General features: G+C 60.1%; 31 protein-coding genes, 10 pseudogenes and 1 riboswitch. Of the genes and pseudogenes, 13 read left to right on the top strand and 28 right to left on the bottom strand.

Annotation, left to right across the window (positions count from 1 at the left end; translation table 11 throughout):
- Positions 1–221: 221 nt before the first annotated feature.
- Positions 222–566 carry a hypothetical protein gene (locus NKH37_RS32690; RefSeq protein WP_353042406.1) on the top strand — a complete coding sequence of 115 codons (345 nt, stop codon included), beginning with the start codon at positions 222–224 and terminating at the stop codon, positions 564–566.
- A 359-nt stretch (positions 567–925) separates the two neighbouring features.
- On the opposite strand, the gene NKH37_RS32685 is transcribed toward NKH37_RS32690, so the two are convergent.
- The 4 genes from NKH37_RS32685 to NKH37_RS32670 all read right to left on the bottom strand — a co-directional run bounded on the left by NKH37_RS32685 (position 926) and on the right by NKH37_RS32670 (position 6,444).
- Positions 926–2,383 carry an NAD-dependent succinate-semialdehyde dehydrogenase gene (locus NKH37_RS32685; protein ID WP_352915666.1) on the bottom strand — a complete coding sequence of 486 codons (1,458 nt, stop codon included), beginning with the start codon at positions 2,381–2,383 and terminating at the stop codon, positions 926–928.
- A 508-nt stretch (positions 2,384–2,891) separates the two neighbouring features.
- Complete coding sequence (locus tag NKH37_RS32680) at positions 2,892–4,313, bottom strand: M16 family metallopeptidase (protein WP_353042404.1); 1,422 nt, start codon at positions 4,311–4,313, stop codon at positions 2,892–2,894.
- Between the two features lie 976 nt (positions 4,314–5,289).
- Complete coding sequence (locus tag NKH37_RS32675; RefSeq protein WP_353042402.1) at positions 5,290–6,114, bottom strand: IS5 family transposase; 825 nt, start codon at positions 6,112–6,114, stop codon at positions 5,290–5,292.
- 75 nt (positions 6,115–6,189) lie between these two features.
- Positions 6,190–6,444, bottom strand: coding sequence for a hypothetical protein (locus tag NKH37_RS32670; RefSeq protein ID WP_353042400.1), 255 nt, complete (start codon positions 6,442–6,444; stop codon positions 6,190–6,192).
- Between the two features lie 345 nt (positions 6,445–6,789).
- Here NKH37_RS32670 and NKH37_RS32665 point away from each other — a divergent pair, with 345 nt between their 5' ends.
- Complete coding sequence (locus NKH37_RS32665; protein ID WP_353042398.1) at positions 6,790–7,002, top strand: cold-shock protein; 213 nt, start codon at positions 6,790–6,792, stop codon at positions 7,000–7,002.
- A 213-nt stretch (positions 7,003–7,215) separates the two neighbouring features.
- Here NKH37_RS32665 and NKH37_RS32660 read toward each other — a convergent pair whose 3' ends face one another.
- Positions 7,216–7,686 (bottom strand): Ros/MucR family transcriptional regulator, encoded by a 471-nt coding sequence (locus tag NKH37_RS32660; protein ID WP_023679671.1) that lies wholly within the window; start codon positions 7,684–7,686, stop codon positions 7,216–7,218.
- A gap of 1,337 nt (positions 7,687–9,023) precedes the next feature.
- Here NKH37_RS32660 and NKH37_RS32655 point away from each other — a divergent pair.
- On the top strand, positions 9,024–10,079 hold the full coding sequence (locus NKH37_RS32655) for a cytochrome-c peroxidase (protein WP_352484878.1): 1,056 nt from the start codon (positions 9,024–9,026) through the stop codon (positions 10,077–10,079).
- Positions 10,080–11,440: 1,361 nt separating this feature from the next.
- On the opposite strand, the gene NKH37_RS32650 is transcribed toward NKH37_RS32655, so the two are convergent.
- From NKH37_RS32650 to pdxR, 3 genes and pseudogenes are all read right to left on the bottom strand, one after another.
- Entirely contained in the window at positions 11,441–11,719 is a 279-nt protein-coding gene (locus NKH37_RS32650) for a phenylalanine--tRNA ligase beta subunit-related protein (RefSeq protein ID WP_352842160.1), read from the bottom strand.
- Between the two features lie 325 nt (positions 11,720–12,044).
- A pseudogene (locus NKH37_RS32645) lies at positions 12,045–12,122 on the bottom strand (MOSC domain-containing protein); the annotation flags it as partial.
- Between the two features lie 158 nt (positions 12,123–12,280).
- A complete protein-coding gene (pdxR, locus tag NKH37_RS32640) occupies positions 12,281–13,777 on the bottom strand; it encodes a MocR-like pyridoxine biosynthesis transcription factor PdxR (RefSeq protein WP_502906011.1) in 1,497 nt (498 codons plus the stop codon).
- Between the two features lie 83 nt (positions 13,778–13,860).
- On the opposite strand from pdxR, the gene NKH37_RS32635 reads away from it, so the two are divergent.
- From NKH37_RS32635 to NKH37_RS32625, 3 genes are read left to right on the top strand one after another with little or no spacing between them, the layout of a single operon-like run.
- On the top strand, positions 13,861–15,093 hold the full coding sequence (locus NKH37_RS32635; protein ID WP_353042396.1) for a trans-sulfuration enzyme family protein: 1,233 nt from the start codon (positions 13,861–13,863) through the stop codon (positions 15,091–15,093).
- A gap of 52 nt (positions 15,094–15,145) precedes the next feature.
- Positions 15,146–16,048, top strand: coding sequence for a dihydrodipicolinate synthase family protein (locus tag NKH37_RS32630; RefSeq protein ID WP_353042394.1), 903 nt, complete (start codon positions 15,146–15,148; stop codon positions 16,046–16,048).
- 34 nt (positions 16,049–16,082) lie between these two features.
- Positions 16,083–16,301 (top strand): FMN-binding negative transcriptional regulator, encoded by a 219-nt coding sequence (locus NKH37_RS32625; RefSeq protein ID WP_353042392.1) that lies wholly within the window; start codon positions 16,083–16,085, stop codon positions 16,299–16,301.
- A gap of 98 nt (positions 16,302–16,399) precedes the next feature.
- On the opposite strand, the gene metE is transcribed toward NKH37_RS32625, so the two are convergent.
- From metE to NKH37_RS32605, 4 genes and pseudogenes are all read right to left on the bottom strand, one after another.
- Entirely contained in the window at positions 16,400–18,745 is a 2,346-nt protein-coding gene (metE, locus tag NKH37_RS32620; protein ID WP_353042390.1) for a 5-methyltetrahydropteroyltriglutamate--homocysteine S-methyltransferase, read from the bottom strand.
- A 94-nt stretch (positions 18,746–18,839) separates the two neighbouring features.
- A riboswitch (cobalamin riboswitch) is annotated at positions 18,840–19,040 on the bottom strand.
- Between the two features lie 54 nt (positions 19,041–19,094).
- The gene (locus NKH37_RS32615) at positions 19,095–19,541 is read right to left on the bottom strand and encodes a hypothetical protein (RefSeq protein ID WP_353042388.1); all 447 of its coding nucleotides are present in this window, start codon (positions 19,539–19,541) and stop codon (positions 19,095–19,097) included.
- 619 nt (positions 19,542–20,160) lie between these two features.
- Positions 20,161–20,994, bottom strand: coding sequence for a helix-turn-helix transcriptional regulator (locus NKH37_RS32610; protein ID WP_353006914.1), 834 nt, complete (start codon positions 20,992–20,994; stop codon positions 20,161–20,163).
- Positions 20,995–21,206: 212 nt separating this feature from the next.
- Positions 21,207–21,660: pseudogene (locus NKH37_RS32605) on the bottom strand (MFS transporter); the annotation flags it as partial.
- Between the two features lie 281 nt (positions 21,661–21,941).
- On the opposite strand from NKH37_RS32605, the gene NKH37_RS32600 reads away from it, so the two are divergent.
- Positions 21,942–22,619, top strand: coding sequence for a transposase (locus tag NKH37_RS32600; RefSeq protein ID WP_245274818.1), 678 nt, complete (start codon positions 21,942–21,944; stop codon positions 22,617–22,619).
- A 32-nt stretch (positions 22,620–22,651) separates the two neighbouring features.
- Here NKH37_RS32600 and NKH37_RS32595 read toward each other — a convergent pair whose 3' ends face one another.
- The 3 genes and pseudogenes from NKH37_RS32595 to glyA all read right to left on the bottom strand — a co-directional run.
- Complete coding sequence (locus NKH37_RS32595; RefSeq protein ID WP_353042386.1) at positions 22,652–23,644, bottom strand: adenosine kinase; 993 nt, start codon at positions 23,642–23,644, stop codon at positions 22,652–22,654.
- Positions 23,645–23,750: 106 nt separating this feature from the next.
- The gene (gene metK, locus NKH37_RS32590) at positions 23,751–24,926 is read right to left on the bottom strand and encodes a methionine adenosyltransferase (RefSeq protein ID WP_352542141.1); all 1,176 of its coding nucleotides are present in this window, start codon (positions 24,924–24,926) and stop codon (positions 23,751–23,753) included.
- Positions 24,927–24,980: 54 nt separating this feature from the next.
- Positions 24,981–25,362: pseudogene (gene glyA / locus NKH37_RS32585) on the bottom strand (serine hydroxymethyltransferase); the annotation flags it as partial.
- Positions 25,363–26,630: 1,268 nt separating this feature from the next.
- Between glyA and NKH37_RS32580 the strand changes: the two are divergent.
- Positions 26,631–26,924, top strand: a pseudogene (locus NKH37_RS32580) (integrase core domain-containing protein); the annotation flags it as partial.
- Here NKH37_RS32580 and NKH37_RS32575 read toward each other — a convergent pair.
- From NKH37_RS32575 to NKH37_RS32565, 3 genes and pseudogenes are all read right to left on the bottom strand, one after another.
- A complete protein-coding gene (locus NKH37_RS32575) occupies positions 26,834–27,904 on the bottom strand; it encodes a type I restriction enzyme subunit R domain-containing protein (protein WP_353042384.1) in 1,071 nt (356 codons plus the stop codon). The pseudogene NKH37_RS32580 and the gene NKH37_RS32575 overlap by 91 nt on opposite strands.
- 31 nt (positions 27,905–27,935) lie before the next feature.
- Positions 27,936–28,697 (bottom strand): annotated as a pseudogene (locus NKH37_RS32570) (HsdM family class I SAM-dependent methyltransferase).
- A gap of 176 nt (positions 28,698–28,873) precedes the next feature.
- Positions 28,874–30,088 (bottom strand): hypothetical protein, encoded by a 1,215-nt coding sequence (locus NKH37_RS32565; protein WP_353042382.1) that lies wholly within the window; start codon positions 30,086–30,088, stop codon positions 28,874–28,876.
- A 4-nt stretch (positions 30,089–30,092) separates the two neighbouring features.
- Here NKH37_RS32565 and NKH37_RS32560 point away from each other — a divergent pair, with 4 nt between their 5' ends.
- A complete protein-coding gene (locus NKH37_RS32560) occupies positions 30,093–30,572 on the top strand; it encodes a hypothetical protein (protein ID WP_353042380.1) in 480 nt (159 codons plus the stop codon).
- Between the two features lie 72 nt (positions 30,573–30,644).
- On the opposite strand, the gene NKH37_RS32555 is transcribed toward NKH37_RS32560, so the two are convergent.
- From NKH37_RS32555 to NKH37_RS32545, 3 genes and pseudogenes are all read right to left on the bottom strand, one after another.
- Positions 30,645–32,177 (bottom strand): Fic family protein, encoded by a 1,533-nt coding sequence (locus NKH37_RS32555; RefSeq protein ID WP_353042378.1) that lies wholly within the window; start codon positions 32,175–32,177, stop codon positions 30,645–30,647.
- 402 nt (positions 32,178–32,579) lie between these two features.
- A pseudogene (locus NKH37_RS32550) lies at positions 32,580–32,789 on the bottom strand (bifunctional hydroxymethylpyrimidine kinase/phosphomethylpyrimidine kinase); the annotation flags it as partial.
- 14 nt (positions 32,790–32,803) lie between these two features.
- Positions 32,804–33,964 (bottom strand): porin, encoded by a 1,161-nt coding sequence (locus tag NKH37_RS32545; RefSeq protein ID WP_353042376.1) that lies wholly within the window; start codon positions 33,962–33,964, stop codon positions 32,804–32,806.
- 1,045 nt (positions 33,965–35,009) lie between these two features.
- Between NKH37_RS32545 and hemN the strand changes: the two genes are divergently transcribed.
- On the top strand, positions 35,010–36,350 hold the full coding sequence (hemN, locus tag NKH37_RS32540; protein ID WP_353042374.1) for an oxygen-independent coproporphyrinogen III oxidase: 1,341 nt from the start codon (positions 35,010–35,012) through the stop codon (positions 36,348–36,350).
- Positions 36,351–36,574: 224 nt separating this feature from the next.
- Here hemN and NKH37_RS32535 read toward each other — a convergent pair.
- Positions 36,575–36,802 (bottom strand): annotated as a pseudogene (locus NKH37_RS32535) (PIN domain-containing protein); the annotation flags it as partial.
- On the opposite strand from NKH37_RS32535, the pseudogene NKH37_RS32530 reads away from it, so the two are divergent.
- Positions 36,799–37,140, top strand: a pseudogene (locus NKH37_RS32530) (transposase); the annotation flags it as partial. The pseudogenes NKH37_RS32535 and NKH37_RS32530 overlap by 4 nt on opposite strands.
- A gap of 4 nt (positions 37,141–37,144) precedes the next feature.
- Here NKH37_RS32530 and NKH37_RS32525 read toward each other — a convergent pair.
- On the bottom strand, positions 37,145–38,107 hold the full coding sequence (locus NKH37_RS32525; RefSeq protein WP_353042372.1) for an NUDIX hydrolase: 963 nt from the start codon (positions 38,105–38,107) through the stop codon (positions 37,145–37,147).
- Between the two features lie 147 nt (positions 38,108–38,254).
- On the opposite strand from NKH37_RS32525, the pseudogene NKH37_RS32520 reads away from it, so the two are divergent.
- Together NKH37_RS32520 and NKH37_RS32515 are read left to right on the top strand one after the other, a co-directional pair.
- Positions 38,255–38,467: pseudogene (locus tag NKH37_RS32520) on the top strand (3-methyl-2-oxobutanoate hydroxymethyltransferase); the annotation flags it as partial.
- 261 nt (positions 38,468–38,728) lie between these two features.
- Positions 38,729–39,346, top strand: a complete 618-nt coding sequence (locus NKH37_RS32515) for a cold-shock protein (RefSeq protein ID WP_352895423.1) — start codon at positions 38,729–38,731, stop codon at positions 39,344–39,346.
- A 116-nt stretch (positions 39,347–39,462) separates the two neighbouring features.
- On the opposite strand, the pseudogene NKH37_RS32510 reads toward NKH37_RS32515, so the two are convergent.
- From NKH37_RS32510 to NKH37_RS32490, 5 genes and pseudogenes are all read right to left on the bottom strand, one after another.
- Positions 39,463–40,544: pseudogene (locus tag NKH37_RS32510) on the bottom strand (HPP family protein).
- A 643-nt stretch (positions 40,545–41,187) separates the two neighbouring features.
- Positions 41,188–41,421, bottom strand: a complete 234-nt coding sequence (locus NKH37_RS32505; RefSeq protein WP_352469027.1) for an ABC transporter permease family protein — start codon at positions 41,419–41,421, stop codon at positions 41,188–41,190.
- Between the two features lie 76 nt (positions 41,422–41,497).
- Positions 41,498–41,668 carry a hypothetical protein gene (locus tag NKH37_RS32500; protein WP_352959293.1) on the bottom strand — a complete coding sequence of 57 codons (171 nt, stop codon included), beginning with the start codon at positions 41,666–41,668 and terminating at the stop codon, positions 41,498–41,500.
- A complete protein-coding gene (locus tag NKH37_RS32495) occupies positions 41,637–41,771 on the bottom strand; it encodes a hypothetical protein (RefSeq protein ID WP_352959304.1) in 135 nt (44 codons plus the stop codon). Before NKH37_RS32495 ends, NKH37_RS32500 begins: the two co-directional genes overlap by 32 nt.
- A gap of 206 nt (positions 41,772–41,977) precedes the next feature.
- On the bottom strand, positions 41,978–42,453 hold a 476-nt coding region (locus NKH37_RS32490; protein WP_353042369.1), incomplete at its 5' end, for a TCP-1/cpn60 chaperonin family protein.

Raw genomic sequence — 42,453 nt, 5'->3', positions numbered from 1 at the left:
GCGCCCGGGATGCGCTTTGATCTCGGACCCGTGTTGGTGTTCTACGCCAAATCCGGCAATCCTCATCTCGATGAGGAGGAAGCACTATGAGCCCAAAGGTGCACCAGTGAGCTATCCCAATCTCGACCAGATCTGCGCGGCAATCAAAGCCGATGATGCCAAATATCTTTACTCGCTGTCACTGGCGACCCGAAGCCGCTATCAGACGGGTAGAGACCAGATTGGCGGACCTGAACCAACGCATCGTCGACACCCTGGCCCGCGCCTTTCGAGGACCGCTCGGCCGATTGCTTCCCAGCCCTTGCTGTTTCGTGCCGCAAATGCCGTGTGGGCTCGACTGCGCTGACCAACCTCTTCGGCATCGCGGGATTTCCGTCCTCCAGCCGGTCAAGACTGTCATGCGGTTCGAGGCGCTTGGTCAATCTGGCGCGCCCTGGATCGTGCGCCGATCACCGGAAATGTCGAATGCGAATGCCTGCCTGATGGTATCTTCGATTCTGTCCGAGCCTGTACTGGCGCGGCAGTCGGCCGAAGAACAAACTGAGCTACTGACAATCGGAAGGTAGCAGGTGCAAAATTCTGCCCCAGAAACCGGATATTGCGCACAACCAGCGTTCACGATCGCGATGGTGCACAAGCTTCCAACCAGACCCGCGCAAAGACAGCCCGTCGCCTGAAGATAGTCGGCGAGGGCCGCCAAATCCCTCGCAAGCGTATCCTCCGTCACATGCACGCCGTCTTCGCCGACAATGCAGACGCTTGTCTCGTCGAGAGATAAGTCCAGCCAGGGTGCTCCTTCAGGATTGCGTGTTTGCTCGGCTACGGAGCCGCCCCTCAGTTCCCAATCGAGGAGCGATCCTACAATTCACATATTTGGAGATCGCTCGCTAGGTTCCCCGGTCTGTGAACCCTGCAAGCCGAAAATTCAGATGCCGCCCATGCAGAGATATTTCATTTCGAGGTAGTCCTCGAGGCCATGGCGGGATCCCTCCCGCCCGATGCCGGACTGTTTTATCCCACCGAACGGCGCCGCTTCTGAAGACATCCGGCCGGTATTTACCCCGACCATTCCATATTCCAAGGCCTCGGCCACACGCCAGACACGCTTCAGGTTGGAGGCATAAAAGTAGGCCGCGAGGCCGTAGATCGTGTCGTTGGCCTCACGCACGACCTGATCCGCATCTTTGAAGCGAATAATTGGTGCCAGCGGCCCGAATGTCTCTTCTTGCGCGACGGTCATCTCGCTGGAGACACCGGTCAGGACTGTCGGTTGGAAAAACGTGCCATTCGTGCCGATGCGTTTGCCCCCGCATCGAATTGCGCCGCCTTTGGTGACGGCATCGGCAATATGGGACTCGATCTTGGCCAAAGCGTGCTTGTCGATGAGCGGTCCGATGTCCACTCCGGGAGCGAAACCGTCACCAACTTGAAGTTGGCGAGCCCGTTGCACGAATTTCTCGACGAACTCGTCGTGAACGCCCGACTGGACGTAAAGGCGGTTCGCCGAAACGCAGGTCTGGCCGGCATTGCGGAACTTCGCCTGGATCGCACCGTCAACCGCGGCATCGATATCGGCATCATCGAAGACGATGAAAGGTGCATTGCCGCCGAGCTCAAGGCTGACTTTTTTGATCTGGTCCGAGCACTGGCGCATGAGAAGGCGCCCGATCTCAGTCGACCCGGTGAAGCTGATCTTGCGGACCTTGGGATTGGTGCAAAGTTCGCGGCCGACCGCGTCACCTTCGGACGCATAGATCAGGTTGACGACGCCTTCGGGAAAGCCAGCCTGATGGGCGAGGGCGAACATTGCTCCCGCCACGAGCGGCGTCTGTTCAGCGGGCTTGAGGACGATCGTGCAGCCCGCCGCCAAGGCTGGCGAGATTTTGCGCGCCACCATCGAGGCCGGGAAATTCCATGGCGTTATCGTGCCAACAACTCCGATGGGCTGCTTGATCACCAGCATTCGGCGGTCCATCGATGGTGCGGAGATCGTCTCGCCATAGACGCGATTGGCCTCCTCGGCGTACCATTGCAGATACGCCGCAGCATGCGATATCTCCGACTTGGCTTCTGCAAGCGGCTTGCCCATCTCCGCGGTGAGAATCTCGGCGAGATCGTCGGCGTGGTCGATGATCAACTGATGCCATCGCCATAGAACGTCGCTGCGCTCACGTGCGGTCAGCCCTGCCCATCTAGGCTCCGCGACATAGGCCTTGTCGATCGCAGCGCATGTCTCCTCGACACCCATGTCGGGTAGTTCTGCCAGCACTTCGCCAGTCGACGGGTTGAGGACCTCGAATGTCCGCTCGCTAATCCGCGTGCCAAGTGCCGGCAGGCGATCAATGGGTCCAAACAGGTCGGGGGATCTCAGGTGACGGATCATCGGCAGGCACAGGGGCAATACCGGATTCCTCCTCAACGCAGCAGGTATATGTAGCAGGTGCGGTGTGTACTCCGCGACGTCCGGGTTCCTTATAGGGCCTCGGCCAGACAGCTGGTAGACCACGGTACCCGACTGGAAAGGGAGAATACCTGAATACGCTAGAAGATGCCTCGCGGTGCTACTAGTCGAACGATTAAACAACGGACATCGGCTTCGCCAGCCGCGCGGAGTGGATCCCGGTGGCCTGCGCCTACATCTGCGGACCACGAATCGGCGACTCTATCCACTCGAAGAGAGGCTGGCCTGGGGAGGAGCGCACCCCAATGATGACGCCTGAACCGGCAAATGCCTGGCAAGGTCCGCGAAAACCGCTCCTCGCGACTTTAAACAGATCCCGTTTACCCGGCGAGCGCCCGCAAGATGAGAAAGAGGATGGAGAGGAACAGGGTGGCGAAGGCGCGCCAAGGGAAGACCGGCCGGCGCATTTGCATGGGGATGGAGCTCATGATCAATTCCCCGCCTGTTGCTGCGGCAAAAGATAGCCTGTCGTCGAATGGTCGAGCACCAGATAACGCGCGGCGACCGCCTTGACCTCGTCGGGGGTGACCTTGCGGACGCGGTCCGGCCTCTCGAGCACGTCCTTCACATTGCCACCGGTGGTGAGCGTCTTGCCATAAATGTTGGCGATGTGGTCCAGATCGTCGTGCGCAAAAATCACCGAGCGGATATAGCGGTCTTTGGCCTTGTCCAGCTCGTCGCTGGTGACGCCATCCTTCGCGATCCGGGCGACTTCGGCAACGGCCGCCGCTTCGAGATCGACGAGCTTTGCATCGCCGCGCGGCGAGCCGGAGATGGTGAAATTGGTGTCGTCTAGCATGGTGCCCTGGAAGGAGGCGCCTGCCGCCGAGGCTATGCCTTGCTTGACGACAAGTTCCTGATATAGCCGGCTGCGGTTACCGCCGCCGAGGATCTCGGCCAGCAGGTCGAGCGCCTCGGCCTCGCCGGGCTCTGCCGTATGATAGGACGGCACCACCCATTTAGTGGAAAAGCTCGGCACCGAAACGCGCGCATCGGTCAGCGTCACTGTGCGCCTGGTGTTCTGCTCCGGCTCGACCGAACGGTTGCGCGGGGGCAGGTCCGGCCCGCGCACAACCTTGCCATAGGTCTTCTCGGCCAGCGCCTTCACCGTCTCAGGCTCTACGTCGCCGGCCACCACCAGCACGGCGTTGTTCGGTCGGTAGTATTTGTTGTAGATGGTGAATGTGTCTGTGCCGTTCAGCTTCTCCATCTCCTGCATCCAGCCGATGACCGGAATGCGGTAGGGCTGGTTCTGCCGCAACGTCGCGTTGACCTCCTCGTCCAGCAGAGCCTGCGGGTTCGTCTCTCTGTGCCAACGGCGCTCCTCCAGGATCACGTCGCGCTCGGTCTTGATATCATCGTCGTTGAGGATGAGGTTGAACATGCGATCGGCCTCGAAGCCCATCATCTCACCCAACGCCGAGGGCGCCACCGTCTCGAGGAAGGTGGTGTAGTCATAGGCGGTGAAGGCGTTATTGTAGCCGCCAATGGCTGAGACGGCTCGGTCGAACTCGCCGGCGGGGTGGTTGATCGTCGCCTTGAACATCAGATGCTTGAGGAAATGGGCAAGGCCGGATTTGCCGGGTGGCTCGTCGGCGCTGCCGATCTTGTACCAGACCATATGAGTGACGATCGGCGCGCGGTGATCGGGGATGACGACCACTTCCATGCCGTTGTCGAGCAGGAAATCGGTCACCTTGCCGCCGTCGGTGGCGGCCAGAGCCGGAGCGGTCGTCACCAGGGCCAGCGCGGTGGCAATGAACGCGTTGCGCAGCCAGGCGGACGATCGATGGCTCCGGTTGTGGTGGCTGGTCGAAAGGCAAGGTTCGAGGCAACGTGATTTGTTCCTCATTTTGATGAAGGCGCTGCGTCCCCGTCTCCCTGCGTGGGAGGATCGGCGGGCAGCGCCGAGCCAGATGAATAAGCTCTTCATGGTGCCAGGCCTTACTCGAGCCTCATCTTTGGATGGACCCAGGAGACCTGCGGCAGTATTTCTTGGTGAAGTGATCATTGGACGGATTCTCCTTGGTCCGCGACGGCCTTGCGAAGACCAAGCATGCACCGTGCCAGATCAGAAAACCGTTCGAGGCATGTGGACAAATCGGGCTCTGCCATGTTGCGCATCCGACATTGTCGGACATCGGACAGGGCCGAACGCGACGCGCGCGCGGCTGAGAATATCTTCTTCGTTCGGAAGACGATTGGGCGCGCTGCCGGGGGAGGGGTATAGGATGCGCTTCGAATGGCCGCTGCACTGACGGTGAGAATGGAGATGTTGGTCGCCCCAGCGGAACCCTGTCCTCGACAGCCAGACCGGGTCGATGCTGAAGGGCAGAGGCGTGAGCAGCCCAGCCAACTCGAGCGCGGAGCCTGCTCGCGCGCGAAGACGGATCTGATCAAAGATCGGCGAGTTGGGCGATATCCGCGAGGCGCTGGAAAACGAAGATCGTAGGACTCGGGCCGGAAAAAACGATGCGGTTGCGCGCTTCTGGCGTAATGCGCCCGCCGCGAGGCCGTTGAGCCTGATGAGTTGCTGCGGGAAAGGGGAGTGTTTGCGCGGGACCTTGGTCAAACGTAAGAAACAACCGTCGAGCTCGCCGTGGATGGGGGCATGCAGGCACGTTTGTCGCTGGAGGACAGCAGCACGGAAGGTGTCTGCGCTTGCCGTCGTCGCTGGGTACCAAACAGGAGAATTTGGCGGTCGCGCTCGAATTCATCTGCGTAAATACCGCCTGGCTGTGCTCGGTTTGCCGGCGAACAGATTTTGCCTTCTTTGCAGCTGCAAACGCATCGCTGGCGGCGTGGTCCCTAAGAGTCCGTTTTGAAATTCAAGGATGAGCGTTTCGGCGGATGAGGTTTGCGCCCATTGCGACGAGGATCATTGCGTGAGAGACGTCGATGCGCTGCTCGTAGTCGCGCACGAGGCGGCGCCATCTCGTCATCCAGCCGAAGGTCCGCTCGACGACCCAGCGTCGGGGCAAGACTTCGAAGCCCTTCTGGTCATCGGATCGGCGGATGACCTCGACCACGAAGTCCAGATAGGCGGCCTTGTCCATGAGCATTAGCCGATCATAGGCGCCGTCGGCGAACAGATGCTTCACCCAGGGCCAGCGCTGGCGGATACCATCCAAGATCGCCTGAGCGCCGGCGCTGTCGGAGATATCGGCCGGCGTCAAGTTGACCATCAACAGCCGCCCATCCGTATCGACTGCGATATGGCGCTTGCGTCCGACGATCTTCTTGCCGGCGTCGTAACCCCTTGTTCTTGCTTGCGGAGGCTTGACCGACTGGCTATCGATCACCGCCGCCGACGGGCTCGCCTCGCGCCCGGCCCGCTCACGATCCAGCATCAGCGCCACGTCGTGGATGGTCTGGAACAAAAATCGCCGCGCCAGCTCTCGAAACCAGCCATAGACCGTCTGCCAGGGTCCAAAGTGGATCGGCAGCATCCGCCAGCCGCAACCCGAACGGACCAGGTAGCGCACCGCATTGATCACCTCGCGAAAATCAACCTCGCGCGGACGGCCACGCCGCCCAGGCTTGGGCATCAGCGGCGCGAACTGCTCCCACTCCTCATCCGTCAAATCAGACGGATAGCGCTTGGTCTTCTTGGCGATCTGGGCCATCCGGCCGCGGCTCTGCTTTGTCCACATCCACAGCTTGAATCATAACCCAGCCTCAGACGAAACCCCAGCAAGCCGATTTTCAAAACGGCCTCTTAGCTTAGGTCAAGAGCATCGGGTGAGTAACAGCCTGATCCTGCTCAATCTGATACGCGCCAACCGCCTCGCCGGATTGTGGAACCGCTGGCGGGTAGCTTCTACCACAAACAGCAAGGTCATGAAATCAAGTAGGAAGTCATCGATCGCTTGGGCGATTGTTTCTGACTTGCCCTTGAACTGGTCCAGCAAAACGCGCGCGTTATCGATCGCTTCCACGCTGGTGGCATCGATTAACTCCTCGACCCTCTTGAAACAATCCAATTCGAAACTCCTTCAAGCGCTTGCCAAGCCGTTATGCACGAAGGTAGCTCCGTGAACCACCCGGCCTTTGACCTGGCGGCACGAGCAGCGGTCGGCCTTACGTCCCGTGCCTCCAAGCACCAGCCATAGACGTGGCGCTGAGGAGCGTTGGAAGGATCGGGCGCTTCCGGCCATGCTCGAGCGGTAGTGAAGGACACTGCTTGCTGGCGACTACGGCCAAAATGGAGTGCGCCAGCTGATCGGGGCTTAACAATTTTTCGCTTTTTGCTGCGCCCAAGTCTCGGCTATGAGTCGGGCAGGCCTAATGGCCTGCCCACGTTGCAATTGTTAAGGAGGAACACGTATATGCCTACTGGAACGGTAAAGTGGTTCAACAGCACCAAGGGGTTTGGATTTATCCAGCCCGAGAATGGCGGTCCGGATGTTTTCGTCCACATTTCGGCTGTCGAACGTGCGGGCCTCTCGACCCTCGCTGACGGCCAGAAGATCAACTATGAGATCGAGCAGGATCGCCGCACCGGCAAATCCTCCGCTGGCAGCCTCAGCAAAGCTGGTTGAAACGTCCTGGCAAGAGTGGGCGCGTAGGTCCGGAGGTCCTCACGGCCGATAGGAGCGAGCAAAAACTGAGGGCAGCAGATTGCTGCAGGCGTCGCGAATTCCTCATGAAACAAAGTTGTTTGAAAGGAAGGCGGGGTTGGCCCCGCCTTTTTATATGACGCGCAGATTAAGCCGATGGCTGCAACGCTCCAGAACGAATCTCCATTGCCGAAATCAAGCCGCGACCTTCTTGCGGGTTCGCTTCGTCGGCGCCGGCTCCGGCGCTTCCGGCGCTTTCGGTTTGCGGCCGAGCCCCATTGTCTTGGCCAATGACGAGCGCGCCGCGGCGTAGTTCGGCGCGACCATGGGATAATCCGCCGGTAGGCCCCATTTGGCCCGATATCCATCCGGCGTCAGCCCATAGTGGGTCGACAGATGGCGCTTTAGCGATTTGAATTTCTTCCCGTCTTCAAGGGAGATGATGTAGTCCGGTGTCACCGACTTCCTGATCGGGACTGCAGGCGTAAGGGCAACCGGCTCTTTTGCAGAGACACCTTCCGCCGTCCCTTTCAGAGCCGCGTGCACTTGGCCGATGAGGGCAGGGAGATCCCCCACCGGGATCGGATTGTTGGAGACATAGGCTGAGACGACATCGGCCGTGAGCTCGATGAGGGTGTCGATGTTTTTTTCGGCTTCTTCTGTCATGAAACTCTCCAGGCGGCGTGAAACACAGTCGGCGAAGCGTCGCTTCATAGTGGCGGTCGCCGCTGAAAGCAACCAAGGTCTCGACAGGGTTATTGCGATGCTCGTCCAGCAGCGAGATCTATAGCGCGGTATCGCGCCGTCATGACCGTTGATGCGTTCCGTTGTTGGCGACCTGCCGCGGTGCTTGCGCATTTTCAGGCGCGTCTCGGCCGTAAGCTTTGCGCCAGACGACCAGCAATCTCGAAACGAAGCGGGCTGTTTCTGTTCGCCATCCTCTCTTTGGCTGTGAAATCGGTGGCAGAGCAGTGGCCGCTGATTTTCTCAACGAATTGCCAGAAGATCGCAGAGACCGGATCTACGAAGCCGCCCTCACGGCGTGCTTTGATGCATAGAACGGACGAAAACCTGCGAGCGCAGCGCGCAAGACTCTTTTCCGCTTTGCGAAACAGGTCGTCATATTGGAAGATGCAACCTCCGCGATGCAATGCCTCGCTGCCGGCATGTCGGGCAGTGGAAAAGCGCAAGTATAGGCGTCGCAGTCGTATCTGAAGCCGGAGCGGGAACGCCGACGAGGTTATTGTATCGAGATTTCGCCGGCATCTGGAGCGTACTATAGCGAACAGACAATATTTTGCGCGCTATGGCGACGTTAATCATCTTGTTGTAAACCAGCTTCTCGCGACAGGACTGCAACGCTTCCGGTGTGAAAATCACTGCGTGAGACTTGGTTCCCTCAAATTCATGATGGTAAATTGCCGTGTAGTTATTGCAAAGCAGTTGTCCCATTGAAGCAAGATGATAACGAAGCCAAAATTGTGCTCCATCGTCTGCCAATATTCGCTTGATGGAGGCTATAGGCCTCACAAGCTAATCAAAACAGCTACTTGGGCGCCCTTTGAAATTCGTTTAATTTCGCTCACCCCAAACGGCCCTCCACAGTCGAAAATAAGATTGTCCCGCAAAGGGTGCTACAAGACGCGACCGCGGATCGTTTGGGCCAACGTCGATCTGGCGAAGGCCCGGAAATGGAGCAGGACCTGCAGCGGAACAGATAACCGGCCCCCAACCGAAATCTGACACGGCGGCGGACCCGATTTCTTCTTGGTAGAAGGCGCGGAGAACCGGAGCACGGCTCCGGCGCCGAAGGTTGCCGAGCAGGGATCCTCCTCCTCCTCCCTGAAGTCCAATCGAGAAGAGCGATCACTTCCAAGAGGGTCCCAGCTCTGCCGCGAAAACAGGTGTCAGACCCCGGTCCTCTCCCGCAGCTGATCTAGCGCAGGGCGTTCATGAGCCGCATATCCCAGAGTGGCTGCGTGCACGATGCAGCGAGATCATTTATGAAAATCCTATTTAGTACGATGGCTGTCCCCTTGCTGGCAGCCACCGCTTTTGCTGCGGATTCGATCCCCGCAGACCTCAGAGAAACGGCACTGGCCACCTTCAGGGCTTTGCCATCCACCACGCCGGCAGTCGCCAACAACCCGATCACCCCGGAAAAGATCGCTCTCGGCAAGGCACTGTTCTTCGATCCACGCGTTTCTGCGTCAGGCGTCTTGTCGTGCAACTCGTGCCACAACCTGGCCACCGGCGGCGACGACAATCACGAAACCTCGATCGGCCATGGTTGGCAGAAGGGGCAGCGCAACGCGCCGACTGTACTGAACGCTGTCTTCAACATCGCCCAGTTCTGGGATGGTCGTGCCGCAGACCTGAAGGCTCAGGGGAAGGGACCGGTCCAAGCCGGCATCGAAATGGCCAATACACCGGGCCAAGTCATCGCCACGCTCAAGTCCATGCCGCAATATGTCGAGTGGTTCGATGCAGCTTTTCCGGCTGAAGCCGATCGGGTCACCTTCGACAACTTCGCCAAGGCAATCGAAGCCTTCGAGGCGACACTGGTCACGCCGGCCCCCTTCGACAGCTTCCTGAATGGTGATGAGCTTGCCATGACTTCCGAACAGAAACAGGGCCTGGCGCTTTTCATGGACAAAGGCTGCTCGTCCTGCCATGCCGGCATCAACGTTGGTGGGGAAGCCTATTACCCATTCGGCCTCGTGGAACAGCCCAGCGCCGAGGTCCTGCCGGAAAAAGACAAGGGCCGATTTGCGGTCACCAATGCAGCCGACGATTCCTATGTTTTCCGCGTGGCGCCGCTGCGCAACGTTGCACTCACCGCGCCATACTTTCATTCGGGCAAGGTTTGGGATCTGAAACAGGCCGTTGCCATCATGGGAACCACCCAGCTTGGCGTGGTACTGGCGGACGAAGAAGTCGACCTGCTTGTTGCCTTCCTCAACTCGCTGACCGGAAAGGCACCCGAGTTCGCCTATCCCATCTTACCCGCCGAAACGGCGACAACACCCCGGCCTATAACGCAGATCTTAGGAAAATAAACGGCCAGCTGACTGCGGAACATCGCAATTGACAATGATTGCGACTTTTACTGGACGAGACGAGTCGCGACGTCCATGAGAACGCAAATGGCTCGTTTCCAAAGTGCAGACACTGCTTCCGTCACCAGCTCGTTGCGATGGAAACATGTTTGGGATCTGGCGTGCGACATGCCAAGGAAGGCGTCTGACGCATGAGGCTCGCGCGCTGTCGATACCGCGCGGCGGCCGGCCATCGCGCTGGCGGCCGAATTGCCGCGCGCCGAAGTGATCGGCCCCCTAGGGCGAAGGGGCAGCCACTCCGTCCTCCATGTCCAGCGATTCTTCGACTGCTTCCGGATTCCGGGCGAGGTCCAAAGGAGAGTATTCGCCGCTGCATCCGGTTTCGAGCGACCTTGCTCCCAGTTTCGAAGCGTTGCCAGATCGAGGCCATACCTCACGGAGAATGCCTCCTGAGAGAGCTTCGTGCGATCCCGGACTTCGCGAACACTTATCGGCCGCGGCGCATGAACCTTCGCGATCACGCCTGCGGACGATAGTTCATTCTTCAGTGCCAATAGGTCGTCGACGCAAGGAACCGTCACGAACGCCTTGCCGTGATCGACCATCTCCGTGAGTATCGCGTGGGCCGTCCTGAGCGGCAGCTGTCTCTTAACGAGAATCCGGGCGGCCTCAGGAGTATTCGCGCCGTGAAGAAAACTGAGGCTCAGTCGGACGGGAGAGCATGACGACACCGGGGCGACGTCCCGGGTTCGCACCCGTTGTCCGTACCGCTCCATGAATTTCGATTTAGTCGACATTAAGCTTCTCCGCGATCACTCGACCGAGCTTGCGCAATTTGGACCATCCCCACTGGAGGCATCGCGATAAAAGTACGCCAAACAACGCTAAGGGAGAACAAGCAGTGATCTGATTTCGTTCGACGCTCGTTTTCGAGAGCCGTTCTGGGTCGTTCGCAATCAACTGTGTAGGCCAGCGGAGCGAGCAAGGAGCGCCAGATCCGGACAGGGCTGAGTGGGGTGTTTCTCCGAAAGGTGGGCCATGCCCTAAGGGACACGAGATGTAGTGGACTCGTCGATCCACGCGGTTTCGATTCGCGCACCCGGGCACAACGCTTGGATAAGTCCCATCAAATGCTCTCCGGTGCCCGTCATCTGTATAGCTGACATTGGGCCGAGGGCTTCCAGCACGAGCCACATGGCGCGGGTATCGACCGTGACCCATGGTGCGCCGCCCCTGCCGCCAGTTCCAGCGGCGGCACGTGACACCGGAATCATCGCACCAGATGACTTCGCCCGGTTCGGGATGCTCGGTTACCATTTCACCTTGCTCGATCGTGTCGAATGGCTCCGCTCCCTTCGCAATTAAAAGTCTCGGGACCCCTGGTAGAGATCGAGATCTTCCCCGCCAATCGGAACGCCATACAACACGCTGACGGCATTGTAGGCATCAACCAGTGGGGAAATCCGCGGGAGAGAGCCATCTTTCCGCACCCGCTTGAGAAGCGCGGCGGCCGAGCACGGCGTTCGATTGGCCTTTGTGCCGAAAGCCTCGTAGGCAACGGCCCACGCCGCAAGACGCGCGTCCCTTTGGGCGTCATCGCGAAGCGCCGCCTGTTCCGCCGCCGCAATCGTGTCGTTCAACGCCTGTGCATCCGGCACGTCGATTCCAGCGTTCCGCACCACGATGCTGATCAGATGAAAATCCCGGTAGCGGGCCTTGATCTCGGGGCAATCAATCGCGTGAAAGACATGGGATGCTCTTTTCTCATGGGGAGGCTTTGCGCTGCGGGTGGTTCGGGAAATGTTTCAAGAAAGGTGCTTGTCGAGCGTCCAGATCTTCTGGCGTCGGCATGGTGCATGCCGCACCATGCGCTGGATAATTCCATCATTCGGCGGTGGACAAGGCCTGATAGAGATCGTCGATTATGTCTTGCGGGTGCTCGAGCCCACGTCCGGCAACAAGCTACGCCTCCTCCAGATCCTCCATTTCATAGAAGGCAGCGGGCGCGATATGGATGTGAAGCAGCTTTCCTTGCCGGGTCATGCATCGCTTTCGGAAATTCGTCTCGCACGAAAATCTGCCGCCAAACTGGCCTGATCAATAGCATGGTATGGCGTTTTCCCAGTCCAGTTGGCTTTGCAACGAAACGCGGTTCAGCCCAAGGGTCGGTTTCCTCGCCAGCACGCCACGTCCCCGCCGTTTTAGCCACCGTGTCCCGGCAACGCGTCTTGTACCTGCCTGACAACCGCTCGCAGGACCTCAACGCCCTTCTCGATCTGCCGAATGCTCAAGGCGGCATAGCCCATGACAAGCCCCATGCGATCGATGTGGCCTTCGTCCGACTGCCGCTCGTAAAGGGGCGAGATCAGGTGTAGCCCCAGGCCCGCGCCTCGGGCGGCTTCGACCAGGGTCGTTTCCCGCGATCGCGGCAGTTCGTCGAACCAAACGACGACGTGCAGACCGGCCTCTGCTCCCTGGACAGCGATGCGATCTCCGAAGCTGCGCCGCAAGGCGCCCAACAACGTCCCCCGACGCTCGCCGTTCAGCCTGCGCACGCGCCGCACATGGCTTTCGTAGCCGCCACTCTCGATCAAAGAGGCCAGAGCCTCCTGTTCAGCCACCGGCGAATGCCGGTCCGCGAATTGTTTGGCGGTTGCGAAGACCTCCTGCAATTCCGGCGGGACGACGAGGTAGCCGATACGCAGCATCGGCGAGAGCGTTTTGGAGATCGTGCCGAGGTAGATGACAGCCCCGTGGTCCTCGATAGTGTGCAGCGGAGGGACCGGATTGATGTCGTAGCGATATTCGCTGTCGTAGTCGTCCTCGATCACATAGGCGTTGTTGTGCCTCGCCCATTCCAGAAGCTGGTGGCGGCGCGCGATCGGCATGACGCCGCCCAGCGGAAACTGATGCGATGGCGTGACATAGGCCAGTCGCGCCCCGATCCCCGCCAGCAACTCCGTCTTCATCCCGTCCTCGTCGACGGTGACCGGGATGGGCGAGGCACCCGTGCTGGCAAAGACCTGACGCGCCATCCTGTAGCACGGGTCCTCGATGACAAAGCGGTCGGCGGGATCGAGAAGCAGGCGCGCGCACAGGTCGAGGCCCTGCTGCGGACCGTTGACGATGATTATTTGCTCGAGGTCGCAGCTCAGGGTTCGGGCGCGCCAGAGATAGCCCTGGAGCGCCTGGCGCAGCCGGCGCGAGCCGCGCGGATCGTCATAGGCAAGACGCAACGGGCGCTGCCCCATCGCCTCGTTCATCGCACGTTTCCAGACCAATGCGGGGAAGTCTGACGGCGCCAGGTCGCCATAGCGGAAATCGACCTTCAGCCCAGTCGGCAGATAATCCGGCCAGGGCGGCGTGACGCGCAGTCGGCCCCCATAGGCGGACAGAAGAACCGGGCCGACCCGTTTCGCAGGCGTGCGGCTTGTCCCAGGACCGATCAACGAAGATGCAACGCGGGGTCGTGCGCCTTGACGGACGTCGATGAAACCTTCTGCGGTCAGTTGGTCATAGGCGACCGTCACCGTCGTTCGCGAAACCCCAAGGTCATTTGCCAGGCCGCGGGAGGACGGCAGCTGACTACCGGTTTCATAGACGCCGCCGAGGATTTGCTCGCGAAGAGCCTCGTAGATCTGGCGTGCACCCATCGCGTGCGAGCGACCTGCAGAACCGGCACTTGAAGACTGGACCATTTCATTCATCGCCAACTGGATATTTCACATTGGCCAGTTTGCCGTCAATCTTTCGGAAACCCAAGAAAGATCTTAGAGGCCGAATGACCCGTTCCTATCAATCCGAAACCGATGCTCTCACGCGGTCGCTCAACGACACCGGTCCCGGATTCGCCACTCGGGCGATCCATCATGGCTACGATCCGGCCGGCTTTTCCAATGCCGTTCAGCCGCCAGTCTTCTTGACCTCGACCTATGGATTCGAAAGCGTGGCAGCGAACGAGGCCGCCGCCGCGCTTGGCGGAAGGCTCTATGCGCGCGAATACAATCCGACGACGGAGATCCTCGAGCAACGGCTCGCCAATCTGGAAGGAGCCGAGGCAGGTTTGGTCGTTGCCTCGGGGATGGCGGCTTTCGGCACACTGATCTTGTCGCTCCTGTCCCAAGGCGATGAACTCATCGTCCACAAGACGCTTTATGCGAACACGCTTGCCATGGTCGAACAGGCGGTCCCCCGCTTCGGCATCAAGGTCGTCGCGGTCGACCTGTCCGATCCTCACAATCTCGATGCCGCGATCACCGAGCGGACCCGGCTTGTTTTCTTCGAGACGCCGGTGAATCCGCTGAGCCGCATCTGCGACATCGCTGCCATTGCCGAGCGCGCCCACGCGCGCGGTGTAAAGGTTGCAGTCGACAGCACCTTCGCCTCCCCCGCGCTCCAGCGGCCGCTCGAACATGGGGCAGACCTCGTGCTCCACTCGCTGACCAAATACATCAATGGGCACGGCGATGCCCTTGGCGGGGCGATTCTCGGCGACGCGCAAACGCTCCGCACGCTCCACGAAACGGGCCTGCGCTACATCACCGGCGCAGCGCTCTCGCCCATGTCAGCCTTCCTGATCCTGCGCGGTCTGAAGACGCTCACGCTGCGCATGGAACGGCACAGCGCCACTGCCCTTGCGGTGGCTCAGGCGCTCGAGGCGCACCCGGCGGTGGCATGGGTGAGTTATCCCTTCCTCGACTCGCACCCTGATCAGGTGACGGCGCGAAAGCAGATGTCCCAAGGCTCGGGCATGTTGGCCTTTGGCCTCCACGCTGGGTTCGAGGGCGCGCGCCGGATGATGGACCGGCTCAACTTGATCACCCGGGCTGTCAGCCTCGGCGATGCCGACAGCCTCATCTATCATCCGGCAAGCCTGACCCGTGCTCGTCAGCCGATCCGCAAGGATGCCCATCTGGCCGATGGAGTCGGCGAGGACCTCATGCGTCTCTCGGTGGGTCTTGAAGAGGCCGATGACCTAATCGCCGACCTGCGGCGGGCTCTGGACGCCTTGTGATGACCTGTCGTCCGGCCAGTCCTGCGCTCACGCACAAACCTGGAGCCTTGCCATGGCATTCCTGAGCGGTCTTTCCGCGTTTCCCATCACGCCCGCCGATCGTGACGGCCGCGTCGATACCGTTGCTCTGCGCAGGCTGATTGCTCGGCTTGGCGCCGCTCAGGTCGACTCCATCGGTCTTCTCGGCAGCACCGGCACCTACATGTATCTGTCGCGCGAGGAACGGCGACGGACGCTCGCCGAGACCTTGGACGAAACCGGGGGACAAATGCCGGTCGTGGTGGGTGTGGGCGCGCTGCGCACCGACGAAGCAGTGAGGCTCGCGCAGGACGCTAAGGCCCTTGGGGCTGCCGCGGGGTTGCTTGCCGCCGCCTCTTACACCCCGCTCACTGATGACGAGGTGTTCGAACATTTCTCGACGGTGGCGTGCGAGAGCGGCCTGCCGATCGTCGTCTACGACAATCCAGGAACGACGCATTTCCATTTCACCCCAGCACTCGTCAGCCGCCTGGCAAAGGTAAGTGGGATTGTCGCTATCAAGAATCCGACAGACAAGGGCGATGCGATCAAGAGCCATCTGGCCGACCAGAGGCGCACTGTGCCGGAAGGGTTCTCGATCGGCTACAGCGGCGACTGGAACGCTGCAGAGGCCATAATCGCCGGCGCCGACACATGGTACAGCGTCCTCGCCGGCATCCTGCCCGAGGTCTGCGTGAAGATCGTCACGGCGGCGCAACAGGGCGATGCGGCCGAAGCGCGACGGATCGATGCCACGCTTGCGCCGCTCTGGAGCCTCTTCAAGGAGTTCTCGAGCCTTCGCGTCGTCTATGCACTTGCCGAATTGCTCGACATTTGCCGTGCCGACCCCCCGCGTCCCATCCTGCCTCTGCCCTCAGCAGCGAAGCGCCAGATCGCCGCCGCGTTGGAACGCTTGCCATCGGATGTCAACCGGTGAACAGCGAACCCGGCGGCCAGTGAAGGAACCTGTCATGTATGTACCCGCGCATTTCGATGAACCGAGCCGAAAAGTCCTTTACGAACTGATCGAGAACAGCGCACTTGGCATGCTGATAACCCATGGCCGGAGCGGTCTCGACGCCAATCACATCCCCTTCGAACTCGACACGTCACAGGGAGAAAACGGTTCCCTTTATTCCTGCGCGATTAGTACACGTGCCGAAGGAAAGTGCACTCTCTCGCTCGAGTGACTTATTTCAAAGGATGTGATCGCGTTTTGGCACATTCACGGCCCACATGCGGCAGCCGCTAACTCACCACATGGTGAGCAACCAGGAAACCTTCCGGCCTACACTTTCTCCCGGAGCGCGCGTGCTGCAGCAACCATGTTCATGAGGGCAGGGCGGACCTCCTCCCACTTGCGGGTTTTGAGGCCACAGTCCGGGTTTACCCACAGTTGGGCATCGGACAGTCGCTCGCGGGCAAGCATGACGAGATCCGAAATCTCGCCGACTTCCGGGACCCGTGGTGAGTGAATGTCGTAGACTCCGGGCCCGATTTCATTCGGATATTTGGAGCTCGTGAAGGCGTCCAGCAGTTCCATTTTCGAGCGCGACGTCTCAATCGAAATGACATCCGCATCCATTTCAGCGATCGCGTCGATGATCTCGTTGAACTCCGAATAGCACATGTGGGTATGGATTTGAGTCGCGTCCTTTACACCCGTTGAAGCGATCCGGAAGCATTCGACAGCCCAGTCGAGATAGTCGTTCCAATCAGACTGGCGCAGTGGCAATCCTTCGCGAAACGCGGCCTCATCGATCTGGATCATCCTTGCGCCGGACCATTCGAGATCCGTCACTTCGTCGCGGATGGCGAGCGCGATCTGGCGGCATGCTTCGGAGCGGGGTACGTCGTCGCGAACAAATGACCAGTTGAGAATGGTCACTGGGCCTGTGAGCATTCCCTTCACAGGGTTTTCCGTAAGCGACTGGGCGAACTGCCACCAGCGCAGCGTCATCGGATTGGGCCTCGATACGTCGCCGAAGATGATGGGGGGGCGCACGTAACGCGACCCATAGCTCTGCACCCAGGCATGCTGGGTGAAGGCGAAGCCGGACAGCTGCTCGCCGAAATGCTGTACCATGTCGTTTCGTTCGAACTCACCGTGCACCAGCACGTCCAGCCCGATCTCTTCCTGCCAGCGAATTGCAGCCTCGATCTCCTTCTTCAGGAAGGTCTCGTAGTCGACATAGCTCAGCTGGTCCTTCGCATGAGCGGCCCGCGCCCTGCGTACCTGCGGCGTCTGCGGGAAGGACCCGATGGTCGTCGTCGGGAACGGCGGCAGCCCGAGCGTGCCGGCCTGGACTCTGGAGCGCTCGGCAAAAGCGCTCTCTCGTCGCTTCATGCTGTCGTCAATGCTGGCGATCCGCCCCTCAACCAGCGGGTCATGGATCTTCGTGGATGTCACGCGAGTGGCGGCAGCCTCGGCAGACGCTTTCAACGCGCCTGCCACCGCATCCCTGCCTTGGGACAGGGCCCGGGCAAGCAACACCAACTCGTCGGTCTTCTGGGCCGCGAAGGCGAGCCACGACCTGATGTCCGCGTCGAGTTCCGTCTCCATGCGGAGGTCGATCGGCACATGCAGCATCGAGCAAGAAGGCGCGATCTCGACGCGGTCCAAGGGCCAGCCGGCGACGATCGGTTTGATGCGGTCGAGAATGGCGGGCAGGTTCGCACGCCAGATGTTGCGGCCATCGATCAAGCCAAGCGAGAGCACCAGATCCTTCGGTGCGAGCCGACCCACCGTTTCCAGCTGCTCGGGAGCGCGCACGAGATCAATATGCAGCCCGGCCAGGGGCAGAGAAACCGCGGTTTCGAGATTGTCTCGCAGCGGCCCGAAATAGGTAGCCAGCATGATCTTCAGCTCGGGCGCGGCTTTCGACAGCTGGCCATAGGCGAATTCGAACGCAGCTCGTTCGTTCGGGTTCAGATCGAGGACAAGCGCTGGCTCATCGATCTGCACCCAGTCGGCTCCAGACAGCTTCAGCCTCTGCAGGAGTTGCTCGTAGACGGGCAGCAGCCGCGGCAGGAGCGCGATGGGATCGAAGCCTTCGGCAGGCGATTTCGCCAGCTTGAGGAAGGTGATCGGTCCAAGGATGACTGGGCGTGTGTGAACGCCGAGAGCTTTAGCCTCGATGAAGTAATCGACCGGTTTCGTCGACGAGAGGGCGAACGTCTGATCATCGTTGAGTTCCGGCACAATGTAGTGATAGTTGGTGTCAAACCACTTGGTCATTTCCATCGCGGTTACATCAGACCGATGAGCCGCCTGCTGGTGACCAGCGTGTCGACAATCCTCCGTCTGACCCTGGTTGCCCCGCGCCATTGCGAAGTAGATGTCAAGTGGAACCTCGCCGCTATTCCAGCCGTAACGGGATGGAACGGCGCCGACCATGGCTGCGGTGTCGAGCACATGGTCGTAGAGCGAGAAGTCGTTCGACGGGATTTTCGACACGCCGCGATCGTGCTGCTCCTCCCAGCTAGCGGCACGGAGCGCCTTCGCGGTCGTGAGAAGGTCGGCAGCGGACGATTTTCCGGACCAGTAGCTTTCAAGCGCGAATTTCAGTTCTCGCCGACGACCGAAGCGCGGCACGCCGAGCGTTGCTACAGGAATTTGCTGAGAGACAGTCATGCATACCCCGATGGTTGGGGCGTCGGTGACAAGGAAGGCGCTAGCAGGCCGGCACGAACGCCAGGCTGCAGCGGCCATCGAGACACCCCGCCCGTGGACGTAATTCGCCGTGGCAGGTCTCCTGGCTCGCGGGGTCATAGCCTCTACCCGTCTTCCCAAGGCTATTCGCCTCAGTGACATGAGTGGGGTTGGCTCGCCGCTAACAGTTGCGGGGGCAGCGCCGGCATCGCACCGGCTTCCCTCTTAGCTCCGCTGCGGCAGCGCCGTACGGAGAACCACGACACGGAAGACAATTACCGCAGTTCGCTTCTTTGTCAACGCCGCATAAAGAAATGTTTATGTCGTTATGTTAAATTTCCGTTGGCATGTTGCCAAAGGTCGCCTTGAAAGCGAAACTATGGAAGCCTTGAGCGGCCGGTAAATCAAAGCAATAACGCACAGCGGTCCAGGAGGATAGGAGTTCGTCGGCTGCCGGCGGCAAACTACCGGCAAGCGCCGTGGTGCTGCTTCCCGCATCATGCGAACGCCACCTCGGTGTCGAACTTCGGCTCCGAGCTTCCGACCGCTTCGTTGGTGATCTGCTCGCGACCACATCCGGCTCAATGGCGAGGCTGTTGCCCATGTGGAAACTGTTGGCCGTGATGCCCTCGGTGATACGACAGAACGATTTCGAGGGGAGCACCCCGAGGCCCGGCGCAGCGGCCTGTTGCGAAGTGATCGAGGCCAATGTCTCGAACTGCTTGTTCGCAGCCCACCGGCTCAAGGTAACCCGGCTCAAACCACCGGGCCAGCTCAAGTCCTGTCCAAATGAGGCCTGAGCGGCAAATCGTCGTGCACGCGCACGGTTTGGCGTTCGATCTTGTGATGGGTCTTGGGCGGACAATCGCCACGGTGCAGCGCGCAGAAGCGGTTCCCCAATTGGAAGCCGAGGGCGGTGAGGGCAAGCCAGCGCCACCGCGGAGGGGGACTTGGACCTGTTTGCCCTGCTGGACCACAAGTTCGCGACACAGGGCCTCAAGGAGAAGACCAAGAGTGATTATGCGCGGGACCTCGCCAAATCATCAAAAGCAGCGGGCAGTCAAAGTTCGGCGCCGATTGACATGGAGATAGCCATCGCGGCGACCCCCAGGCGGACCGCAAGCCGGAATACAACCGGGTGCAGGCGGCCAAGCTCGTCCACAAGATGGCGTCGGGCACATACCGACGATGGGGAGAGCGGACCGTGGAGTGCAGGAACTTCACGCCTATCCACGCTCCCGTGGACGTGTCCTGCGGCACATCGGCAGCGATATTGAGGAGGCAGTTGAGCTTCTGGTCGAGCACTCTTACCTGCCACTACCTACGCTTCACTTCATCTCGCACTGAAAACGCAGCACGCAAGGTCGAGATGTAACATGTGGCCTTCGTGGATGATTCTAAGCTTCCTCGGGCGCGGTCAATCTGTGATAACGGTCGCTTGGAACCTCCATCACCGCGACGCGATCAAGGTTGGCGTATCGCGCTCGGTAGTAACCTTCTTCCTCCACTTCGGCGAAACTACACTGGGGAACGTCAAACGTCGCAGCTTCCAATCCGAAGAAAGTCGTAGTGGTTTCTTCATCCAAGAAGTTCCACTCATCTTCTCCGTCGTCATACGTGACGCGAACATAGGAGGCCATGCGCACGGCTTCCTGATCACCCATCTCTGCGATGATGGCATCGCATTCTTTCTTCAGCTTTCCTGAAACCTCACCCTTATCCCAGTCATCCAAAGCCCGATAGATTTCTGGATGATAATACTCTGGCATCTCCTCTACATCGTCACCGATAAGCTCAATGGTGCGGACATATTGCGGATTGATCAAGAGTATTTTGTTGTCAAGACTCCAACAATACAGCCATGGCCTGCTTGTGCTATTTCTACGAAGATTATGAAGTTCCTTCAACTGATGTAAAATCGATTCACGCGCCTTTTCATCGATAGGATATTGGCGGCTGCCAACAGTCGTCTTGATTCTGAGCGTGCCGTATCGCGTTTCGGCATCGGCAATTGCAAACGGGCTCGTGCGCCACTCCTCGACATCAATCTTCCAGCCCAGCAGCTCCTCGACTGTGCATTTCAACGTGAGACAAAGGTCCTTGATCTGCTCGACGTTCAACTGCGTTTTGCCTGTTTCCCAACGGGCCACAGTCTGTTGCGTCGTTGCCATCTGCTCTGCCAAATCTTTTTGAGTCATGCCCAGTCGAACCCTAAGTTCTTTCATGTTCATAACTCACCTCGCGTGTGCAATACACGCATTGTGGATGAATTAATCTAACACGTCAAGCGTGTTCAAAAATCGCAGCATGTGTTTTTAGGGCGTCTTCGAGGCTCCGACAGCCGTTCGTGACCACTTGCCCAAGACACAGGGCTGGTACACAGCACGAATGGGCGATCAAAAATTACTGCTGAAATTCAGATAATTATTGTGGGCGAGTCTGGATCTCTCTGATCGACACGATAGTCGACCATCACCATGATCGGACCGCTTCGTGGCCGCAGGTCAAGTTGCAGCGTCGGTTCGCTGAACTTGTTGGTCGGATCCAGATTGAGCGTTTCAAAATCCGGCTGACGCAGAAGGATGCCCATCAGTCCCCCAATCACAAGAACCATGCTGGCGGACGAGCAAGGCTCCCGAAACACCTTGGACATCCGCCAGTTCGCCCCAAAGCCAGCTTCCCGCCGCCATGCCGCCGAGGGAGAAGATCATGTAGGGGAGGGTGGTCGATGACTGGACGAGCGCCACCATTCCATGGGAGGTGGCGATGCTCGTCATCAGCCAAGCTGCCGCCACACCTTCCACCAGGGTGCCAAGGTTCGAAACGAGTGCAGCCGACCATAGCGAACGGAAGGTCTTGTGCTGAAAAGGAACGAGTGAAGATGTTCTCTTCGCCATTGTGGGAAGCTTCGGGATCCACCGCGGGGCTGGATTTGGTTCGCCTCGCTCAACCATGGCCTCGCCAAGCTGCCACAGTGGCGCGCCTGCTAACCCAGAAAACTTGGCGGCCTTGCAGGCATGCGCAGGACGCGCGAAGCCGCTCAAATCTCCCCAGATGGGTCAGCCATCGAAGACCGGCATCACTTGCCCGTTGAGCGGCTATACGATAATGCTCCGCGCTAAGCAGGAAGCGCCAAAAATTCGAGCGGCGACTTCATTCTCCTATTCAGGAAGGAACTATGAGGCGGCAGACGCGACCATTCACCGTGGAAGTCAAACAAAAGCGCAATTATCAAAAATCCGCACGTTCCATCTGGGGCAATTTCGACATCGCCGCGGCGATGGCCGAGACAACAAAGGAAGTCGAGCCGTTAAATCGTCAGCTTGTTGACTCTACTGTAGTGGCCCTTGATGCTGAACCTTTGCAAAAACCGCGAGTGGAGCATTTCATGGCCAACCCCCTGGAAACCGAGTCAGCAGTAGTTCCTAGCGCACCGGCAGACAAAGCGGAAACGCCAAAACCGAAGACGAGAGCGCGGCGGTCGAGGAAGCCAGAAGCTGAGGCGAGCGCGCCTGCCCGCAAGGAGGGCGCCAAGCCGATATCCGCGACCACTGAAGCACCGCCGTCAGCGCGAACAGGCCGAAAGAGCTACTCCGCGAAGGATCGTGCCCAGAAGCTGGCGCAAATCGAGACCTCAATTGGCGGCGGCGCTACTCTCAAGAGCGCGGTGAAGCAAGCCGGCATCTCGGAACAGACATATTATCTTTGGAAGAAGGCGGCGGCGCCGGCGGCGGACAGTGACGGGCTGAAGGATCTCGTCGCGCTCGAGGAAGAAAACAAGCGGCTAAAGAGCCTGCTTGCCGATCGTCTCCGCAAGGAGAATGCGGAACTGAAGAAAAGGCTCGGGCTGGATTAAGGAGAGTGGGCAGCTGGTTCTTGGCTCGCCACCTACAGTAATCCCGCCTGCTCCGCCTCTCGGCGCAGATTCTGCCCTGGCCTTGGGCCTATCTGCTGGATGACCAGCCCGGCCGCCAGCGAGCCGAGATCGCCGCACTGCTTCAGGCTGCGGCCTTGCGTGTAGCCGTAGAGGAAGCCGGCGGCGTAGAGGTCGCCGGCGCCGGTGGTGTCGACCAGCTCGCGGATCCTGGTCGCCTCGATGGTGACGGTCTCGTCGCCGCGCACGATCACCGAGCCCTTTTCCGAGCGGGTGACGGCGGCGATCTTGCAGTCCTTGCGGATCCGCGCCAGCGCTTCGTCGAATGACGCGGTCTGGTAGAGCGACTTGATCTCGTGGCTGTTGGCAAAGACGATGTCGACGGTGCCCGAGCGCATCAGGTCGAGGAATTCGTCGCGGTAGCGGTCGACGCAGAACGAGTCCGACAATGTCATCGACACTTCGCGCCCGGCGGCATGGGCGAACTTCGCCGTCTGCCGGAACGCTTCCTTGGCGCGCGGCGGGTCCCACAGATAGCCCTCGAAATAGGTGACGGCGGCGCCCGACGCCTTGTCGGCCTCAACATCCTCCGGGCCGAGCTCGACGCAGGCGCCGAGATAGGTGTTCATCGAGCGCTCGCCGTCCGGCGTGACGAAGATCATCGAGCGCGCCGTCGGCGGTTCGCCATCGAGCGGCCTGGTGTCGAAGGGGACGCCCTGGGCATGCATGTCATGCGCGTAGATTTCGCCGAGCGCGTCGTTGGAGACCTTGCCGAAGAAAGCGGCGCGACCGCCGAAGGAGGCGACGCCCGCCGCCGTGTTGCCCGCGCTGCCGCCCGAGGCTTCAATGGCCGGGCCCATGCGGCTGTAGAGCAGTTCGGCGCGCCTCGTGTCGATCAAATTCATCGCGCCCTTGATGATGCCGTTGGTCTCCAGGAACGCCTCGTCGCACTGGGCGATGATGTCGACGATGGCATTTCCGATACAAAGCACGTCATAGTCCGGCATCAATTCATGTCTCCGCCAAAAACCCACCGGCTTTCTGCCATGCCGGGGCGCGGGCGGGTCTGGCCAGTGGGAATGGGCTTTGCGCTTGCCAATTCGGCGCCAGCCCTCACGGGGCGGCAAGTCCTGCCTCGCGACGCAATTCGTCGGCCCTGTCTGTCTTCTCCCAGGTGAAATCAGGCTCTTCACGGCCGAAATGGCCATAGGTCGCGGTCTTGCGGTATATAGGGCGTAAGAGATCAAGCATCTTGATAATGCCCTTCGGTCTGAGATCGAACAACTCAAGAATGAGGCGCTCGATCCTTCTTTCCTCTACCCTCGCTGTTCCGAACGTGTTGACCATGACAGAAACCGGACTGGCCACGCCGATTGCGTAAGCAAGCTGCACCTCGCAGACGTCCGCAAGTCCGCTAGCGACGATATTCTTTGCGACATACCGGGCCGCATAGGCAGCTGAGCGGTCAACCTTGGACGGGTCCTTGCCCGAAAAGGCGCCGCCGCCGTGACGACCCATCCCACCATAGGAATCGACGATGATCTTGCGTCCAGTGAGACCGCAGTCGCCGCGCGGCCCGCCGACTACGAACCTCCCCGTCGGGTTGACCAGAATTCTGATGCCTTCCGTCTCCAGGTGGGTCGGCAGGACAGGCTTTATGATTTCCTCAATGACGCCCTCGCGGACCGTCTCTTGCGAGACCTGCTCGTCATGTTGGGTCGATACGACGATGGTATCCAGGGCGACCGGGCGCAACCCCTCATAGCGCACTGAGACTTGGGATTTCATGTCAGGACGCAACCAGCCAAGCTGTCGTGCTTTCCGGACATCTGCCTGTTGTTTCGTCAAGCGATGAGCGAGCTGGATCGGCAAAGGCATCAGAGTATCGGTTTCGCGGCATGCGTAGCCGAACATGAGGCCCTGATCTCCCGCTCCCTGTTGGAGGTCCTGCCCTCGTCCCTCGTCAACGCCCTGGCTGATGTCGGGCGACTGCTCGGTGAGTGCATGAACGACGGAGCAACGCCGGCCGTCAAAGCCGACGGCCTCGTTGTCGTATCCAATATCGAGAATCGTATCGCGCGCAACTTGGCTATAATCCACCTGCGCATCGCTGGTAATCTCGCCAGCCAGAACGACCATCCCTGATTTTACCAACGCTTCACAGGCGACGCGCGCCTTGGGATCGGTGCGGAGGATGGCATCGAGGATGGCATCCGAGATGTTGTCGGCCAACTTATCCGGGTGTCCCGCGCCAACCGATTCGGAAGAGAACACGAACTGCCTAGCCATGAAATGCCTCGCTTCGGGTGTTGGAGTTGTATGGGGCATTTTGCTTAGCCCACCTTACCTGTCGGTGAGGCCCGGGACCTCGAACGCAGCGCACAAGTCGGCAACGTCTCTTCGCACGCAGGCATGGAGATCTTCGTCTTCTGGCGCGCCGGAGGACGGAGTCCATGAAGCCAGCAATTTGCACGGTTTCCACATCGCGCAAGCCCATTGACGTCACTGCTGGCGCCCGCAGGCGAATTCCGCTTGTGACCTCAGGATGGCGCGGGTCCCCCGGCACCATATTAAAGTTCGTAATGATGCCTGCCTTCGCTAACCGCTCGGCATAGGCCTTGCCTGATAGTGGTCGATCGCGAAGATCAAGGATCAGCATGTGATTGTCAGTGCCCCCGGTGACCAGGTCATAACCTCGGTCCAGAAGCGCGTGGGCCAGAGGCCGCCAAGCGAGACCGTCCGCAAGTGTCGGGCGGCGCGATGGCGCCGTCGGCGGAGTTGTCCATGGTGGTTTCGCGCTCCAATTGGATCTATTTCACGGTCAAGCATGCGATCCCCTTCGACGGCGCGTCTTGTGTCGCTTCGAGCCGTTGAAGGTCTCGTTTGTGATAGTCATCGCCGTGGGGCAGGAGATCAACCAACAACTGAACCAGCCCGCCGTCCTTACCTGCTGCTTTGAGATGGTACGAGCACCACGGGCGTTGTTCGTTGCAGTAAAGAAAGTCGGCTCTGGCCAGTAGCCGGACGTGTCGTACAACGTGCTCACGACGCAGACCCAAATCTCCGCTAGCTGGCAGACAGTTAGGTCCGCGTGCGCGCAAAGACCTAGGATTCGAAGGCGATCTAAATGCGCTGCCGTCCGTAGGCGACTGACCAGTGTCAGCATTGGTCAGGACCAAGCCACTTGGAAAGCCTGGGCACTCGTCCTACTGAATTTGTCATTTCGCGTTCTCCACAGATGTTGCGGCTTTCGAACCAAATTATATGGTTGATTGTCCACCGACCGGACAATGTCGGTGGCCGTGAAGATACTGTTTTGAGCCGATATGGCTGTGTCGAACAAACAAGATGGGCGCTCTTCTTGCCATTGCCTTTAGCCGAAATTGCACGCAGTTCGGCGGGTCGGAGAATAAGCGGCGCTACGGTTTGGACCCCACTGACCTCAGACGTTGCAATAAGCCTACCATTCACAGCGAACCGGAGTTGCTAAGAGTCAATGAATTTCCTTGAAAGATCTGTTGCAACGTTTGCCCGGCCCGCTCGTGCTCCCGGTTTGCAGCGGTCAATCTCGAGCAGACTGACCGTGATGCAAAGATGACAAAGAAGGTTGCCTTTCAATCCGATCTTCTTCCGGCGCCAAGGGATACGGCCTGTCCCCTTGTAGTAAAGCGTAGTGAGAAGATTCCATGTGCGGTCAGCTTGATCCTGGATTTTACGCTCGCTGGACTGCTTCGCGGGGAATGGTGACCCTATCGTCCAGCACGTCCTCCCAAACGAGCTGAGCTCAAGGAGGCTCATGCCGTCGAATGGTGAGATTTTGCGGGGCTCATCGGCTTTGAAATATGTGTCGATTAAGTGCCGCATATCAGCCTCGTAGGCCTTCAGATCGAGGCTTTCGTTGCTGGCCAGACGCACAGTGTCCCGCGCATTCAGGTAATGCTCGACCTGTTTCTTGATGCGGGCAAGGTGGGCGTTGTTGTAGCCTGCGGCATCAAAGGCTCGGAGTTCGTCTCCCGCGACCTCGACCTGTGGGCCTACACCAGGGGCGTCACGCTCGACTTCTCGCGACCGGGAAAGCCAACGGACAACGCTTACATCGAAGCCTTCAACGGCCGCTTCAGGGCGGAATGTTTGAACGCCCACTGGTTCCTGACGCTTGCCGACGCGGCCGAAAAGTTGGAGGATTGGCGCAGATACTACAACGAGGTGCGCCCCCATGGCGCAATCGGGCACAAGGTTCCGATCTCGTTGATCAATCCCGATGGCGCCGTCAGCCCGCCATCGTGAAACAGCCGGAAAACTCCACCTTCCGGCGGTCCAAAGAATGGTATCGGATCAAAACCCGCCGAGGCTCTAACTGCAGCCGGATGAAAATTCAGTGGCAGGTCACCATTCATCCGCGATATTAGCATACGCCCGCAGCAGCCCGCGGTTGCCTTGTACAGGGCCGCGCGCTGAGGTTCGCGCTCTTTAAGGTCTGACGCGATTTCGGTGTTGCCGCAGGAGAAGTGGATGTATTCCAGTTCTCCTTTCGGCGGCTCCACACGCTCGCAAAGCAGGACAATGCGTTCCAGGGCTTGATCGAGACGTTCTTTTCCTTTTTTCAGACGGTCCTTGAGCAGCACATCCGGAGCCGGCCCGTCGTCGGAATGATCAAGTTCCGACGTATAGACGGCGATCGCACTCTCAACCTTCTTGAACAGGCCCTTGTAGGCGACGATACAACCGAAATCCTTGTCCTCGCCGTCAAGCCGATTGGTCCGGCAAATCGCTTGGAACAGGCCGTGGTCCTGCATAGACGTGTCTATGTAGACATAGGTGCAGGGTGGCGCATCGAAAGCTGTGAGCAGCTTGTCGATGACCACCAGCAGCTTCATGTTCGCCGGCTCCTTGGTGAAAAGAGCCTTGGCCGCCTCCTCGTACACCTCGGTTTTGGACAAACCGCCCTTGGCCTCAACGCCCTTCAGCAACTCGGTGTAGGTGTTGTAAATGACCTGCCGGTCGGTATCGGTGTTGGCGCCCGTCTCTTCCTTTGTGATGTCCTGCGCATTCGGATTGTACGATTGGATCAGGGCGCACTTGTTGCGGAACGGGATCTTTTGAAAAAGCTCGAAGTGCTTGCAGGCTTCGTAGATGCTGGAGGCCACGAGAATTGCGTTGCCGCGTTGGCTTGACAGGCGGGGCTTCACGCTGAAATCGAAGACGTGCCGCTGACGACACGATCCTTGCGGGATCGCGAGCTGAGCACGTTTTACATCGTGCCCCATTTCTTTTTTAGCTCATCCCTTTGCCAGTCATTCAGGGCCTTGGTTTTGGCATCGAACCACTGATCAATTTGTCCTCTGAACCCAGGCGCTGGTCGATATCGCGTGCTTCATAAAAAACGAGGTCGAGAACGACTTCGTCCTCCACCGCCTCGCTGAATTTGTAGGTGTGGATGATGTATCCCTTGCGCACAAGGTTGCGCCGGAGTTCGGCTTCGGCGTTGCCGCGGAAGAGAACGCCGTGCGGCAGAATGCAGGCGCCCTTACCGGCGCTCTTCAGCGACCGGACGATGTGTAGCAGATAGGCGTAATCGCCCTGCTTGGCGGGCGGTACGCCGAAACGACTTAAAGCGATCAGCTCATCATGAAGCGGGTCAAGCCCGGTGCTCCAGCGCTTGTCGCTGAAGGGCGGATTGGCGACGACGTAATCAAAGGTCTTGAGCGCATCGCCGTCGCGGAATTTGGGATCGGTGAGGGTGTTGCCCTGCATGATCATCGCGGTGGGTGCGTTGTGCAGGATCATGTTCATGCGCGCGAGACCGCTGGTGGCCGAATCCTTCTCCTGCCCGTAGAGCGTGACATTGGTCCCGGCCTCGTCGGCCACTTTCAGCAGCAGCGATCCCGATCCGCAGGTCGGGTCCTAGACGGTGGTGTCGCCGCTGGTCTTGGCGGACCGAATGCCGATGATCTGCGCCATGATGCGGCTGACTTCGGCGGGGGTGTAGAACTGGCCTTTGCTCTTTCCGCTCTCAGTCGCGAAATGGCGCATCAGATATTCGTCGGCATCGCCGAGAATGTCGTCGCCATCGGCGCTCGTTGCTGCCGAACTGGTAACGTCCGGTCATCAGCACATCCGGGGCCATGTCGCCGGGGCATCGCTGCCCCCATATTCTTCCGCGGCCTTGCGGAATAGCCGCCATAACATCCTTTGGAATACCGCTTCTTTTCATCATCCCCCTCAATCACGTACATTCACTGCAACAGGTTCAAGTCGAGCAGCGACCGGGCATACTTTTCGATAAAGCGCCGGGCATGCTTCATCCCGTCTCTGAGTTCCGCTTCGCTCATTTCGTGAGCGCGATGGATGATCCCGTCACGCCGCCCGACCAACGCACTCAGATTGTCGCGGTGGGACAGCCGTTGCGGCGCGTGCAGCACCCCGATCCGTTGCAACGCAGCCTGCAGAGCGCCGAGCGCTTCCCGGGGGCCGAGCGTCTCAGTGCCGTTTTCGCGGAAGGCTGACAGCGCCAAATCTTCCCGCCGCTCAAACAGCCCATAGAGGAACATTTCCACAGCATGCACGGTCGCTATGGCAGCAAGCCGCCGATTATTGGCGCCGCCTTCCAGCTGCAGCTCTTCTGCCTTGCGGAAGAAGTCGCGCGCCATCAGGAGAAAGCCATCGACCTGCGGCAGCATCTCGTTTTGGCGCGCGAGATATTCAAGCACCAAGGCCGCGACAAAATCCTCTGCCCACGGCTCTGCCTGCCTGCCTCCGAGCACGGTCTGACCGGAGACCAGCCAGGCATCTCCAGCCGCCAGCTCGTGGGGCACGTTATCGACAAAATCAGACCGGCGAATAGCCTCCATCGCGAGTGTCGTGGCGATGACCTCGGGATCGTCGTCGCCCGCGTCGCGCGGAAGCGCGCCTGTGTCAGGAATAACTCGTGTGATCAGCCATGACACGGCTTTCCGAATTGCGTCGTGGTAGCGGTCATCGCCAAGCCGCTGAAGGGCGACTGTCGCCGTGGCGCGCAGGCCGGGCCGGGGAACCCCTTCTCTAGTTTCATTCCAGTAGCCCCCACCCTCCTGGCGGCGCACGAGGCGATCAGTCAGGACCGCAATTTCCCGGCGCAGATCGCCGATAAGTTTCGGGCTTCGCGAACAGCGCCAGAGTGCGTAGCCGATATTTTCAACCGGGCCGGCAGCTTCTCCCTCGCCAGTGCCGAGCGCGATCATATGCGTTGCGCATTCGGCCAGCGCGCCGTCAAGGCGCCCCGCTTCCGTCGCGCTGCCGTAAAGGTCCAGGAACCACGCCAGCGAATAAGACCAGTCGGCAGGCAAGTCCTGCCCATTGTGATCCCTTGCGACGACGGCCACGACGGCGTTGCGGCCTTCGGGCGTGCGGGGCTCTATCCCAAGGATCGGGTATAATTCGGGTGTCGGCTGCTGAAGGATACGCGCCGGCACGACAGTGCTTCTCCAGCGAGGGAGGAAAATCCTCCAGTTCTTCGGCCAGTTCGGCAGCTTCTCTCCTTCGTCCCTCGCGGCGCGCTTCTACATATTCTGCCGCAACCACGGCAACGGTGCGCTGCGCCCGTTCAGCGGTGCTGGTGGCAATCAGCTCGGCCGGAATGTCACCATCCTTGATCGCCCAGTGCGTAGGGTGCTGTTCGAACTGTTGAATGCCCAGCCGGTCCGCAATCTCAACACCGCTGACCGGTCGAGAAAGGCATGTTTCGGATCGGGCTCGAAGGTGAAGGCCAGTTCGTGTCCGCGCCGAACGATATTGCGTATGCGGCTGTGCCGGACCACGCGCGCGTGCGGGCCTCCCGCCCCGACTTCGTACATCAAAAGCGCCGGGATTTCCTCCAGCCGGCGCAATGTTTCAGGGCGCGAGGTCGATAGCCTCGGCCTCGGCGCCGCTAGATTCCTTGAACCGGTCAATGGTTGACGTGAACGGCGGCGTTTCCCACCACTCGCCGTGGCCCGAGACAAGCAAGTTAAACATGGCACACCACCGACCTCACGCCGCCTTCTCCATAGACCACTTCACCCGTTCGGCGAGAAAGGCGGCGAATGATTTCACATTCATATTGCCGCTCGCCTCCTCCAGCCCTGCGAGGTAGGCCTTCCGGTCATCGACTCTGACGATTGTCCAGGGGTAACCGCCTGAAGCCAGCATCGCGTTCATGAGGAACCGCGCCATCCGTCCGTTGCCGTCCGGATAGGGGTGCACATAGCCCACAAGCCAATGCCCCAGCACGGCACGCACGGAGGCCTCCTTCTCCGCCTCCAGCAGGTCGAACAGCTCATTCATACCATCGGCCACCGCTTCGGTACGCGGCGGCACGTGCTGCGAGCCGCGCAGGTACACAGGGTGATTGCGATATCCCGCAAGCGCGCTGGCTTTAAGGATGCCGGCGGTCACTGACGGCGCGAACAGCTCCCGGTACCACTCCCGGTGAGTGTCCCGCGTCAACGCGCCGGCTGGCTTGCCGTTGATGATCGCGGCAACAGAGTCTTTGACCTTCTGGAATGCGAGGTAGTAGCCACGCGCGGCAAGCGCATCCCGGTTCTTGCGGTCCTCTTCATCAATCTCCGGATTCCAGCTCCCCTCGCGCACCCGGTCGATGAGTTCCGGGGTGACGCTGTACCCTTCTATCGACAGCGAATGGTAGGCGTCGCTTTCGTAGATATCCTCGACGAACTTCATATAGGCGTCTTTGTCGGACGGCAGTCCGGGTGCCTTCGGGAATATCTCGATGATGGCTTCGCGCTGCGATTGCCAGATCGCGCGCAGGCGGGCGACCAACGGCGGTACGCCCGCCGCAATGGTTGTCACTCCAATTTGTGCCGCGAACGGATCGGATTCGCGCACGTCATAGCCGGCGGCTTTGAAGGCGGCCACGATTTCATCGGCAAAGGAGTCGCGTCCTACGCGACGGAAGGCCCCCGCAAGCCGTCCCGCCACGGCGGAATGGCCGCCATCAAGCAGCAGGGCCAGAACGGTTGATACGTCGCGCACCGACGCCATGGCGATCTGCATCTCGATAGGGGCGCGCTGGAAGAACGCTTCCGGCACCCGGGTAAGGGCGGCCTCGACAGTGAACACGCGCTGGCCGTTTTTCTCTGTCAGTTCGGCCGGCATCTCCTTGACCTTGAGGTCATAGAGCGAAGTGCCGAACAGCAGGTCGATTTTGTTATTCGTGCCTTTGGGGGCGTTCACCACCACCTGAGGCGGAATAGTGGGCGCTTCCGCGTGCAGAAGCAGCGACTGCTCCGGTGAGAGGAACCAGTCCTTGCCGAACCGGTCATTGCAGTAAAGGGAGCAGAACTCCCAGAAGCTCGCGTACCAAGGGGTGGTGTCTTGCTGCCGTGCCTGCGGGCCGGTCGACATGAGCCAGCCTTTGATAACATCGCGCAGGAACCCGTTCTGCAGCAGCCGCTCCCGGTGGACGCGGGTCAGCTCATTTGATTTGAATATGCGCCGCCCACCCTCCTGCAGCTCTTTGAGGACGGCCAGTGATACAGCGAGTTTTTCATGGGGCTTGGCCATGGCCGTGCCTTTGCAAGTTTTTAGAGCTGTGCGATTACAAGTATATAGTGCTGATAGGCGACAAGTCAATGATGCTGTGGAGTTGCAAGTTTTTTTAGTCGTGCGATAACAAGTTTTTTATGCGATAATCGGCAAATGCGATCGTTTCCATAGCCGCGCGAAGGATCGTTACCCGGATGGGCCGAGACCCAGCTCCCCCGCAGGCTACGCAGGGGCTCGGGGCGAGCCCAGAGCCTGGCCCTCCGAAGCGCTTCGAAGGAAGACGCGCCTCTTTGAAAAACTCGCCCGTTGTGCATCGTGGGTACCGGTAAACGCGAATTCTCAAAGAAAAGACGCTCCTTACCTCTCCCTCCCGCCACGATCATCACGGCCGCGCCCGCGCTCACTACGCCGCGACGCCCGCGAGATCGCTGCACGCATCTGATCGGCCACCAGACCGGGTTGCAGATGAAGGATGTCCGTGACGCTGTCGTGTGTTTGCACCGTCACCGCAGTGACGGCAAGGCAGCTGCGCACGCCCATGGAGGAGAGCGTCTCGATATCGCGCGCGATTCCGGCACCCCCACTGGAGTCCGATCCGCCGACGACAAGTACATGCGATGCCTGCCTCAGCGCCCTTTCATCCGTTAGAATGAGCGTTCGAAACGCAGGATTCCGCCGACACTGCTCTTCTTGTTGGCGTTGGTCCAATTCATGTTGGAAGCGCCGTCCACCTTGCCGACGGCGAAGTTACCGTATCGGCCATAGTCGAGTTCCGCCGTAACTGTGAAATCTGGAAGAAACGCATAGGCGACGTTTGCAGCGACACCATGGTTCTTGAGCTGATCACCGGAGAGCTGAAGTTTGAACGAAGTTGTCTCGTTGAGCTTGTAAGTGGCGCCAGCCCAGAAAGCCCAGTTCCCGCCCCAACTCTTATAGAAGCCGCGACCATGAGCGTCGATGGCGTTCGTGGAGTCGTCGTTGAGCTTGCCGTTGGAACCGTAGCCGAGCATTCCGAACAGCAACAGTTCGTTGGTGACATTGATGTCGACACGGACCTTGGCGGCCACCGATTCGTAGTTGCTATCATAAGCGGCAACGCCGGTGATCGCGCCCCAGCCATGTGTGTATTTCAAGCCGCCGACTACGTGCGGTGCGTAGCTGTCGATTGTGCCGACCACGCCCGAGCCTTCTTCGAGCGAAACCACGGCCGAAAAGCCGTTCCCGGCGTCGAAGTAGTACTGAACCACATTGGTATCGAAAGCGCCGTACGGAACCGGCGTCTGGTTGAGTACGTCACCCGCGCCGCCAATAAACATGTCGAAGGCCGACCAGTCCTTACCAACTCGGAGGCCACCAAGCTGAATCCAGGCGAAAGTCAAGGTGCTGTCTCCGTTGAAGGCATGGGACCGAGAACTGTCCGAAACCGAAGTGTGGCGGTTGCCGAAGTTGATGCGGGTTTCGGTGTAGGTCTTCAACGTGCCGAGTTCGGTCTCCTGGCCGGTCCAAGTTTTCAATGTGAAGCGCGTGTTGTTTTGCCATGTGCCCTGATGCTCACCAGTCCTCACAACCGAGGTTCTTGCGTGATCAACCAATCCGACATGGCCCAAGCCGACGTCGTAACGGACATAGCCGCCGATGCGCACGCAGGTCTCAGTGCCTGAAATGTAGACGTAGCCCGAGCCGTAGACGTCGCAAACTTTAACGTACTCAGTCGGGTCAGGCTCGGCAACGGCGGTCACGGCGCGAGCGTCGGAAACGGCAATCAGTGCCGCAGTTGAGCCGAGGAGGAGGCTCCTAATGTTCATTGTTGATCTCCGTTCAAAGAGCAAAAGGAATGGACGTCAGTGATGAACTCTTGCTAAGGAAACAGTCGATAACGATGCGCATTGAGTTGAATTTGAGCAGTTTTGATGCGCTCGTCACGCCAGATATTCATCAGAAATTGAGAATATGATGAGGTGTTATTGTTACAAATATGCGATTGTTATTACAAATATAATAATCGCCGAAACGACGCCATCCAACATTTCTGTACAAATCATCCCCGTCATCTCCGCTAGTTGTGGGCGGGCCGTCACAAAGGCTCCTACTGCAAATGACGTGCCATCCTGACGACGCAGCTGCGGCTTGAAGCTCAAGTGTGCCGGCGGACCTTGGTTCGCTCTTCCTTCCTTTTTGCCTTGCGGATCAACCCAAGCACGAACGGCAAACGTTTCGGCTACGGTTCGTCTGTTCGCTTCGCGACAGTTTCGTTCAATGGCGACAGCTTTGTTTGCTGTGAGCCCCGACGTTGAGACATCATGCGGCGGCACCGCTCGGTACGACGCCGTCATTTTGGCGAGCGCGATGATCGGTAATCACGCGCTGACGCGCAGCCTTGCCTCCACCACGGAGTCAGTAGGCGCGCCGGCATTGGCATTGCGGCCGACCTGACGGTCGCGTCGAGCAGCCTCTCGTCCTGATAGACGGCGCGCCACAGCTAATGCTTCTTGCCAGCAATTCACACAACGAGCTCATCGAGATGCCAGAGATCACTATGGGGCTGCGCTAGCTGGCGAGCAAAGTCTGGTCCCAACGCCGTGTTATCTCGTTGGATGCGGCAGCCGCGCTCAGCAGAATCTACTCGACCAGGCGCAGGCTGAAGGGAAGGGATGGTGGAACCAAACGGTGCGCGTGAGGGTCGCGGCGGGAACAGCCATGGCCAGTCGCTGACCGTCCAGCCAAGACTGAACGGCCGCTATTGCTGAGAAATACAACTTTCGAGCCCAAAGCGGAACGGACTGACATAGCGCAAAGACACAGGCGAGCGCAGCGGTAAGGTTGGTGGTTATCAGCATGGGACGGTAACCGTTGCAGACCACAAAATATCGCGAGGCCGGCCTGCCTTGGTACACTATCTATCCGACTGTGTCGGAGTTCTCTGGGGCGGTCGGCGCCGAGGCTTATGAGGAATGGCTCAGGAACCTGCCGGCGGACGATCCGGTGTCGCTCTATTTCCACGTTCCGTTCTGCCGATCAGCTTGCTGGTATTGTGGCTTCCCCACCACCATCACCCGCCATGATGCGCCGATCCTTAACTATCTGGCGGCCCTGCGTGACGAGATCCGTTTGGTCTCGGAGCGAGCGCCGCAGACGCTGCCCGTGAGCGACATGCATTTCGGCGGCGGAACGCCGTCTCTCATAGGACCAGCCGAGTTCCTGGCTCTGATGGAGTTCCTGCGACGCCGCTTCGCTCTCACGAAAACAGCTACGGTTGCCGTCGAGATTGATCCGCGCACGTTCACGGTCGAGATGGCCGAGGCCTTAGGAGCGGCCGGCGTGAACCGTGTGAGTCTCGGCGTGCAGAGCTTCGATCCCATTGTTCAAAAAGCAATCAACCGGGTTCAGAGTGAGGCGCAGACGTCGGCTGCCGTGGAAATGCTGCGGCGGCATGGAGTAAGCCGCATCAACTTCGACCTCATCTTCGGTCTCCCGCATCAAACGGTGCAGTCCTGCGTCGAGACCGCGAGGGCGGCGGTCGCAATGCGCCCCGACCGGCTTGCGGTGTTCGGCTATGCGCACATCCCGTCGCTTATAAAGAATCAGCGCCTCATCGAGGAGGCAGTTCTTCCGGGCAGCGCTGCCCGCGCCGAACAGTATGCGGCCGTGGCCGCGACGCTGATTGCCGCCGGCTACCGCGAGATCGGGCTCGACCATTTCGCCTTGCCGGACGACGAGCTCGCGCTGGCACAGAAAACGGGTCGCCTGCGGCGTAACTCGCTGGGCTACTCGGCCACCACCTGCAGAACCCTGGTCGGTTTCGGCGCGTCGGCTATCGGCCGCGTCGGCGAGGGGTACGTCCAAAACGAAGTTACACGGGATTCCTACATCCAGCACATCGCAGCTGGCCGTCTGGCGACGTCAAAGGGCTATCGCCTCACCGACGACGACCGCGTGCGAGCCGCAATTATCGAGCGACTAATGTGCGATCTCGAGGCCGATGTGCAGGCAATCTGTGCCGCCCACGGATTTGATCCGATCCGTCTTCTCGATTCAGCTGAACGCTTGGCGATGCTGGCCGAGGACGGGATAGTGGACTTCGAAAACGGTTTTGTCCGCGTACGGCGGGAGCATCGCTTTGTGATTCGTGCTGTCGCTGCCGCGTTCGATGCTTTTCTCGATCGGGATGGCCGTAAGCATAGCCCCAGGTGAGGGCAAGCATCCAACCGGAAGCTAAACTCGACGCCCTTGGCCGAGGCCTGTCATAAGCGCGCGTCAAGGTGCGAAAAGCAGAGCTGATCCGCCTATTTCATCTCATCTTCAATGACATCGACCTCGTGGCTGGCACCGAGGCGTTTCCACTTGATCGCGGTAGGTGCGGGATATCTGGGTGTTTCGCCGTCAGCGCATGAAGATCCACGCCATGTGATGGGTCAGGAGATCGCGGTGGCTGCGATCAGCCCGTCCATCGATGACAGACCGCGGCCACGCCGCTTCGCGAGGCCCGTCAGGTCGCCCCAGGCCAAGGCAACCAGTTCGTCCACCGGCAGGACTCTCGACTCGAAGCGCTGCGGCAGGTTCCGGGCGAGCCATTCGGCCAGTGCGTCACGTTGCGGACCTTTGTCCATGAGGGCAGCGCCGCGCCGGATCTCGGCGATCGACACAGACCCGCATTGACCCTACGCGGCTGGTCTTCCTGGATGAAACATGGGTCAAGACCAACATGGCGCCGTTGCGCGGCTGGGGTGTGCGCGGCAAGCGGCTGATGGCCCACGCACCATATGGCCATTGGAAGACGATGACCTTCATCACCGCGCTGCGGCAGGATCGGGTGGAGGCGCCTTGGGTCATTGACGGACCCATCAATACGCAGGCCTTTCGCGTCTATGTCGAAACCGAACTCAACAAAACACTGAAGCCGGGCGACATCGTCATTCTCGACAATCCCGGTTCTCACAAGGGCCAAGCCGTCCGCGACATCGTCAGGGCTGCTGGCGCAAGGCGGGTCAAGCCCGCGAGAGCGGCAATTTTGTTCCGGCTATCACCCTCTCGTCGAGAACGGCGTGACGGAAGCGATAAAGTTGCGCCGGCCGGCCGCCGGTTTCCGCGGTTGTCTCACCGGTTTCCTCGACCAGCTCCTGCTGCTCGATTAGCCGGCGAAAGTTCGGCTTTCGTACGAGCCTGCCGGCAAGCGCCTCCACGGTGCGCTGCAGCTGCAAAAGCGTGAAGACCGGCGGCATCAGTTCGAATACGACCGGCCGGTATTTGATCTTGGAGCGCAGCCGCGCAATGCCGGTCGCCAGGATGCGACGATGATCGGCGATCATCGATCTGCCCGAGACCGAGGTGGGCGCAGCGGAATGTCCGGCGCGTATTGCTTCCTCCACCAGGGCGGCTTCGTAGAGCAGCTCATAACGTTGAAGCGCGAGTTCCTCGTTCCAATGGCGGTCGTCAAAGCCGAAGGCGATCGCCGCCCGCCGTCGTCGGTCGAGGCGTGTCGTACTGTGGTCAGTGCCATCCGCCCATTCCATCAGGCGCGGCCGCAATTCGTCCAACACGACCGCCGGTGTGCCGGAGCGGTGATCCTCCCACGGGAAATAGTCGTACCAGCTTCCCCAGTGTCGCCCGGCCGGGTCGCCAGCTTCGTCTTGGTGGGTGAGCGCCAGATAGCTGATAGAGACCACGCGGTCGTCAGCGCCAACCCTGTCGCGATCGGCGAAGGTGTAGAGCTGTTCGATATAGCCGAGCGGCTGGCCGGTCTGTTGTTCCACCCATCCCCTGAGGCCCGACTGCAGCGAACGGTGAGCAAGCTCGAACGGGCCCGAGGGCAGGGCGTTTGCCTGCGGGATGGTCAGAACGCAGGGGGCGCTGCTGTCCATGGCGACCACAACGGCGATCAAGTCCGCATTGACGTCGTTGGCCTTGCCTCCAGCTCCGCCTTTCCTAATCCCTTTTGCGCGTTCGTCCATGGTCCCCGAGGTTGTTGAGCAGAGCCCCGCCGCGTAAGCGGCTGAACCGATTGAATTCCGTTTTTGTCTGATAATTGTCGGCGCGTCAACACCACCCGTCGTGGCGATTTTAGCTCTTCGCAGCTGCACAAAAAGTGCCAACGCGACATCCGTGCTTGGGGAAGGAGGCCCATTGAGTGCGCCGATTCAAAGCTCGTCGATCGACATTCCGACGTTGTTCTCGTCGGCGACAGCGCGGCATGGTTCTCCACGGCTTGGCGTCGACGCTGGGCGTGACGCTGGAGATGATAATCATGCACGGTCAGGCCTGCGCTCCTGGAGCCGGCGCAAATGGTCGTCGACCCGCCGTTCGGTTCCTTTTGAAGAAACCCGGAGCAGGCTTTCCGCAATGCCTGATAAAGCCCTTCCAGTGCGCCCGCGCCAGCATCATCGCACTCGCACTCCAACACAACCTATGCGAGTCAGTAAATCGACTCGCCGGCACTATTGTTTCAGGGGAAATGAATCTAGTTTCAAAGGGTTCGGCCGATAGGCCGGGCACAGCTGCGGCCTTCACGGCCTTTTTGACATAAACGCGTCGCCCGATTGAGATTATCTTGACGGTAGCGCAGTGCGCCATCCATGCCAGTCGAGATGATCATGGGCAAATATCGAGACCATCGCGAGCCACGCCGGCATCGCTATGACGATGACCCCGTTTCCTTTTCGGAACGGACTTCCGAGCCAAGCTATTTTCAGCGCCCGCCGCCCGTGACGGCAGATCCTGTCGATGCGGAGGTATTGTGGTTCACAGTCAGCAAGGGTTTTGGCTTCGTCAAACTGTCGGACGGCACGGAGGCCTATCTGCACGTGCGAGTGTTAGAGGCGGCCGGAAGCCGGGATGTTGCCGCGGGGACGCCTCTCAAGATCACGGTCGAAAAAAGTCCAAAAGGTCATCAAGTCGCGCAGGTGCTGGAGATCGGCGATCACCGCTCGAAAACTCCGTCACATACGCGCGTCGCTGGAGGGACCTTCGTTGAAACCGGTGCGCAGCTGGAGAGGGGGGGCACGGTCAAGTGGTACAAACCCGAAAAGGGCTTCGGCTTCATTGCTCCTGACAACGGTGAGAAGGACGTCTTCGTTCATGCCAGCGCCCTGACGCGCTCAGGGCTCAGCGTGCTGGTGGCGGGACAGAAGGTGTTTGTCGAAGGCGGGCAAGGCAAGAAAGGCTGGGAAGTCCGGAGCATTCGCCTTGCCTAGACGGCGATGCATTGCTCGCCTCGAAGGAGATGCCGGAGAGCGTCGGGCGGCCGCCATACTGCTATCCTATTGGCGCCCCATCGGGTTCCCGGATTGAGCAAGTCCGGATCCCTATTTTATGCCGCTGCCAGCGTTGTGTTCGCCATGTGCACGCGCGCTGCCGCTGCCAGCAGGTCGGTCTGGGTGATCAGCCCAATAATGCGTCGCTCGGCATCGACGATGACCACGGCATGGCTGCGGCCGTCGGTGAGCACCGGCAGCAGGCTCATGGCCGGCGTATCGGGAGAGGCGGTGCCAGCCTTCGACATCACAGCCCTCACCGCGTCGGTCGCCTTCGTCAGCTCGCGCAGGCCAACTACACCGACCAGCCCGCCCTCGGCGTCGGTCACCGGCAGCGTCCGGATGTTGTGATCGAGCAGCAAGTGACGCGCCTGGTCGGCAGGCGCATGTTCATCGACCGAAATCACATCGCGCGACATGATGTCCTCGCACAGCAGGGTCCGGTGGGAGCGCACCATCGCCTGCAACTCGACCTGCCGTAGCAGCCGCTCAAGATCGTTGCGGTCGATATCGAAGGTTTCCTCCAGCGCGCCGAGCGCGGCATCGATATCCTCGGGCTGGAAGCCGACCCGCTCCCGCGCCGGCGGATCGATGGTTCCATGCGCGCTTTTAAGGGCGGGAGCCGCCACATGCGGATAGTTGCGCCGCGACAGTTTATGGATGCCGTAGCCGAGTGCGACCAGCACGATCGAGTTCAGCGCTACCGGAACGAAGGGAAACAGCAAGCCCGAGCTGAAGACGGCCGGTCCGCCGAACACCGCAGTTAAGGCGGCGGCGCCACCCGGCGGATGCAGGCAGCGCGTGAACGACATGGCGGCGATCGCCAGCGCCACCGCAATGCCGGTAGCAAGGACGGGTTCATGCACGAAATGCGCCACGATCACCCCGACCAGCGCCGAAATCGTATTGCCCCGATAATCGACCAAGGTTGCGCCAGCGGGCTTGAAGGCACGGCAAAGAGCAGCACGGCCGATGCTCCCATTGGAGCAACCAGCAGTGCGACATGTGGGCCAGACCCGTTCGCCAGCGCACTGATCACGCCAGTCAATGCGATGCCGATCATGGCCCCGATGCAGGCGAGCAGCCGCTCGCGCAGCGTTGCACCGGCAAGGATCGGAACAAAGAGACGAAACGCCATGGCATACCCTTGGGCGAGTGGTCGGAACTCCGCGCTCCGCAATGCAGGCAAAGCCACAGATTTGGAAGTTAAGCCAATTCGGAAAGTCGGCTCACGGGGGAAAACTTTTGCGCGAAGCGGCCATTGCCAAATGGGTGCAGACATTTTGATCAGCCAGAGGAGGCGGACGGCACGCTGATCCGCTCGAGCGCAGCTAGAGGCCAAGGGCTGCCGTGCCGCGGGCAGCCGGAAATGGGGATGGTCGGAGGTCGAGCTGGGATGGACACTAAGGAATTCAGAGGCTTCGAAAAGCGTGCTGACAATGTCGGCATGGCAAGACAAATCAGGCCCTTGTCGCTCCACTTCCGAGGCGAACTCCAGCGGAGTGCGGCTTCTACGCGGTGCTTGGTCTGCCTGTCCTTGCCACCATCGGATTCGTTGGCTGCTGAAACGTCCACCAGTAGCCGCTGAGAAGACGACTGCCGCCAGTGCCGTCGTGGAACCGCTATATGACGGCGGCGTGGTTACAGAGCCGGCTCGTGTCGATCGGGCGGGGGAGCCTGATGTGACGTACATGGTCCAGAAAGTGGCCAATGAAGGTGCTGGCATCGTCAACGTGATCAGGTCACGTAATAGCGGTAACACAACCGCGACCACGAGCCTCTCAGGCGTTCGATAAGGCGGGAAAATCCGATCGCCGGACCAAGCGCGATTCCGCCACACTGCCACACACGAAACCGATCAGGTCACGTTCCAGGCTCGCCAGAAGATTGGAGCCGAGGCCACCTCGGCTGAACTCTGCCATGCCGCGGGCCGCCACCTCTCCCAGCCGCGGTAGAAAACGTGGGTCAGCAGCGCCGGCATGGGCGAGCAACTCCCAAATCGCGAGCAGCGCCATCGACACCGCAAGCGGCCGCAGATGTCGGCCGATGAAGCGGAAGGCCGGCGGTGCGATGGAAGCGCCGTGCGACAGCCTATCCCGACCTGCAATCGTGATCAGGCTGATCGTGGGTCTCCGGACGCCAGCGTTGCAGATAGTTTTCGGCAAGCGTGAGCAGGCCGTGGATCACCAATTCGGTCAGGCCGACCACGATCATGGCCGAAAGAACGAGTTCAAATTGAAAGAGCTGACGACCATAGGCCATCAGGTAATCGGAGCCCTTCGAACGATGCGATGAGTTCTACCGCAACCAGGGTCTGCCAGCCGTTGGCAAGGCCTTCTCGCAGCCCTGTAAAGATCCACGGCACGGCGGAAGGCAGCACGATGATCGTGAGTTTCGACCAGCGGCTGAACGAAAGGACACGGCCAGACCCGTCTCACGACGACGCCGTTGCGCTTCGCCGCCATCAGCTGGGTAGAGGACTTGCACCTCCAAGCTGTCGATCATGCTCGGCACACAAAAAAGGGCGGCATTGCTGCCGCCCTTTCCGCTGTAGGTTGATAGGGGGCTGGATTAGAAATCCATACCGCCCATGCCGCCCATGCCGCCCATGCCACCGCCGGGCATACCAGCCGGCATGCCGCCGCCAGCCGACTCCTTCTTCGGAGCCTCGGCGATCATAGCTTCGGTGGTGACCAGCAGGCCGGCGACCGAGGCCGCGTCCTGCAGAGCCGTGCGCACAACCTTGACCGGATCGACGATACCCATGGCGATCATGTCGCCATATTCGCCGGTCTGGGCGTTGAAGCCGAACGTCGCGCCCTTGTTCTCAAGGATCTTGCCGGCAACGATCGATGCTTCCGCACCGGCGTTGGCCGCGATCTGGCGGGCCGGAGCCTGCAGCGCGCGACGCACGATTGCGATGCCCGCGGTCTGGTCGGAGTTAGCGCCGGTGACGGTGATGGCCAGCGAAGCGCGCAGCAGGGCGACGCCGCCGCCGGGAACGATGCCTTCTTCGACGGCCGCGCGGGTCGCGTTGAGGGCGTCAT

Origin of the sequence: Mesorhizobium sp. M1217 (genome assembly GCF_040318275.1) — a bacterium.
In the GTDB taxonomy this organism is placed as follows: Bacteria; Pseudomonadota; Alphaproteobacteria; order Rhizobiales; family Rhizobiaceae; genus Mesorhizobium.
This window is presented reverse-complemented; position numbering and strand designations above follow the sequence as displayed.

Bases quoted from the DNA above. Each gene is read 5' to 3' on its own strand.
- NKH37_RS32685 (WP_352915666.1), bottom strand. From the start codon at position 2,383: ATGATCCGTCACCTGAGATCCCCCGACCTGTTTGGACCCATTGATCGC.
- NKH37_RS32680 (WP_353042404.1), bottom strand. From the start codon at position 4,313: ATGAGGAACAAATCACGTTGCCTCGAACCTTGCCTTTCGACCAGCCAC.
- NKH37_RS32675 (WP_353042402.1), bottom strand. From the start codon at position 6,114: ATGTGGACAAAGCAGAGCCGCGGCCGGATGGCCCAGATCGCCAAGAAG.
- NKH37_RS32665 (WP_353042398.1), top strand. From the start codon at position 6,790: ATGCCTACTGGAACGGTAAAGTGGTTCAACAGCACCAAGGGGTTTGGA.
- NKH37_RS32660 (WP_023679671.1), bottom strand. From the start codon at position 7,686: ATGACAGAAGAAGCCGAAAAAAACATCGACACCCTCATCGAGCTCACG.
- NKH37_RS32655 (WP_352484878.1), top strand. From the start codon at position 9,024: ATGAAAATCCTATTTAGTACGATGGCTGTCCCCTTGCTGGCAGCCACC.
- pdxR (WP_502906011.1), bottom strand. From the start codon at position 13,777: ATGGTCCAGTCTTCAAGTGCCGGTTCTGCAGGTCGCTCGCACGCGATG.
- NKH37_RS32635 (WP_353042396.1), top strand. From the start codon at position 13,861: ATGACCCGTTCCTATCAATCCGAAACCGATGCTCTCACGCGGTCGCTC.
- NKH37_RS32630 (WP_353042394.1), top strand. From the start codon at position 15,146: ATGGCATTCCTGAGCGGTCTTTCCGCGTTTCCCATCACGCCCGCCGAT.
- NKH37_RS32625 (WP_353042392.1), top strand. From the start codon at position 16,083: ATGTATGTACCCGCGCATTTCGATGAACCGAGCCGAAAAGTCCTTTAC.
- metE (WP_353042390.1), bottom strand. From the start codon at position 18,745: ATGACTGTCTCTCAGCAAATTCCTGTAGCAACGCTCGGCGTGCCGCGC.
- NKH37_RS32610 (WP_353006914.1), bottom strand. From the start codon at position 20,994: ATGAACATGAAAGAACTTAGGGTTCGACTGGGCATGACTCAAAAAGAT.
- NKH37_RS32600 (WP_245274818.1), top strand. From the start codon at position 21,942: ATGAGGCGGCAGACGCGACCATTCACCGTGGAAGTCAAACAAAAGCGC.
- NKH37_RS32595 (WP_353042386.1), bottom strand. From the start codon at position 23,644: ATGCCGGACTATGACGTGCTTTGTATCGGAAATGCCATCGTCGACATC.
- metK (WP_352542141.1), bottom strand. From the start codon at position 24,926: ATGGCTAGGCAGTTCGTGTTCTCTTCCGAATCGGTTGGCGCGGGACAC.
- NKH37_RS32575 (WP_353042384.1), bottom strand. From the start codon at position 27,904: ATGGGGCACGATGTAAAACGTGCTCAGCTCGCGATCCCGCAAGGATCG.
- NKH37_RS32555 (WP_353042378.1), bottom strand. From the start codon at position 32,177: ATGGCCAAGCCCCATGAAAAACTCGCTGTATCACTGGCCGTCCTCAAA.
- NKH37_RS32545 (WP_353042376.1), bottom strand. From the start codon at position 33,964: ATGAACATTAGGAGCCTCCTCCTCGGCTCAACTGCGGCACTGATTGCC.
- NKH37_RS32525 (WP_353042372.1), bottom strand. From the start codon at position 38,107: ATGGACGAACGCGCAAAAGGGATTAGGAAAGGCGGAGCTGGAGGCAAG.
- NKH37_RS32515 (WP_352895423.1), top strand. From the start codon at position 38,729: ATGCCAGTCGAGATGATCATGGGCAAATATCGAGACCATCGCGAGCCA.
- NKH37_RS32505 (WP_352469027.1), bottom strand. From the start codon at position 41,421: ATGGCGCTGCTCGCGATTTGGGAGTTGCTCGCCCATGCCGGCGCTGCT.
- NKH37_RS32500 (WP_352959293.1), bottom strand. From the start codon at position 41,668: ATGGCCTATGGTCGTCAGCTCTTTCAATTTGAACTCGTTCTTTCGGCC.